This window comes from Thalassiella azotivora, assembly GCF_054781695.1.
Genome location: NZ_BAAGTX010000019.1, coordinates 1 through 56,656 on the forward strand (window position 1 = coordinate 1; position 56,656 = coordinate 56,656).

General features: G+C 75.7%; 54 protein-coding genes, 1 tRNA gene and 1 pseudogene (1 of these 56 cut by a window edge). 21 read left to right on the forward strand and 35 right to left on the reverse strand.

Translation table 11 applies throughout. The features are described from left to right. Positions 1–1,236 (reverse strand): AAA family ATPase (locus ACYVQV_RS13580; protein WP_461023842.1); only part of this gene is annotated, 1,236 nt, incomplete at its 3' end. Between the two features lie 134 nt (positions 1,237–1,370). Between ACYVQV_RS13580 and ACYVQV_RS13585 the strand changes: the two genes are divergently transcribed. Next, entirely contained in the window at positions 1,371–1,928 is a 558-nt protein-coding gene (locus ACYVQV_RS13585) for a dihydrofolate reductase family protein (protein ID WP_461023843.1), read from the forward strand. Positions 1,929–1,958: 30 nt separating this feature from the next. Here ACYVQV_RS13585 and map read toward each other — a convergent pair whose 3' ends face one another. After that, positions 1,959–2,741 carry a type I methionyl aminopeptidase gene (gene map / locus ACYVQV_RS13590; protein ID WP_461023844.1) on the reverse strand — a complete coding sequence of 261 codons (783 nt, stop codon included), beginning with the start codon at positions 2,739–2,741 and terminating at the stop codon, positions 1,959–1,961. 132 nt (positions 2,742–2,873) lie between these two features. Between map and ACYVQV_RS13595 the strand changes: the two genes are divergently transcribed. Together ACYVQV_RS13595 and ACYVQV_RS13600 are read left to right on the forward strand one after the other, a co-directional pair. Next, on the forward strand, positions 2,874–3,158 hold the full coding sequence (locus ACYVQV_RS13595) for a DUF427 domain-containing protein (protein WP_461023845.1): 285 nt from the start codon (positions 2,874–2,876) through the stop codon (positions 3,156–3,158). A gap of 43 nt (positions 3,159–3,201) precedes the next feature. Beyond that, on the forward strand, positions 3,202–5,292 hold the full coding sequence (locus ACYVQV_RS13600; RefSeq protein WP_461023846.1) for a thioredoxin domain-containing protein: 2,091 nt from the start codon (positions 3,202–3,204) through the stop codon (positions 5,290–5,292). Positions 5,293–5,332: 40 nt separating this feature from the next. Here the strand turns inward: ACYVQV_RS13600 and ACYVQV_RS13605 are convergent, their stop codons facing one another. Next, positions 5,333–7,000 carry an alpha-keto acid decarboxylase family protein gene (locus ACYVQV_RS13605; RefSeq protein ID WP_461023847.1) on the reverse strand — a complete coding sequence of 556 codons (1,668 nt, stop codon included), beginning with the start codon at positions 6,998–7,000 and terminating at the stop codon, positions 5,333–5,335. A gap of 102 nt (positions 7,001–7,102) precedes the next feature. On the opposite strand from ACYVQV_RS13605, the gene ACYVQV_RS13610 reads away from it, so the two are divergent. Together ACYVQV_RS13610 and ACYVQV_RS13615 are read left to right on the forward strand one after the other, a co-directional pair. Next, positions 7,103–7,597, forward strand: a complete 495-nt coding sequence (locus ACYVQV_RS13610; protein ID WP_461023848.1) for an Lrp/AsnC family transcriptional regulator — start codon at positions 7,103–7,105, stop codon at positions 7,595–7,597. 88 nt (positions 7,598–7,685) lie between these two features. Further along, positions 7,686–8,159, forward strand: coding sequence for a universal stress protein (locus ACYVQV_RS13615; RefSeq protein WP_461023849.1), 474 nt, complete (start codon positions 7,686–7,688; stop codon positions 8,157–8,159). Positions 8,160–8,223: 64 nt separating this feature from the next. Here the strand turns inward: ACYVQV_RS13615 and trhA are convergent, their stop codons facing one another. After that, positions 8,224–8,985 (reverse strand): PAQR family membrane homeostasis protein TrhA, encoded by a 762-nt coding sequence (gene trhA / locus ACYVQV_RS13620; RefSeq protein ID WP_461023850.1) that lies wholly within the window; start codon positions 8,983–8,985, stop codon positions 8,224–8,226. A gap of 223 nt (positions 8,986–9,208) precedes the next feature. On the opposite strand from trhA, the gene ACYVQV_RS13625 reads away from it, so the two are divergent. Both ACYVQV_RS13625 and ACYVQV_RS13630 read left to right on the forward strand, forming a co-directional pair. Further along, positions 9,209–9,970, forward strand: coding sequence for an isoprenyl transferase (locus tag ACYVQV_RS13625; protein ID WP_461023851.1), 762 nt, complete (start codon positions 9,209–9,211; stop codon positions 9,968–9,970). A gap of 63 nt (positions 9,971–10,033) precedes the next feature. Further along, entirely contained in the window at positions 10,034–11,677 is a 1,644-nt protein-coding gene (locus ACYVQV_RS13630; protein WP_461023852.1) for an SLC13 family permease, read from the forward strand. Between the two features lie 12 nt (positions 11,678–11,689). Here the strand turns inward: ACYVQV_RS13630 and ACYVQV_RS13635 are convergent, their stop codons facing one another. Further along, entirely contained in the window at positions 11,690–12,115 is a 426-nt protein-coding gene (locus ACYVQV_RS13635; RefSeq protein ID WP_461023853.1) for a hypothetical protein, read from the reverse strand. Then, positions 12,112–13,002, reverse strand: coding sequence for a mycothiol conjugate amidase Mca (gene mca / locus ACYVQV_RS13640; RefSeq protein WP_461023935.1), 891 nt, complete (start codon positions 13,000–13,002; stop codon positions 12,112–12,114). The genes ACYVQV_RS13635 and mca overlap by 4 nt, the downstream gene beginning before the upstream one ends. Before the next feature lie 214 nt (positions 13,003–13,216). Here mca and ACYVQV_RS13645 point away from each other — a divergent pair, with 214 nt between their 5' ends. Together ACYVQV_RS13645 and greA are read left to right on the forward strand one after the other, a co-directional pair. Continuing rightward, positions 13,217–13,696 (forward strand): DUF4307 domain-containing protein, encoded by a 480-nt coding sequence (locus ACYVQV_RS13645; protein WP_461023854.1) that lies wholly within the window; start codon positions 13,217–13,219, stop codon positions 13,694–13,696. A 212-nt stretch (positions 13,697–13,908) separates the two neighbouring features. Next, positions 13,909–14,394 carry a transcription elongation factor GreA gene (gene greA / locus ACYVQV_RS13650; RefSeq protein ID WP_461023855.1) on the forward strand — a complete coding sequence of 162 codons (486 nt, stop codon included), beginning with the start codon at positions 13,909–13,911 and terminating at the stop codon, positions 14,392–14,394. A 120-nt stretch (positions 14,395–14,514) separates the two neighbouring features. Here the strand turns inward: greA and ACYVQV_RS13655 are convergent, their stop codons facing one another. The 10 genes from ACYVQV_RS13655 to ACYVQV_RS13700 all read right to left on the reverse strand — a co-directional run bounded on the left by ACYVQV_RS13655 (position 14,515) and on the right by ACYVQV_RS13700 (position 25,004). Beyond that, positions 14,515–15,327 carry an ABC transporter permease gene (locus tag ACYVQV_RS13655; protein WP_461023856.1) on the reverse strand — a complete coding sequence of 271 codons (813 nt, stop codon included), beginning with the start codon at positions 15,325–15,327 and terminating at the stop codon, positions 14,515–14,517. After that, the gene (locus ACYVQV_RS13660) at positions 15,324–16,391 is read right to left on the reverse strand and encodes an ATP-binding cassette domain-containing protein (RefSeq protein WP_461023936.1); all 1,068 of its coding nucleotides are present in this window, start codon (positions 16,389–16,391) and stop codon (positions 15,324–15,326) included. Before ACYVQV_RS13660 ends, ACYVQV_RS13655 begins: the two co-directional genes overlap by 4 nt. A 99-nt stretch (positions 16,392–16,490) precedes the next feature. Beyond that, complete coding sequence (gene ilvA / locus ACYVQV_RS13665) at positions 16,491–17,708, reverse strand: threonine ammonia-lyase (protein ID WP_461023857.1); 1,218 nt, start codon at positions 17,706–17,708, stop codon at positions 16,491–16,493. Between the two features lie 34 nt (positions 17,709–17,742). Further along, complete coding sequence (locus tag ACYVQV_RS13670; protein WP_461023858.1) at positions 17,743–19,155, reverse strand: glutamate mutase L; 1,413 nt, start codon at positions 19,153–19,155, stop codon at positions 17,743–17,745. Next, complete coding sequence (locus ACYVQV_RS13675; protein WP_461023859.1) at positions 19,152–20,357, reverse strand: cystathionine gamma-synthase; 1,206 nt, start codon at positions 20,355–20,357, stop codon at positions 19,152–19,154. Before ACYVQV_RS13675 ends, ACYVQV_RS13670 begins: the two co-directional genes overlap by 4 nt. A 24-nt stretch (positions 20,358–20,381) precedes the next feature. Continuing rightward, positions 20,382–20,939: a hypothetical protein gene (locus ACYVQV_RS13680; protein ID WP_461023860.1), complete on the reverse strand. Its 558-nt coding sequence runs from the start codon at positions 20,937–20,939 to the stop codon at positions 20,382–20,384. Further along, on the reverse strand, positions 20,936–22,465 hold the full coding sequence (locus ACYVQV_RS13685; protein WP_461023861.1) for a DUF58 domain-containing protein: 1,530 nt from the start codon (positions 22,463–22,465) through the stop codon (positions 20,936–20,938). The genes ACYVQV_RS13680 and ACYVQV_RS13685 overlap by 4 nt, the downstream gene beginning before the upstream one ends. 10 nt (positions 22,466–22,475) lie before the next feature. Then, positions 22,476–23,618, reverse strand: coding sequence for an AAA family ATPase (locus ACYVQV_RS13690; RefSeq protein WP_461023862.1), 1,143 nt, complete (start codon positions 23,616–23,618; stop codon positions 22,476–22,478). Next, entirely contained in the window at positions 23,615–24,202 is a 588-nt protein-coding gene (locus ACYVQV_RS13695) for a hypothetical protein (RefSeq protein ID WP_461023863.1), read from the reverse strand. Before ACYVQV_RS13695 ends, ACYVQV_RS13690 begins: the two co-directional genes overlap by 4 nt. Next, the gene (locus ACYVQV_RS13700) at positions 24,195–25,004 is read right to left on the reverse strand and encodes a DUF4129 domain-containing protein (RefSeq protein WP_461023864.1); all 810 of its coding nucleotides are present in this window, start codon (positions 25,002–25,004) and stop codon (positions 24,195–24,197) included. The genes ACYVQV_RS13695 and ACYVQV_RS13700 overlap by 8 nt, the downstream gene beginning before the upstream one ends. A 138-nt stretch (positions 25,005–25,142) precedes the next feature. On the opposite strand from ACYVQV_RS13700, the gene msrA reads away from it, so the two are divergent. Beyond that, the gene (msrA, locus tag ACYVQV_RS13705) at positions 25,143–25,850 is read left to right on the forward strand and encodes a peptide-methionine (S)-S-oxide reductase MsrA (protein ID WP_461023865.1); all 708 of its coding nucleotides are present in this window, start codon (positions 25,143–25,145) and stop codon (positions 25,848–25,850) included. A 1-nt stretch (position 25,851) separates the two neighbouring features. Here msrA and ACYVQV_RS13710 read toward each other — a convergent pair whose 3' ends face one another. Further along, the gene (locus ACYVQV_RS13710; protein WP_461023866.1) at positions 25,852–26,523 is read right to left on the reverse strand and encodes a TetR family transcriptional regulator; all 672 of its coding nucleotides are present in this window, start codon (positions 26,521–26,523) and stop codon (positions 25,852–25,854) included. A gap of 94 nt (positions 26,524–26,617) precedes the next feature. Between ACYVQV_RS13710 and ACYVQV_RS13715 the strand changes: the two are divergent. Further along, a pseudogene (locus ACYVQV_RS13715) lies at positions 26,618–27,402 on the forward strand (oxidoreductase). A gap of 47 nt (positions 27,403–27,449) precedes the next feature. On the opposite strand, the gene ACYVQV_RS13720 reads toward ACYVQV_RS13715, so the two are convergent. Next, positions 27,450–27,758, reverse strand: a complete 309-nt coding sequence (locus ACYVQV_RS13720; protein ID WP_461023867.1) for a MerR family transcriptional regulator — start codon at positions 27,756–27,758, stop codon at positions 27,450–27,452. A gap of 188 nt (positions 27,759–27,946) precedes the next feature. Between ACYVQV_RS13720 and ACYVQV_RS13725 the strand changes: the two genes are divergently transcribed. The 3 genes from ACYVQV_RS13725 to ACYVQV_RS13735 all read left to right on the forward strand — a co-directional run bounded on the left by ACYVQV_RS13725 (position 27,947) and on the right by ACYVQV_RS13735 (position 30,351). After that, the gene (locus tag ACYVQV_RS13725) at positions 27,947–28,369 is read left to right on the forward strand and encodes an Hsp20/alpha crystallin family protein (protein ID WP_461023937.1); all 423 of its coding nucleotides are present in this window, start codon (positions 27,947–27,949) and stop codon (positions 28,367–28,369) included. Positions 28,370–28,466: 97 nt separating this feature from the next. Beyond that, entirely contained in the window at positions 28,467–28,754 is a 288-nt protein-coding gene (locus ACYVQV_RS13730) for a DnaJ domain-containing protein (protein ID WP_461023868.1), read from the forward strand. A 64-nt stretch (positions 28,755–28,818) separates the two neighbouring features. Beyond that, positions 28,819–30,351: a sucrase ferredoxin gene (locus ACYVQV_RS13735; protein ID WP_461023869.1), complete on the forward strand. Its 1,533-nt coding sequence runs from the start codon at positions 28,819–28,821 to the stop codon at positions 30,349–30,351. A 23-nt stretch (positions 30,352–30,374) separates the two neighbouring features. Here ACYVQV_RS13735 and yczE read toward each other — a convergent pair whose 3' ends face one another. Then, the gene (gene yczE / locus ACYVQV_RS13740; RefSeq protein ID WP_461023870.1) at positions 30,375–31,052 is read right to left on the reverse strand and encodes a membrane protein YczE; all 678 of its coding nucleotides are present in this window, start codon (positions 31,050–31,052) and stop codon (positions 30,375–30,377) included. A 10-nt stretch (positions 31,053–31,062) separates the two neighbouring features. Further along, positions 31,063–32,439, reverse strand: a complete 1,377-nt coding sequence (locus ACYVQV_RS13745; protein WP_461023871.1) for a cystathionine beta-synthase — start codon at positions 32,437–32,439, stop codon at positions 31,063–31,065. Positions 32,440–32,563: 124 nt separating this feature from the next. Here ACYVQV_RS13745 and ACYVQV_RS13750 point away from each other — a divergent pair, with 124 nt between their 5' ends. After that, positions 32,564–33,898 (forward strand): SGNH/GDSL hydrolase family protein, encoded by a 1,335-nt coding sequence (locus ACYVQV_RS13750; RefSeq protein WP_461023872.1) that lies wholly within the window; start codon positions 32,564–32,566, stop codon positions 33,896–33,898. 131 nt (positions 33,899–34,029) lie between these two features. Beyond that, entirely contained in the window at positions 34,030–35,253 is a 1,224-nt protein-coding gene (locus ACYVQV_RS13755; RefSeq protein ID WP_461023873.1) for an acetyl-CoA C-acetyltransferase, read from the forward strand. A gap of 139 nt (positions 35,254–35,392) precedes the next feature. Here the strand turns inward: ACYVQV_RS13755 and ACYVQV_RS13760 are convergent, their stop codons facing one another. The 10 genes from ACYVQV_RS13760 to ACYVQV_RS13805 form a co-directional block, all read right to left on the reverse strand. Beyond that, the gene (locus ACYVQV_RS13760; RefSeq protein WP_461023874.1) at positions 35,393–35,749 is read right to left on the reverse strand and encodes a hypothetical protein; all 357 of its coding nucleotides are present in this window, start codon (positions 35,747–35,749) and stop codon (positions 35,393–35,395) included. A 161-nt stretch (positions 35,750–35,910) separates the two neighbouring features. After that, a complete protein-coding gene (locus ACYVQV_RS13765; protein WP_461023875.1) occupies positions 35,911–36,261 on the reverse strand; it encodes a hypothetical protein in 351 nt (116 codons plus the stop codon). A 28-nt stretch (positions 36,262–36,289) separates the two neighbouring features. Beyond that, positions 36,290–37,189: a Bax inhibitor-1/YccA family protein gene (locus ACYVQV_RS13770; protein WP_461023876.1), complete on the reverse strand. Its 900-nt coding sequence runs from the start codon at positions 37,187–37,189 to the stop codon at positions 36,290–36,292. Between the two features lie 185 nt (positions 37,190–37,374). Continuing rightward, positions 37,375–37,448 (reverse strand) — tRNA-Leu (locus ACYVQV_RS13775). A gap of 11 nt (positions 37,449–37,459) precedes the next feature. Then, a complete protein-coding gene (locus ACYVQV_RS13780) occupies positions 37,460–38,335 on the reverse strand; it encodes a uracil-DNA glycosylase (protein ID WP_461023877.1) in 876 nt (291 codons plus the stop codon). An 8-nt stretch (positions 38,336–38,343) separates the two neighbouring features. Then, positions 38,344–40,557 (reverse strand): heavy metal translocating P-type ATPase, encoded by a 2,214-nt coding sequence (locus ACYVQV_RS13785; RefSeq protein WP_461023938.1) that lies wholly within the window; start codon positions 40,555–40,557, stop codon positions 38,344–38,346. Between the two features lie 80 nt (positions 40,558–40,637). Beyond that, positions 40,638–41,588 (reverse strand): hypothetical protein, encoded by a 951-nt coding sequence (locus ACYVQV_RS13790; RefSeq protein WP_461023878.1) that lies wholly within the window; start codon positions 41,586–41,588, stop codon positions 40,638–40,640. Further along, entirely contained in the window at positions 41,585–41,788 is a 204-nt protein-coding gene (locus ACYVQV_RS13795; RefSeq protein WP_461023879.1) for a heavy-metal-associated domain-containing protein, read from the reverse strand. Before ACYVQV_RS13795 ends, ACYVQV_RS13790 begins: the two co-directional genes overlap by 4 nt. A gap of 46 nt (positions 41,789–41,834) precedes the next feature. Continuing rightward, positions 41,835–42,128, reverse strand: a complete 294-nt coding sequence (locus ACYVQV_RS13800; RefSeq protein WP_461023880.1) for a metal-sensitive transcriptional regulator — start codon at positions 42,126–42,128, stop codon at positions 41,835–41,837. A gap of 160 nt (positions 42,129–42,288) precedes the next feature. Further along, on the reverse strand, positions 42,289–43,215 hold the full coding sequence (locus ACYVQV_RS13805; RefSeq protein ID WP_461023881.1) for a Ppx/GppA phosphatase family protein: 927 nt from the start codon (positions 43,213–43,215) through the stop codon (positions 42,289–42,291). Positions 43,216–43,386: 171 nt separating this feature from the next. Between ACYVQV_RS13805 and ACYVQV_RS13810 the strand changes: the two genes are divergently transcribed. After that, positions 43,387–44,847: a phytoene desaturase family protein gene (locus ACYVQV_RS13810; RefSeq protein ID WP_461023882.1), complete on the forward strand. Its 1,461-nt coding sequence runs from the start codon at positions 43,387–43,389 to the stop codon at positions 44,845–44,847. A 69-nt stretch (positions 44,848–44,916) separates the two neighbouring features. Here the strand turns inward: ACYVQV_RS13810 and ACYVQV_RS13815 are convergent, their stop codons facing one another. The 3 genes from ACYVQV_RS13815 to eno form a co-directional block, all read right to left on the reverse strand. Continuing rightward, a complete protein-coding gene (locus ACYVQV_RS13815) occupies positions 44,917–45,441 on the reverse strand; it encodes a DUF501 domain-containing protein (protein ID WP_461023883.1) in 525 nt (174 codons plus the stop codon). Beyond that, the gene (locus ACYVQV_RS13820) at positions 45,438–45,956 is read right to left on the reverse strand and encodes an FtsB family cell division protein (protein WP_461023884.1); all 519 of its coding nucleotides are present in this window, start codon (positions 45,954–45,956) and stop codon (positions 45,438–45,440) included. The genes ACYVQV_RS13815 and ACYVQV_RS13820 overlap by 4 nt, the downstream gene beginning before the upstream one ends. A 173-nt stretch (positions 45,957–46,129) precedes the next feature. Next, positions 46,130–47,410, reverse strand: a complete 1,281-nt coding sequence (eno, locus tag ACYVQV_RS13825) for a phosphopyruvate hydratase (protein ID WP_461023885.1) — start codon at positions 47,408–47,410, stop codon at positions 46,130–46,132. 452 nt (positions 47,411–47,862) lie between these two features. Here eno and ACYVQV_RS13830 point away from each other — a divergent pair, with 452 nt between their 5' ends. Then, a complete protein-coding gene (locus ACYVQV_RS13830) occupies positions 47,863–49,242 on the forward strand; it encodes a pectate lyase family protein (protein WP_461023939.1) in 1,380 nt (459 codons plus the stop codon). 25 nt (positions 49,243–49,267) lie between these two features. Here ACYVQV_RS13830 and mazG read toward each other — a convergent pair whose 3' ends face one another. Further along, entirely contained in the window at positions 49,268–50,311 is a 1,044-nt protein-coding gene (gene mazG, locus ACYVQV_RS13835) for a nucleoside triphosphate pyrophosphohydrolase (RefSeq protein WP_461023886.1), read from the reverse strand. A gap of 147 nt (positions 50,312–50,458) precedes the next feature. On the opposite strand from mazG, the gene ACYVQV_RS13840 reads away from it, so the two are divergent. Beyond that, positions 50,459–51,772, forward strand: a complete 1,314-nt coding sequence (locus ACYVQV_RS13840) for a UDP-glucose dehydrogenase family protein (RefSeq protein WP_461023887.1) — start codon at positions 50,459–50,461, stop codon at positions 51,770–51,772. Positions 51,773–51,778: 6 nt separating this feature from the next. On the opposite strand, the gene mfd is transcribed toward ACYVQV_RS13840, so the two are convergent. After that, positions 51,779–55,363: a transcription-repair coupling factor gene (gene mfd, locus ACYVQV_RS13845; protein WP_461023888.1), complete on the reverse strand. Its 3,585-nt coding sequence runs from the start codon at positions 55,361–55,363 to the stop codon at positions 51,779–51,781. 311 nt (positions 55,364–55,674) lie between these two features. On the opposite strand from mfd, the gene ACYVQV_RS13850 reads away from it, so the two are divergent. Both ACYVQV_RS13850 and ACYVQV_RS13855 read left to right on the forward strand, forming a co-directional pair. Continuing rightward, positions 55,675–55,971 (forward strand): hypothetical protein, encoded by a 297-nt coding sequence (locus tag ACYVQV_RS13850; protein ID WP_461023889.1) that lies wholly within the window; start codon positions 55,675–55,677, stop codon positions 55,969–55,971. After that, positions 55,968–56,656: the start of a DUF4012 domain-containing protein gene (locus ACYVQV_RS13855; protein ID WP_461023890.1), read on the forward strand. Its footprint extends 1,087 nt past the window's final position; the window shows 689 of its 1,776 coding nt (coding positions 1–689); its start codon is at positions 55,968–55,970; its stop codon lies beyond the right edge, outside the window. Before ACYVQV_RS13850 ends, ACYVQV_RS13855 begins: the two co-directional genes overlap by 4 nt.

The window sequence follows — 56,656 nt, forward strand, 5'->3', positions numbered from 1 at the left end:
GTGGCCCGCGGCGGGGTGGTCGCCGCGGCGGTCGGCGCCACGGGCGGCCGAGAGCCAGGCGACCAGGGCGCGCTGGCGGTCCCTGGCCGCCTCGAGGTGCTCGGCGGCGACCTGCGGGTCACGCGCGGCGGACGCCAGGACGCGGTGCACGAGCACCAGCCGGTCCTGCGGCAGCACGTCGACGGCGACCTCGCCGAGCAGCGGGTGCTCGGGTCCGACCGCAGCGGGCAGGTCGGCCGGGAGCACCACGCCGGTGCGCAGCGCGCGCCGCAGCGCGGCCCGGGAGCGCTCACCCAGCACGGCGTCGAGCACGCCGTCGAGGTCCCGCTGCCAGGGGGCGAGGGCCGCGGCGGCCACGACCGTCGTGACGTCCGGCCCGGCGGCGCGCAGCCGCTCCAGCAGGCTGCGGCGCAGCGTCCCGGGCAGGTCCCGCGCCCCGGACAGCAGCGCCGTGGCGAGCTGCCGACCGTAGTAGGGGTTGCCGCCGGCCCTGCGGACGACGGCGGTGACCTGGCCGGGGTCCGCGCGTCCGCCGGCCCCGGCCACGACGGCCCGCACGAGGTCGGCGCTCGACCGGTCGTCGAGCGGCCCGAGCGCGAGCACCTCGCCCAGGCCGGCCGTCACGAACGGGCCGGGTGCCGCCCAGGCCGCCGGGTCGACCTCCGGGTCCACCGCCGGCTCCACTCCCGTGACGGCCGTGCGCGCCGTGGTCACCAGGAGCAGCCGACCGTCGGCACCGCCGGCGAGGTGGACCAGGAGCTGGAGGGTGGCGGGGTCCGCGTGGTGCACGTCCTCGACGACGAGCACGAGGCCGCGCGGCGACGCGACGTGCTCCAGCGTCCGGTCGACCTGGTCGAGCAGCCAACCGCGCGCGACGTCCGCGGGCAGCTCCCCGAGGCCGGACAGCGCCGTGAGCAGAGCGGCGAACGGCGGGCCGCCCACCCGTTCGATCTCGCGCCACGCCTCGAGCACGGGAGCCCAGGAGGGGCCGTGCGTCGCGCCGGCGGCACCCCCGTCGACCGGTGCGCGGCAGGTGCCCCACGCGACCGGGCACCCGCCCGCGGCCCAGCGCGACGCCGCCGCGCGGACCAGGTGGGACTTGCCGATGCCCGCCGGGCCGGTGACGTGGACGGCGCGGCGGGTGCCCGTCATCGCGCCGGCGTGCGCGTCGTCCAGCCGGCGCAGCTCGTCGTCCCGCCCGACCGGCTGGTCGCCCCCGAGCCCGACCCACCCCACCCGGGCATGGTGCACCCGGGCCGCCGCTCGCCGGAAGGTCACCGGTGCGAGTTCGCCCCGGACGACGTCGGGCGTCACCGCCCACCCCTAGGGTCGGGCACCGAGGGCACTCGGCAGCGAGGCGGGGAGCGACCATGGCGAAGCTGACCTACGCGTCGAACGTGTCACTCGACGGCTGCACCGAGGACGCGCGCGGGGCGCTCGACTGGGCGCCCCCGGACGACGACGTCTTCGCGGCCGTCACCGAGGTCATGCGCTCCGCCGGGACCTACCTGTACGGACGTCGCATGTACGAGGTCATGGCCGTGTGGGAGACCGACCCCACCCTGGCCGCGCAGTCGGACCTGCGCGCCGGGTTCGCCACCGTGTGGCAGGCGGCCGACAAGGTCGTCCACTCCACCACCCTGGCGGCCCCCCTCACGGCACGGACCCGGCTCGAGCGCCGCTTCGACCCTGCCACCGTCCGCGACCTGAAGGCCACCGCCGTCAGGGACCTCCTGGTCGGCGGCCCGGACCTCGCCGCGCAGGCCCTCGCCGCCGGGCTGGTCGACGAGCTGGTCCTGTTCGTCTGGCCGGTCGTCCTGGGCGGACGCAAGCCCGCCCTGCGGACCGACGCGCGCGTCGAGCTCGACCTCCTCGACGAGCACCGGTTCGCCCGCGGCGTCGTCCGCCTCCGGTACCGGGTCCGGTGACCACCGACCAGGCTCGCGGCGGTGGAGCCGCTAGCCGCGGGCGGTGAGCACCAGCGGCCCGTCCTCGGTCACGGCCACGGTGTGCTCGCTGTGCGCACCGCGCGACCCGTCGGCCGACCGCAGCGTCCAGCCGTCCGGGTCGTGCACGACCCGGCCGGTCGTCTCCATCACCCACGGCTCGATCGCGACGACCAGACCCGGCTGCAACGGGTAGCCCCGCCCCGGCCGGCCGTCGTTCGGCACGTGCGGGTCGCCGTGCATCTCCCGGCCGACCCCGTGGCCGCCGAAGTCGGTGTTGACCCGGTACCCCGCCCCCTTGAGGACGGCCCCGATGGCCGCGGACAGGTCACCCGTCCGGTTGCCGGGGACGGCGACCGCGATCGCGGCCTGCAGCGCCTCCTCCGTCGTCCGCACCAGGCGCTCGTCGGCGGCGGCGCGCTCGGGTGACAGCGGGGTCCCGACCACGAAGGTCGTCGCCGAGTCGCAGACCCAGCCGTCCACCGACGCCGCGAAGTCGATCGAGAGCAAGTCCCCGTCACGCAGCACGCGGTCGTGCGGCAGACCGTGCAGCACCGCGTCGTCGACCGACAGGCAGATCACCTTGCCGAACGGCATCGCACCGAACGAGGGGTGGTAGTCCACGTAGCAGGACGTCGCCCCGCGCTCCCGGATCATCCGGTGCGCCAGGGCGTCGAGGTCGAGCAGGTTCACTCCCGGTCGGGCCGCCTCCCGGACAGCTGTCAGCACCTCGGCGACGAACCGTCCCGCCGGCCGCATCTGCTCGATCTCGTCCCGCGTCCTCAGCTCGACCACGTCACCCGTCCCCTGCTCACGGCACCGACCACCCGCCGAGGTTACGGCGTCGTCCGGCACGCCCGTCCCGGCGTCCGGCCCGGAATCCCCCGTCCTCGCGGCACGTTCCGTCTCCGAGGACGGGAGGGCCCCATGAGAGCCACGTGGAACGGCAAGGTCCTGGCCGAGGGCGACGCGACAGTGGTCGTCGAGGGCAACCACTACTTCCCCCCGGACGCGGTCCGGTGGGACGAGCTCGTGGAGTCGGACGAGACGAGCACCTGCCCCTGGAAGGGCAGGGCCCGCTACTGGTCCGTCGCCGGTGCCGGCGACACCGGGCAGGCCGTCGCCTGGGAGTACCCCGAGCCGCTGCCGCCCGCGCGGCGGATCGCCGGCCACGTCGCGTTCTGGCGAGGCGTCGTCGTCGACGAGGGGTGACTCCGCGATCGCGACCCGGCGGTGGGCGCGCGACAGTGGGTGCGTGACCAACCGGCTGGCCGACGCGACGTCCCCGTACCTGCTCCAGCACGCGGACAACCCCGTCGACTGGTGGCCGTGGTGCCCCGAGGCGTTCGAGGAGGCGCGCCGGCGCGACGTCCCGGTGCTGCTGAGCGTGGGCTACGCCGCCTGCCACTGGTGCCACGTGATGGCGCACGAGTCGTTCGAGGACGACGCCACCGCGGCAGTGATGAACGAGCTGTACGTCAACGTCAAGGTCGACCGCGAGGAGCGCCCCGACGTCGACGCGACGTACATGCAGGCGACGACCGCGATGACCGGGCACGGCGGGTGGCCGATGACGGTGTTCCTCACCCCGGACGCGCGACCGTTCTACGCGGGGACGTACTTCCCGCCCCGGTCGGTGCAGGGGATGCCCGCGTTCACCGACGTCCTGCGCGCCGTGGGGCAGGCGTGGACCGAGCGCCGGGACGAGGTCGACGGGCAGGCGGGCCGGCTCACCGAGGCCCTGCGCCAGCGGGCGGACGCGACGGCCTCGGCCGGGCGGCGGGCGCCGACGACGGAGCGGCTCGGGCGCGCGGTCGAGGTGCTCGCCCGCGAGGAGGACGCGGTGCACGGCGGCTTCGGCGGCGCGCCGAAGTTCCCGCCGTCGATGGTGTGCGAGTTCCTGCTGCGGCACGCCGCCACGCGGGCCCCCACCGCCGACCGGGCGCGCGGGCTGGCCGAGCGCACGCTGCGGGCGATGGCCTGGTCGGGCACGTACGACCAGGTCGCCGGCGGCTTCGCCCGGTACAGCGTCGACGCCGCGTGGGTGGTGCCGCACTTCGAGAAGATGCTCTACGACAACGCCCTGCTCGCCCGCGTCTACCTGCACTGGTGGCGGTTGACCGGTGACGGGACGGGCCGACGGGTCGCGCTGGAGACGTGCGACTGGATGCTGGCCGACCTGCTCACCCCGCAGGGCGGGCTGGCCTCGTCCCTGGACGCAGACACGCCCGTGGACGGTCGGGCCGTGGAGGGCGCCACCTACGTGTGGACGCCGGACACGCTGCGAGAGGCGCTCGGGCCGGACGACGGCGCGTGGACGGCCGGCCTGCTGGGCGTCACACCGGAGGGGACCTTCGAGCACGGGACGTCGACGGCGCGGCTGACCAGGGACGTGTGGGCGGACCCCGCCGAGCGCGAGCGGTGGGTGCGGGCGCGTCAGGTGCTGCGCCAGGCGCGCGCCGCGCGCCCGCAGCCCGCCCGCGACGACAAGGTCGTCGCGGCGTGGAACGGGCTGGCGGTGGCCGCCCTGGCCGAGACCGGGGCCCTGTGCGACAGACCCGACCTGGTCGCGGCGGCGGAGCGGGTCGCGGACCTGCTGGTCGCCGTCCACCTCGACGACCACGGGCACCTGCGGCGCGTCTCCCGGGACGGGGTGGTCGGCGACCCGCCGGCGGTCCTCGAGGACCTCGGGGACGTCGCCGAGGGGCTTCTCGCGCTGCACGCGGTGACGGGAGAGCGGGCCTGGGCGGACGTCGCGGGCGGCCTGGTCGACACGGTCCTGGAGGAGTTCACCGACGGCACCGGCGGCTTCCACGACACCTCCTCGCGGGCGGCCGACCCGGCGCTGGAGCCGATGGGGCGCGGTGGCGACCCGTCGGACAACGCGACCCCCAGCGGGTGGACGGCGGCGGCGGGTGCGCTGCTCACCTGGTCGGCGCTGACCGGGTCCGCCCGGCACCGGGAGGCCGCGGAGGCGGCGCTGGGGGTCGTGGACGCCCTGGGCGGCAGCGCCCCCCGGTTCGCCGGGTGGGGGCTCGCGGTCGCCCAGGCGGCCGTGGACGGCCCGTTGCAGGTCGCGGTCGTCGGCCCTCCGGGCGACGACCGGACGGCCGCCCTGCACCGGGTGGCGCTGGCCTCCCCCGCGCCCGGTGCCGTGGTGGCTGCTGCGGACGGGGCCGCACCGGACGCGCAGCGGCTGCCGCTGCTGCGCGACCGCGGGCCGGTGGACGGCGGCCCGGCCGCGCACGTGTGCCGGGGGTTCGTCTGCGAGCTGCCCAGCGGCGACCCCGCCGCCGTGGCCGTCGCGGTGGGCGCGCTCGCCGTCGAGCGGGCCCCCGGCCGCTGATTCCCGTCCCGTGACGCCGACGCCGACGTCGCGGGCAGGTTCAGACGGCGGCCGCGAAGTCGGCCAGCATGGCGGGCAGGTCGTGCGCGCCCACCCGGGCCTCCACCAGCGTCAGGACGTCGTGGGACCACGCCTCGCGCAGCGCGCGGTCGAGCTCCCCGACCGTGCGCGCCACGGCGGTCGCGACCGGCGCGGTGGGCGCGATCGACCGCAGCAGCTCACCCCAGCTCCACCCGGGGACGTCGTGGTAGCCGGCCTCGGGGCTCTGCAGCGCGCGCTCGATGGTGTAGCCGGCGTTGTCCACCACGAGCACCACCGGCGTCAGGCCGTGGGCCGCGATCGTGCTGAGCTCCTGGACGGTCATCTGGGCCGCGCCGTCGCCGATGACGAGCAGCGGGCGGCTCCCTGGGTCGGCCAGCGCCAGACCGAGCGTCGCGGGCAGCGTGTAGCCGATCGACCCCCAGACGGGCTGCGCGAGCACGCTCGCGCCGTCCGGCAGGTCGATGGCGGCGGCGCCCCAGAAGGACGTGCCCATCTCGGCGAGCACCGTGGTCCCGGCGGGTAGGTGCGCCTCGACGCCCTCCCAGAGCAGGCGCTGGTCGAGGACCGCGCCGGGGTGCGGCGCCGGCGCGTCGAGGTGGGCGGACCGTTCGGGTCGCCCCCGCCCGCGCGGCGGGCGACGGTTCACGACCCCCAGCAGCGCGCCCAGGGCCGCCTCCACCGGCACGTCGGGGAACCGCCGGCCCGCGACGACGGCGTCGCGGACGCCGAGCGTGATGGTCCGCGCCGGGTCGTCCCGGTGGCTGAAGGCCCCCGTGACGGCGTCCGTCATCGCGGTCCCGACGTGCACCAGGACGTCGGCGTCGTCGACCGCCCGACGCGCCTCCTTGTCCCCGAGCGCACCGCAGTACGTCCCGGCGTACCACGGGTTCGTCGAGGGCACGACGCCCCGGCTGGCCACCAGGTCCACGACGGCCAGGCCACCGGCCGCCGCCAGCTCCTGCACCCCCTCCTGCAGGCGGCGGCGCAGCACCACGTGACCGGCCAGGACGGTCCCGGTGGCGGCGTCGTCCAGCAGTCCCGCCGCTGCGACCGCGAAGGCCTCGCAGGAGGCCGGGTCGACGGGGGCGGACGTGCTGAGCGGCGTGGCGAGCCGGCCGCCGTCCACCGCCGCCGTCGCGACGTCCACGGGGACGGCCAGGTACACGGGTCGCAGCTCGCGCACCGCGGTCTCGAGCGCGGCGTCGACCTGCTCGGCGGCGTCCCGGGCGTCGAGCACGACCGCGGCAGCGGTCACCTCGCGGTAGCAGCGCACGAAGTGCTCGAGGTCGCCGTCCGCGAGGGTGTGGTGCAGGAGGTCCCCGGCTGCTGCCGCGCGCGTCGGTGGCGCCCCGGTGACCTGGACGACGGGCACGTTCTCGGCGTAGCTGCCGGCCACCGCGTTCAGGCCGGACAGCTCGCCCACGCCGTACGTCGTCACCAGGGCCGCCAGGCCGCGGCGACGGGCGTACCCGTCCGCGGCGTACCCGGCGTTCAGCTCGTTGCGCGCGCCGACCCACCGCTGGCACCCGGTGGCCAGGGCTCCCTCCAGCAGCGGGAGGTTGTAGTCGCCGGGCACCCCGACCAGGTGCTCGACGCCGAGCTGGCGCAGCCGGTGCGCCAGGTACGCGGCGACGGTCGTGGGCGGGGTCGCGGGGTGCGCGCTCATGGCCTCATGGGAGCGGTCGCCACGCAGAGTGCGCAAGACCACCTCGTCTACCTGCGCATAATGCTCATGATCCGAACCCGCACGCACTCCGAGGTGATCAGGATGACGAGGATCGACGCGATCGACGCCCGGTTGCTCCTGGCGCTGGACGAGGACCCGTCCGCGTCGACGCTGGCCCTGTCCAGGTCGTTGGGGCTCGCCCGCAACACCGTGCACGCGCACCTGTCCCGGCTGGAGGGCGGGCGGGCCCTCGGCCCCGTCAGCCAGCGGGTCAACCTGCCCGCCCTGGGGTACCCCCTGCTGGCCTTCGTCAGCCTGCAGATCAGCCAGGGGGACATCGAGGAGATCGCGGGTGCGCTGGAGCGCATCCCGGAGGTGCTCGAGCTGTACGCGGTGACGGGGGACGCCGACGTGGTGGCGCGGGTCGTGGCCCGCGACCCCGAGGACCTGCACCGGGTGACGCGCGTGATGCTGCAGTCCCCCGGCGTGGAGCGGACGAGCACGGTGCTGGCGGTGCGCGAGCTGGTCGCCCACCGGGCAGGGCCGCTCCTGGAGCGACTGCTCCGGCAGGGGTCCGGACGGGACCACCGACCCTGACCGGCGGCCGGCCCGGCCGGACACGATGAGGGCGACCGCACGGGCGGTCGGATCCGGGAGGATCCCTCGGCACGACAGGGAGGGCGCCGTGGACGCGCAGCGGGAGCACCGGTTCGAGGTCGCGCCCACCGGGGTGGTGGTCGGCTACGACGGCTCGCGGACGGCGGGTGGCGCCGTCGCCTGGGGGGTCGCCGAGGCGAGGCTGCGCGGCCTGCCCCTGCACGTCGTCCGGGCGTGGCGGGTCGGCGCGGCGGTCGCCGCGACGGACGCCCCCTTCGGGACCGTGCCGAGCTGGCGGGAGTGCGAGGAGGCGATGACGCGCTCGATGGACGAGGCGCTGGCCGCGGTCGACCTCGACGGGGTGGAGGTGCACCGGCACGTGGTCCACGGGCCGGGCGCCAAGGTGCTCGTCAGCGCCTCGCAGGACGCGGACCTGCTGGTCGTCGCCCACCGGGGCGCCGGCGGGTTCGCCGGTCTCGTCGTGGGGTCCACGGCCGAGCAGGTCGTGCGCCACGCCGCCTGCACCGTCGTCGTGGTCCGCCCCGGCCGGGACGAGCGCTGAGGTCGACGGGACGCCGGCGCTGCGCCGCCGGGCTGCTCGCCCAGCCGGTCGGTCAGCCGGGCGGTCAGCCGGTCGGGCCGGCGTCCCCGTAGACCGCCAGCGAGACGCCCACGTAGTGGGTGATGAACGCGACCACGGTCAGCGCGTGGAACACCTCGTGGAAGCCGAACCAGCGGGGGCTGGGGTCGGGGCGCTTGAGGCCGTAGACGACCCCACCGACGGTGTAGAGCACCCCGCCGACGACGACGAGGGTCAGCACCGCGGGCCCGCCGCCGCGCAGGAAGTCGGGCAGGAAGGCGACGGCGACCCAGCCCATCGCCACGTAGGCGGGGACGTACAGCCAGCGGGGCGCGCCGACCCAGAAGACGCGGAAGGCGATCCCGGCCAGCGCCGCGGCCCAGATGACCCACAGCAGCACCCGCCCCGGCCCGGGCGGCAGCAGGAGCACCGCGAACGGGGTGTAGGTGCCCGCGATGATGAGGAAGATGTTGGAGTGGTCCAGCCGCTTGAGAACCCCCTCGACCCGCGGTGACCACGTCCCGCGGTGGTAGAGGGCGCTGACCCCGAACAGCAGGGCCGCGGTGAGGCCGAAGACCGCGACCGCCCACCGGCTGCGCGCGTCGGGCGCCAGCGCCACCAGGACCACCCCCGCCGCGATGACCAGCGGGAAGGTGCCCAGGTGGATCCAGCCGCGCAGGCGGGGCTTGATGGCGCGGCCGACGTGCTCGGCGGCGCTCTCGACCGACTCCGCGGCGTCTCGCAGGGAGGAGTCGAGGGACGGACGGCGGCCGGGAGCCTCGTCGTGCTTCTCGCGCTGCGGTTCCATACCCCGAGCGTACCGCACCTACGCGTCAGTAACCTACGTGACCGTAGGTTTGCGTCCAGGTGGTGTGGACGAGTCGTGGCGGTGACGTGCAGGTGCGCCCACCCGTGGTCGCCGAGGCCCCGCAACCGCTTCCCGCGGGAGTAGCGTGGCCCCGCCGCGGACGACGGGCGCCTGCTGACCGGCCACCCGCGGTCCGCCCCAGACGACCGCAGCGGAGGACCCGATGCCCCGACCGAGCCTGCTCTACGGGCTCTACGAGCGCCGCCTCGCCGCCTCGCTGTCCCCGCAGACGATCCCGCACCACGTCGGCGTCATGCTCGACGGCAACCGGCGGTGGGCCCGGCAGTTCGGCGCCGAGGCCAGCGAGGGCCACCGCAAGGGCGCCGACAAGATCCAGGAGCTGCTCACCTGGTGCGAGGAGGTCGGCGTCGGCGTCGTCACCCTGTACCTGCTGTCGACGGACAACCTCAGCCGGGACGAGCGCGAGCTCACCGAGCTGATCGGCATCATCGAGGACGCCGTCACCCGCATCGCGGCCTCGGGCCACTGGCGGGTCCACCCCATCGGCGCCCTCGACCTGCTCCCCGACCGGACCGCCCGCCACCTCAAGGAGCTCGAGGAGACGACCCGCGGCGCACAGGGCCTGCACGTCAACGTGGCCGTCGGCTACGGCGGCCGCCGGGAGATCACCGACGCCGTGCGCTCCCTGCTGCACGAGCACGCGGCGCGGGGCACGAGCATCGAGGAGCTCGCCGAGCACCTCGACGTCGAGCACATCGCCGAGCACCTGTACACCAAGGGCCAGCCCGACCCCGACCTGGTCATCCGCACGTCCGGCGAGCAGCGGCTGTCCGGGTTCCTGCTGTGGCAGAGCGCGCACAGCGAGTTCTACTTCTGCGAGGCGTTCTGGCCCGACTTCCGCCGCGTCGACTTCCTGCGGGCGCTGCGCTCCTACGCCGAGCGCGAGCGCCGCTTCGGCGTCTGAACCGCGAACCGACACCGTCACGAACCGGGACACACCGGTCGCACGGGAGTAGCGTCGTCGTCCGTGGCGAGCACGCGCGGGACGGACGAACGACCCGGCAACCGGCGGCAGGGCCCGGACGACCCGGCCGCCAGCACCGAGGACCGGCGGTCCCCCACCACGGTGTGGGCGTTCCGCGGCCTGGGCCTCGGGGTGGCCGCCGCCGTGTGGCTGGCGCTGGGCTCGGCCACGCAGATCACCCCCGAGGCGCGCACGGTGGCTGCCGTCGGCGCCCTGATGGCGACCTGGTGGATGAGCGAGGCGATCCCGCTGTCCGCCACGGCGCTGCTGCCGATCGTGCTCTTCCCCGCCACCGGCGTCCTCGGCGTCGGGGAGGCGACGGCCCCGTACGCCGACCCGATCGTCTTCCTGTTCATGGGCGGCTTCCTCATCGCCATCGCGATGCAGAAGTGGCAGCTGCACCGGCGGATCGCCCTGCTCACCCTGCGCGCGGTGGGCACCCACCCGCGGCGCATCGTCCTGGGCATGATGATCGCCACGGCGTTCCTCAGCATGTGGGTGTCGAACACCGCCACGACGCTGATGATGCTGCCCATCGCGATGAGCGTGCTGACCCTCGTGGTCGAGCGCACGGGCGCCGCCTCGTCGACGGGCGACGCCGGCGCCGACGACCACGACGTGGCCCAGCGGGTCGCCGGGGGCGAGTCGATCACGGACGTCGTCGACGACCGCGCCGTCAAGGTCTTCGGCGTCGGGCTCGTGCTCTCCATCGCCTGGTCGGCGTCGATCGGGGGCCTGGGGACGCTGCTGGGCAGCCCGCCGAACGCGATCGTCGCCGGTTACGTCAACGAGCAGCTGGACCGCCAGATCGGCTTCCTGGAGTGGATGCAGCTCGGGGTGCCGATCGTCGTCGTCTTCGTGGCCGTCGCCTGGGTGCTCATCACCCGGGTGCTCTACCGATCCGGCCTGGAGGAGGTCCCCGGCGGCAGGGAGATGATCACCGGCCAGCTGGAGGAGATGGGACCGCCCAGCCGCGGCGAGAAGGTCGTCCTCGCGGTGTTCGGCTCCGCCGCCTTCCTGTGGATCGTGCCCGGTCTGCTGATGAACGTCGGCGCGATCGAGCGGGCCGCCCCGTGGCTCGGCGAGCTGGACGACACCGCGATCGCGATCGCGGCCGGGATCGTGCTGTTCATGCTGCCAGCCGACCGCCGGGGCACCATGGCGCTGCAGTGGGACGACGCCCAGAAGGGTCTGCCGTGGGGCGTGCTGCTGCTGTTCGGTGGGGGCCTGTCCCTGGCGTCCGCCGTCGCGGCCAGCGAGCTCGACGCGTGGTTCGGGGCGCAGGTCGAGGGCCTGGGCGTGCTGCCGACGGTCCTGCTCGTCGGAGCGGTCGTCGCGATCGTGCTGATGCTGACCGAGGTCACCAGCAACACCGCGACGGCTGCCACGTTCATCCCCGTGCTGGGCGGCGTCGCCCTCGGCATCGGCGCGGACGGGATGACGCTGCTCGTGCCCGCGGCGCTCGCGGCGACCTGCGCGTTCATGCTGCCGGTCGGGACGCCGCCGAACGCGATCGTGTTCGGGTCGGGTGCGGTGACGATCGGCCAGATGGCGCGCGGCGGGGCGGTCCTCAACGTCGTCGGGGTCGTGCTCATCACGGTCATGGCGTGGCTGCTCGGCGGGTGGGCCCTGGGCCTGCAGTTCTGACCGCCGTCCCGCTCAGCGGCGCAGGTCGTCCCCGCTCGCCGTGCCGGGGTCGTCGGCCACCGGGCCGGGGTCCTCGAGGCTGGACTCGGCGGCCCGCTCGGCCGGGCCGTGGTGCCCCTCGGACGCCGGACGCGGCAGACCACCCCGGTCCGGGCCCCCGCCGTCGGCGGAGGTGCCCGTGGGCGCGCCCTGCGGACCGGCGCCGCCCGCCCCGGCGGCCGGCTGGTCCTCGTGCTGCGCCCGGTGCTGCACGCCACGCAGCCGCCGGTTCATGGAGACGAACACCACCACAGACGCCAGGACGACGGCGAACGTCGCGAGGAACCCCACGAGGCCGGGGCTGATCGACGTGGGGTCGGGCTCCTGCTCCGTGGCACCCGCCAGGACCGTCGCCGCCGAGCCGACGGCCGCGACGGCCTGCAGGGCGAGCGCGCTCACGACCGGCCCGCCAGCGCGCTGCCGCCGTGCGCCACCAGGTCCGCGTGACCGCGGACCCCCGCGAAGAGGTCGTCCTCCGGCACGTGGCTGTCCACCAGGCTCCGGCCGATCTCGAAGTCGTCGGTGGGCCACACGTCGGCCTGCATCTCCCGGGACACCGCGAAGAAGAAGCCGTTCGGGTCCACCTGGGTCCGGTGCGCGATCAGCGCCCGGTCCCGCGTCTCGAAGAACTCCGAGCAGTGCACCCGGCAGTGGATGGGCCGCTCCTCGCGGTCCTCCCAGCGCTTCATCCAGTCCCCGAACGGGGACTCGTGGCCGCCCTCGACGAGCGCGTCGTGCAGGGCCTGGATGCGGGAGCGGCTGAAGCCGGCGTTGTAGTAGAGCTTCAGCGGCTGCCACGGCTCCCCCGTCCCCGGGTAGCGCCCCGGGTCACCGGCCGCCTCGAAGGCCTCCATCGAGACCCGGTGGCACATGATGTGGTCGGGGTGCGGGTAGCCGCCGTTCTCGTCGTACGTCGTCATCACGTGCGGCCTGAACTCGCGGACCACCTGCACCAGCGGCCCCGCGGCCACGTGCAGCGGCTCCAGCGCGAAGCACCCCTCCGGCAGCGGCGGGAGCGGGTCGCCCTCGGGCAACCCGGAGTCGACGAAGCCGAGCCACGTGTGCCGCACCCCCAGGATGGAGATCGCGTCGGCCATCTCCTTGCGGCGCACCTCGGAGATGTCGCGCAGGACGTCGGGGTCGTCCTTGAGCTGGGGGTTGAGGATGTCGCCCCGCTCCCCGCCGGTGCACGTCACGACGAGGACCTCCACGCCCTCGGCCGCGTACTTCGCCATGGCGGCGGCGCCCTTGCTCGACTCGTCGTCGGGGTGCGCGTGCACGGCCATCAGCCGCAGCGGCTCGACCGTCGGATCGGTCGTCGACGAGGAAGTGGTGCCTGGCACGTCGGTCCTCCCGGGAGGTGTGCGATGTCGGGGCCCGCGAGACGCGCCCGCGCGCCCCCAGGGGAGAATCATCCCCGACGCGGCACCATTCCACGCCGCGGCCCCGTCCGACGTCGCGACCGGACCCCGCGTCGCGACCCGCACCCCGAGGACACCGGTGGACCACGAGCACGGCAGCAGGCCGACACCGCCGCCCGGCCGACCCGGCGACCGGCGGCCGGAGGCGGTGACCCGCCCCGGGGGGTCGCTGCCGAGCCACCTCGCCGAGCGGTACGGCGACGCCAGCCCGCCGTGGCACCGCACGCTCGCACGCACGGGCGCGGTGGTCGCCGGGGCCGTCGCGCTGGCGTGGGTGGTCTGGGCGGGGATCGGGCTGGGCGACCGGGACGTCGTCCACGACGACGTCGGCTTCGCCGTCCTCAGCAGCAGCGAGGTGCGGGTGACGTTCGACGTCACCAAGGACGAGGACGCCACGGTCCGCTGCCGGCTGGAGGCGCTCAACGCCCAGTACGCGGTCGTGGGCGTCGCGGACGTCGAGGTCGGACCCGCCTCCTCGCGGACGGTCCGCACCACCACCGTGGTCGCCACCCAGGAGCGCGCGGTGACCGGCCTGGTGGAGAGCTGCGCGACCACCTGACCCAGCCGTCCCGCGGCCGTCCGCCCCCCGGTGCGGTCCCCGTGCGATGTGCCCGGCGCGCCCCGATCTTGCTAACCTGGACGTTTACCACGTCGCCCCCCGGGGTCCAGCAGCGGGCACCCGGGCGCTCGACGTGCCGAACCGTCCGAGCGCAGTGCCCGGCGAGCAGGACATGGCCGAGGCCGACAGGACGACCGCACCGAGGAGACACCGTGACCGAGACGAGCAACGCCCCCTGGCTGACGCAGGAGGCGTACGACCGCCTGAAGGCCGAGCTGGACCAGCTCTCCGGCCCGGGGCGGATCGAGATCGCGCGACGGATCGAGGCGGCCCGCGAGGAGGGCGACCTCAAGGAGAACGGCGGCTACCACGCCGCCAAGGAGGAGCAGGGCAAGCAGGAGGCCCGCATCCGCCAGCTCGAGCAGCTGCTGCGCAGCGCCAAGGTCGGCCAGGCGCCGCCCGACGACGGGGTCGTCGAGCCCGGCATGGTCGTCGAGGCCGAGGTCGGCGGGGCGTCCATGCGCTTCCTGCTCGGCAGCCGCGAGGTCGCCGACGGCGCCATCGACGTCTACAGCGAGAAGTCGCCGCTCGGCGCTGCCATCAACGGCAAGAAGGCCGGCGACAGCACGAGCTACACCGCGCCGAACGGCAAGGAGATCAGCGTCACGATCGTGTCCGCTCACCCGTACACGGCCTGACGGACCGGCTCCACCGACGACGAGACCCCGCCCCCGGTCAGCCGGGGAGGCGGGGTCTCGTCGTCGGTGCTCCCGTCGGCAGCGCGGTGCCCGGGCCCTGCGCAGGAGCCGCAGCGGCCGTCAGCGGCTGGTGGACCGCCGGTACTGCGCGTTGGCGAGCGGGACGAAGACCAGCAGGACGAGCGCCGCCCAGATCAGCGTGTAGAGCTCCGGGTTCTGCAGCGCCCAGGAGGTCGGCTCCTGCGCCGCGGGGTTCGGGTCCGGGTTGCCGAAGAGCGTGCGGGCCGCCTGCGTGACCGCCGACACCGGGTTCCACTCGGCGAACGCCTGGAGGGGACCGGGCAGCGTGTCGAGCGGCACGAACGTGTTGGCCACGAACGTCAGCGGGAAGATGACGACGAACGACGCGTTGTTCACCACCTCCGGGCTCGGGACGAGCATCCCGATCCACGCCATGACCCAGGAGATGGCGTAGGCGAACACGAGCAGCAGCACGAACCCGAGCAGCGCCTCCGGCACCGACGTCCGGATCCGCCAACCGACCGCCAGACCCGTCACCGACATCACGACGAGCACGATCACGTTGTTGACCACGTCGGAGAGCGTCCGGCCGGTCAGCACGGCGGACGGCGCCATCGGCAGCGAGCGGAACCGGTCGACGATGCCCTTCTTGACGTCCTCGGCCAGCGCCGTGCCCGTGATGGTCGCCCCGAAGACGACCGTCTGGGCGAAGATCCCGGCGATGAGGAACTCGCGGTACCCCTGCCCGCCCCCTGCCTGGTCGATCGCGCCACCGAACACGTAGGCGAAGAGCAGCACGAACATGATCGGCGACAGCGTCGTGAACACGAGCAGGTCGGGCACCCGCTTGATCTTGATCAGGTTGCGCTTGGCGACGACGGCGCCGTCCTCCACGGCACGCAGCAGGCTCATCGCGCGTCCTCCCCCGCACCCACCGGCTCACCGGCGCTCTCGGCACCGTCAGCACGGTCGGCGTCCGTCGATCGCGGGTCGTCGGCGCCGTGACCGGTCAGGGTGAGGAAGACGTCGTCGAGGGTCGGCCGGCGCAGGCCCACGTCGTCCAGCGCGATGCCCTCGGCGTCGAGGCGCCGCAGCGCGTCGGTCAGCACCGCCGCGCCGCCCGCGACGGGCACCCGCAGCGACCGCCGGTGCGCGTCGCGGTGCGTCGGGCCGACGGCCAGCGGCTCGAGCAGGCGCTGCGCGTCCTCGAGCCGCGTGACGTCCTCGACGGTGACGTCGAGGCGCTCACCGCCCACCTGGGCCTTCAGCTGGTCGGCCGTCCCGCGGGCGATGACCCGCCCGTGGTCGATGACCACGATGTCGTGGGCCAGCACGTCGGCCTCCTCCAGGTACTGGGTGGTCAGCAGCAGGGTCGCGCCGTCGGCCACGAGGGACTGGATGACCTCCCACATGCCGGTCCGGCTACGCGGGTCGAGCCCCGTCGTCGGCTCGTCCAGGAAGATCACGGGGGGCCGGGCGACCAGCGCCCCCGCCAGGTCCAGGCGGCGGCGCATGCCGCCGGAGTAGGTGCGCGCCGGCCTGTCCGCGGCGTCCTCCAGGCCGAACTGGGCCAGGAGCTCGCGGGCCCTGTCGCGGCTGCGGCGGCGCCCCAGGTGGTAGAGACGACCGATCATGTCGAGGTTCTCGAACCCGGTCAGGTACTCGTCGACCGCCGCGTACTGACCCGACAGCCCGATCCGCTCCCGCGCGCCGCGCGGGTCGCGCAACACGTCCACCCCGGCCACCTCGGCGCTCCCGGCGTCGGGGACCAGCAGCGTCGTCAGGACCCGCACGCACGTCGTCTTGCCCGCCCCGTTCGGCCCGAGAAGGCCCAGCACCGTCCCCCGCGGCACGTCGAGGTCGACCCCGTCGAGCGCGACGACGTCCCCGTACCGCTTGACCAGGCCCCGAGCCCGGACCGCGACCTGCGGCACGCCGCCACCCGCCCGGCCACCCCCACCCGTCCCGCTCGCCATGTCACCCGCACCGTCGTGGTCCACACCGGCACGCTAGGCCCCACCACCGACAGCCCGTCCACGGGTTTTCCCGTCCCGCCGCGACCGACGCGCCGGCCGTCACGCGCGCAGGTGGTAGCCCGCGTCCCGCAGCGCGCCGACGACCTCCTCGCAGTGCTCCGGGCCCTTGGTCTCCAGCTGGAGCCCGATCTCCACCTGGTCGACCGCCAGGGTCGCCCCGGTGCGCACGTGCTCGACCTCCAGCACGTTCGCGTCGCTGTCGGCCAGCACCGCCAGGAGCCGCGCCAGGGCACCCGGGCGGTCGGGCGTGACCACCCGCAGCTGCAGGTACCGCCCCGCGGCGGCCATGCCGTGCCGGATGACGCGCAGCATGAGCAGCGGGTCGATGTTGCCGCCGGACAGCACCGCGACCACCGGCGGCTCGAAGCGCTGCGGGTCGGACATCAGCGCCGCGACGCCGGCCGCACCCGCCGGCTCGACCACCAGCTTGGCCCGCTCGAGCAGGTGCAGCAGCGCGCGGGACAGCTGCTCCTCCCCGACCGTGACGACGTCGTCCACCAGGTCGGCGACGAGCCGGAACGGCACGTCCCCGGGGCAGCCCACCGCGATGCCGTCGGCCATCGTCACCATCTGCCGCAACGCGACCGGGTGACCGGCGCGCAGCGAACCGGGGTACGCCGCGGCCCCCTCGGCCTGCACGCCGACCACCCGGACGTCGGGCCGCACCGCCTTCACCGCGGCCGCCACACCGCCGAGCAGCCCCCCGCCGCCCGTGCAGACGACCACGGTCCGCACGTCCGGGCACTGCTCGAGGACCTCGAGCCCGACCGTCCCCTGGCCGGCGACCACGTCGACGTGGTCGAACGGGTGGATCAGGACGGCGCCGGTCTCCTCCTGGTGCGCGCGGGCGCGCTGCAGGCACTCGTCGACGGTGCTGCCGTGCAGCACGACGGTGGCGCCGTAGCCGCGGGTGGCGTTCAGCTTGGGCATCGGCGCACCGGTCGGCATGTAGACCGTGACGTCGATCCCCAGCAGGGCACCGGCGAGGGCGACCCCCTGGGCGTGGTTGCCGGCGCTCGCGGCGACCACCCCCCGCGCCTTCTCCTCCCCGGTCAGCCGCGACATCCGCGTGTACGCACCGCGGATCTTGAACGAGCCGGCGCGTTGGAGGTTCTCGCACTTGAGGTGGACGTCCCCGCCGACCAGGGCGGACAGGGCGCGGCTGTGCTCCAGCGGGGTCGGGCGGATCACGCCCGTGAGCAGGTCGCGGGCGGACTCGATGTCAGCGAGGCCGACCGGCAGCGTCGTCGGTGCCATGGGCGCATCCTGGCAGAGGTCCCGGCCGGCGCCCTCAGCGCACGACGGCGGCGGCCACGCGGGCCGCCGTCACCGGGTGCTCCGCGGCCAGCAGCCCCGCGGCGAAGAGCAGGTAGCGGCGGTCGACGGCCACGCGCGGCGCGCGGGGCACCCGCCACCCACCGGCGTGGTCGCCCGTGGCCGGGGCGAGGACGCCCGCCGCGTCGTCCGGGCCGGCGTGCCGCAGCACCCCGCCGGATCCCACGACCGCCGTCACGTCCCGCAGGTCCCGCCCGGCCGCCGTCGGACCGCTCGGGCGCGCGTGCCGGCGCAGGGCCACCGTGACGGCGAGCTCGGCCAGCCGCAGGTCCGCGGACCGCTCCGCCTCGTCCGCCGGCAGCAGCGAGGGGTCCTGGGCCCGACGCGCCGCGGCCCCGCGCAGCCCCTGCTCCTCGCCGTCGTGCAGCAGCCGCTCGACGAGCGCGGCGTCGACCACGCCCGGCGCGCCCCAGCGCATCCCCAGGTCGCCCTCGACGGTGCGGGTCCGCCAGGTGGGGGCGACGACCTCCTTGCGCAGGGTGGCGTCCTCCCCGTCCGGGGTGAGCACGGAGTAGACGTCCGTCGTGGCCCCGCCGACGTCGACGACGAGCACGTCGCCCGCACCGGGCACACCGGCGTGCGAGGCGCCGTCCGCGAGGACCTCGACCCCGGCGAGCACCAGGTCGGGTGTCGCACCGCGCACCAGGGACGCGAACCGGCCCCCGCGGGACAGGCCCTTCCCGCCGATGACGTGGCGCAGGAAGACCTCGCGGATCGCCTCCCGGGCCGGCTGGGGGGCGAGCGTGCCGATGGCCGGCAGCACGTTCGCGGCGACGACGACCGTGCGGCCCGCCGCCCCCAGGACGTCGGCGACCTCGGGCGCGGCGTCCGCGTTGCCCGCGACCACGACCGGCACGCCGACCCGGGCCCGGGCGAGCCGGGTGGCGTTGCGCCGCAGCACGTCCGCGTTGCCGCCGTCCGTCCCGCCGACGAGCAGGACGACGTCCGGCCGGGCCGCGCGCAGCGCCGTCACGCCCGGCCCGTCGAGCTCCCCCGCGTGCACGTGGACGACCTTGCCGCCGGCGGAGAGCGCGACCCGGTGACCGGCCTCGGCCGTCACCACCCGCTCGTACCCCACGACCGCGACCCGCAGCCCACCGCCCGCGCTCGAGCAGGCCAGCACCTCCCCGGCGGCGCCGTGCCGGCCGGTCAGCTCGGCGACGACCGCGTCGAGGCCGTCGAGGACGTCACCGACCCGCCGCCCACCGGTCACCACCGGCAGCGTCGTCGGGTGCGACGCGGTGCCGATCACCGGCTCGGTCGCGTCGGGGTCGACGTCGACGAGCACGCCCTTGGTGAACGTCGAGCCGACGTCCACGCACGCGACGAGCCGCCCGCCGGCGCGGCGGGACGGGACCGGGCGGGTCACCCGAGCGCGTGGTCGAGGTCGGCGAGCAGGTCCTCGACGTCCTCGATCCCCACCGACAGGCGCACGAGGTCGTCCGGGACCTCGAGCGCCGAGCCCGCGACGCTGGCGTGCGTCATCAGGCCGGGGTGCTCGATCAGCGACTCGATCCCACCGAGGGACTCGGCCAGGGTGAAGACGCGGGCGCGCTCGCAGACCTGCAGCGCCCGGTCCCGTGAGCCGACGCGGAACGACACCATCCCGCCGAACCGCCGCATCTGGCGGGCGGCGACGGCGTGCTGCGGGTGCTCCGGCAGGCCCGGGTAGATGACCTGCGTGACGCCGTCGCGACCGTGCAGCCAGTGCGCGACCCGCTCGGCGTTGTCGCAGTGCCGGTCCATCCGCACGGCGAGCGTCTTCAGCCCGCGCAGGGTCAGCCACGCGTCGAACGGCCCGGCGACCGCGCCGAGCGCGTTCTGGTGGAAGCCGAGCTGCTCGCGCAGCGACTCGCCGGTGCCGGGGACGACGGCGTCGTCGCCGACCACCAGGGCACCGCCGACGACGTCGGAGTGACCGCCGCAGTACTTGGTCGTGGAGTGCACGACCACGTCGGCGCCGAGCTGCAGCGGGGTCTGCAGGTAGGGGGTGGCGAACGTGTTGTCCACCACCAGCAACGCGCCCACCTCGTGGGCGACCTCGGCCAGCGCGCGGACGTCGGCGACCCCGAGCAGCGGGTTGGTGGGCGTCTCGCACCAGACCACCTTGGTCACCCCGGGCCGGACGGCGGCCCGCACGGCGTCCAGGTCGGTCAGGTCCACGGGGGTGTGCTCCACGCCCCAGCGGGTGACGACCTTGTCGACGAGGCGGAACGTGCCGCCGTACGCGTCGTCGGGCAGCAGCAGGTGGTCGCCGGGGCGCAGCACCGTGCGCAGCAGGGTGTCCTCGGCGGCGAGCCCCGAGGCGAACGCGAACGCGGCGGCGCCGCGCTCGAGCGCCGCCAGGCACTCCTGGAGGGCGTCGCGCGTCGGGTTGGCGGACCGGGAGTACTCGTACCCCCCGCGCAGGCCGCCGACGCCGTCCTGCTTGTACGTCGACACCTGGTAGATGGGCGGGACCACCGCACCCGTCGTCGGGTCGGGGTCGGACCCGGCGTGGATCGCCCGGGTGCTGAACCCGCTGGCGTCCCAGGTGGTGGTCGGGGGCTGCTGGCCGTCGGTGCTGCTCACCCGCCCGAGGGTAGTCCGAGCCGGTCAGCGCACCCGACGGCGACCGAGGGCGACCGTGCCGACCACCACGGCGAGCGCACCGAGGCCGGCGGCGACCAGCACGGCGTCGGGCAGCCCGCCGGCGGCGTCGTCGGCGACGAGCGCCGCGGTGACCGCGACGGGCAGGACGACGACCTGTGCCAGCGCCCACCGCCGCAGGGACGGCACCAGCGCGGCGGGCTCGTACGCCGTCCGCGGCGTCCCCAGCGCGCACAGCGACGCCAGCAGGTGGACGGCGTGCAGCAGCGCCGCCAGCAGCACCAGCTGCACCGGCCCGGCGTCGCCGCGGAACAGGACGCCCGCGGCGACGAGCAGGAGGAAGGCGGTCGGCACCAGCGACGCCGGCGCCAGCGTCGTGCCGGCCACGATCAGCGTGCTGAGCACCAGCGTCCACGGGTCCAGCGGCTCCGGCGCGCCGGTCAGCGCCACCAGCAGCGCCAGCACCGCCGTCGTGGCCAGCAGGGCGCGCAGGTGCAGGCCGGTGAGCCGGCGGGCGTCCGGCCGGGTGCCCGCCGGCGCGTCCCGTGGGGCGTCGGGCCTCATGCCGCCCTCCCGCGCTGCCGGACGGCACGCTGCAGCAGGACGGGCACCAGCAGCGGGTCCCAGTCGGTGACGAGCACCCCGTGCTCGGCGAGCGCCCGCAGCCGCTCCTGCCGCTCGGCCATCATCAGCCGGAACGCCGTCCGCTCGGCGCCCGAGCGCGTGGGCGGCTGCAGGCCGCCCGGCAGGACGTCGAGCAGCACGACGTCGCGGCAGCGGCGGCGCAGGCTGACCGCGAGGTCCGCGGCGGCCTCGTCGAGCACGGGTGAGACGAGCACCGCCACCGCGGCCGGCGGGACGGTTCCGTGCCGCAGCACGAGGCGCCGGGCCTGCAGGTGCACCCCCACCTCCGCGAGCTGGCGGCGGATCCTGCGCAGGTGCCGGACGCCGGTCCCGCGCGGCACGTTGAGCTGCGGGCGGGTGAGGTCGAGCAGGCTGACCCGGTCGCCCTGGCGCAGGAAGGTCTCGGCCAGCGTCAGCGCCGCGCGCACGCTCACGTCGAGGCTGCTGCCGACCCGGCTGGAGCCGGCCGCGCCCAGCCCGGGCGGCGACGGCCAGGACGCGACGTCCGCCCCGACGTCGTAGCGGGTGTCCAGGCAGAGCACCACCTCGGCGTCGGCGTCGACGGCGGTGCGCCGCACGTGCAGGGACCCCCTGCGCGCGCTGACCCGCCAGTCGATCCGGCGCATCCGGTCGCCCGCACGGAACTCGCGGACGTCGAGCAGGTCCGACCCGTCGCCGGGACGGCGGGTGCGGTGGACCCCGACCAGCCCCGCGGCACGCGGTGGCAACGGGGCGGGCGCCGTCCGCTCGGGTGCCGGCAGGACCGCGACGCGGCGGTCGAAGCCCGGGTGCGGACCGTGCAGCAGCAGGCCGTCCGGACCGGCGACGAGCAGGTCCGGGCGCGCCGCCGTGGCCACCCCCCACCGCCGCAACCGGGCCGTGGCGCGGACGCGGGCGGTGCCGTCGACGACGGGGACGGCGACCGAGCCGCCGTGCGGCAGGTCGTCGCCGTCCGGCACCTGGACGACGGCGAGCTGGGCGCCGTGGGCGTGCCACACGTCCACGCGGACCGGCAGGTGCGCGCCCTGGGCCGCCGACAGCGGGGCGGTGGCCGTCGCGACCGGCCACGGCCGGGGACCGTCCTGGCGGGCGGCGGCCCGGGCGCGCCGGGTCACCTCGGGCAGCCCGTCGCCGAGGGCCAGCACGGTGCCGGCCAGCAGCGGCGCGGCGAGCAGCAGGCCGTCGGCCCGGCCGGTCAGCAGCGCGGCGGCGAGCAGCGTCCCGGTGACGACGACGACCCGCTGCAGCGCGGGACCGACGCGCCAGCCGCTGCCCTCGTCGAGGTGCTCCGTGCCGGTCGCCTGTCCGTCGTCGTCCGGGTCGAGGTCCGCCTCGTCGTGGGTGTCGTCCCACGCACCGGCGGCCGTCCCACCAGCGGACGGCGCCGCGGGGTCGTCGGGCAGCACGTCGCCCGTGCCGCCGTCGTCCTCGTGGTCGCGGGACCTGCGCCGCACAGGCCGGGCCACCTCAGCCACCTCAGCCCCGCGTCGCGGCGGCCCGGGGGTCCGGCTGCGCGTCGCCGGGCGCCCGGCCCTCGCCGTCGCCGGACGCCGCCCGCCGCGACGGCGGGGTCGGCACGCGGTCGAGCAGGTCCCGGACGACGTCCACGGCGCTCGTGCCGCTGGACCAGGTCTCGGTGGTCAGGGTCAGCCGGTGCGCCAGCGCCGGGACGGCGCACGCCTTGACGTCCTCGGGCAGGACCGCGTCGCGGCCGTCCAGCACGGCCAGCGCGCGGGCCACCAGGACGAGCGCGAGCGAGCCCCGCGGCGAGGCACCGACCTCGACGAGCCGGTGGCCGCGGGTGGAGGCGGCCAGGCGCACGCAGTAGTCCACGACGTCGGGGTCGACGTCCACGGTCTCGACCCCGCGCTGCAGGCGACGCAGGCCCTGCGCGTCGACGACGGCCTCGACGGTCGCCTCCTCCTGGCGGCGGGCCAGCCGGCGGTCCAGGACGCCGACCTCCTCCTCGTGGCCCGGGTAGCCGAACGCCAGCCGCAGCAGGAACCGGTCGAGCTGGGCCTCCGGCAGCGGGTAGGTGCCCTCGTACTCGACCGGGTTGGCCGTCGCCAGGACGTGGAACGGCTGCGGGAGCGCGAACGTGCGGCCCTCGACGGTGACCTGCCGCTCCTGCATGGCCTCCAGCAGCGCGGACTGGGTCTTCGGTGGCGTCCGGTTGACCTCGTCGGCGAGCAGCAGGCCCGTGAAAAGGGGGCCGGGGTGGAAGACGAACTCGGCCTGCCCCGGGTCGTAGACGAAGGACCCGGTCACGTCGGCGGGCAGCAGGTCGGGGGTGCACTGGAGCCGGCGGAAGTCGAGGCCCAGCGCCGACGCCAGGGACCGGGCGGCCAGCGTCTTGCCGATCCCGGGGACGTCCTCGAGCAGGACGTGCCCGCCGGCCAGGACGGCGGCCAGCGCCAGGGTCATCGGCTCGCGGTGGCCCACGACGACGGACCCGACGCGGTCGAGGACCCGCGCGCCGACGGAGGCGACGTCGGCCACCGTCGCCGCCTCGACCGGTGCAGCCGCGACCGGTGCCGCCTCGACCGGCGCCTCGCCCGGTGTCGGGGGGCGAGCGGGCTGCTCGGACGGGTCGGGTCCCGTGCCTGGTGCGGTGCTCATCCGTGGAGGTCCTCTCGAAGGGGCGGGACGGCGGTCGGGGTCTGCGCCCCGCTGGTGGTTCGCGGGACGACGTCGGTCGCGCGGCCCCGGCCGACCGGCCGGGGCGGGTCGATCTCGTCGAGACGGTCGAGCAGCCGCTGCACGACCTGCCCCGGCCGCCGGGGGGCCCGGCCGGGTCGCAGCGCGTCGTACAGGTCGGCGCCGAGCAGGTCCCGCGTGGCCGGTGACGCGGGGTCGTGGCCGGCGGCGCGCAGCCGCCCGGTGGCCAGCACCCGCAGGCGGGGGGCGACCACCCGCTCGAACCGGTCCCCGTCGCGCTCGCACTCGGTCAGGGCGCGCGCCTGCAGCTGGACCAGGTGGCAGCCCGTGCCGCTGGTGTCCTCCGGGGCGGGCGGCCACGTGCCCTGGGACCCGCCGCCCAGCGCGCGGGCGGTGGCGACGACCAGCAGCACGGCCACGGCCACGAGCACGGCGTGGCCGACGTCCGCGCCGGCCACCCACGCCAGCGCACCGGCCAGGGCGGCGGCCAGCGCCGGGACGGTGACGCGGCCGAGCACCCCGGGGCCGCCGTCCGCGTCACGCACTGGCCGTCCCCTGGTCGGCGGGAGCGACGGGTCCGGCGGGGCGCGCGGCGTCACCGTCCCCGGTCGTGGCGTCGGGCAGGCTCGCGGCGATCCGCTCCAGCGCCCGCCGGGCCGCGGGCACGGCCTCGCCCGGCAGGGGCGTGGAGCCGAAGCGGGCGCGCTGGTAGAGCCGGAGCAGCTCGGCCGTGGCCTCGCGGTCCGCGGCCACCGCGCCGAGCAGGGCGGCGGTGAACTCGGTGGGCGTCTGGGCCGGCAGCCGCCGCGCGCCGGTCCGGCCGGCCGCGTCCTCGAGCGCCAGCCAGCAGGCGACGACGGCGTCGTCGGCGGAGCGGCCGCCCCCGGGCAGGTCGAGCTCCTCGTGGGCCCGCCGGACGCCGCGCCGGACGGCGCCGACCGTCGCGCGGGCGTCGCCGCCGGCGACGTCCTCCTCGGGTGAGCCGTCCCGCGGCTCGTCCTCGCCCGCCAGGGCGGCCAGGACCCAGCGGACGGCGACCACGACGACGCCGAGCATCGCCATCAGCCACGCCACCGCCGTCCACCCCGGCAGCCCCCGGGGCTCCTCCTCGTCGGGCGCGGGAGTGGACGCCGGGTCGGCGGGCGCCTCCTCGTCGCCGAGGCCGACGAGGACCTCCAGGCCGAAGCCGGTGACGCGCGGCCGCTCGATCGAGACCGGCCCCGCGGCGGTCACCACGACGGTGACGCCGACGAGGACCACGACGAGCAGCGCGACCAGCGGCCAGGGGCCGGGGTCGCGCGCGGGTCCAGGGCGCCCGGCTCGGGCGCCCACGGGTCGCGTGCTCACGGGCGGCACCCTGGCACACCGGGACCCGGGGACGGAACGCCACCGCGCCGTCCGTGACCTCACCGTCACCGGCCGGGGGAACGCACGGCGGGCCAGCGGTGTTGGCACCGGGGACGACACCCGAGGAGCAGGAGAACCATGTCGCTGTTCGGCAGCAAGCTGGCCCGCACGATGGTCACGGCGGACGAGGCCCTGCCCGGCCGCGCCCACCGGCCCTACGAGGTGCCCTCGACGCACGCGGTGCTCGGCACGCCGCTGGAGGGCCCCTGGCCCGACGGCACGGAGGTGCTGTACGTGGCGATGGGGTGCTTCTGGGGCGCCGAGCGCATCTTCTGGCAGCTGCCCGGTGTGGTCACGACGGCGGCGGGCTACACGGGGGGCTTCACCGCGCACCCGACGTACGAGGAGACGTGCACCGGGCGGACGGGCCACACCGAGGCGGTCCTCGTCGCCTACGACCCGCGGCGCACGTCCCCCGAGCTGCTGCTGAAGGCCTTCTGGGAGAACCACGACCCGACGACGGCGAACCGGCAGGGCAACGACGTCGGCACGCAGTACCGCTCCGCGGTGTACTGGACGACGCCCGGCCAGCAGCGCGCCGTGGAGGCCACCCGCGAGGCGTTCCAGAAGGAGCTCGACGCGCACCGGCTGGGCCGGATCACAACCGAGCTGCGTCCGGCGCAGGAGGCGGGGCCGTTCTACTACGCCGAGGGCTACCACCAGCAGTACCTGCACAAGAACCCGGGCGGGTACTGCAACCACGGGCCGAACGGGCTGACCTGCCCCGTCGGGCTGCTGCCGCAGGACGAGGTGCCCGCGCAGACGGACGTGCTGCCGCCGTCCTGACTCAGGCGGGTCCCAGCATCCCGTCGAGCAGGACCTTCAGCGTGGCGCCGAGGTCGGGGGCGAAGTCCACGCACACAGCCTCGTAGCCGGGCTCGGCCAGCACCTGGCGCACGACCGGGGTCGGTGTGGCCATCGGCCACGCACCCGCCACCAGGACCCACACAAGCCCGGCCAGGCGCGTGGCCTGCTGCGGTGCGAGACCGGGGACGGCGTCGGCGAGCAGGCGGCCGAGCCGCTCGGTCCGCTCGAGCGCCGCGGTCTTGAACTCCCGGGCCGTCTCGAGCGGGACGTTGCGCTCCAGCACCGCGGGCGCGGCGGCGACGAGGGCGCACAGCCGGGGGCGCTCGGCGAGGGTCCCGGCGACCACCTCGGCCGCTCGCGCCCGGGCCGCCGCCGGCGGCCCCGGCCCGCCCGGACGAGCCAGCCGCTCGCCGACGTCCTCGAGCCAGTCGGACCAGTCATCGACCAGCACCGCGAGGAAGACCGCCTCCCGCGTCGGGAAGTAGCGGACGACGTTCGAGGTCGCGAGCCCGACGCGGCGACCGAGCTCGCGCAGGCTGATCTCGGCCAGCGGCCGGCTGTCGAGGAGGTCGCGGGCGGCGTCGAGCACGGCGCGGCGTCGCTCCTGCTGCTGCTCCGGCGTCCTCGCGCGCTGGAAGCCCGGGGTCGTCACACGGCGAGCCTAACAGGACGGTGTCGCTTTACATGCTGAGCTCCCGGCCCTACGCTCCCGAGATAACAGATCACTGTCCTCTTGAGGAGAAGCCATGACCGCACCCCCCGTCGCCCTCGTCACCGGCGCCTCGTCGGGCATCGGCGAGCAGACCGCCGTCCAGCTGCAGGACAAGGGGTTCACGGTCGTCGCCGCGGCCCGGCGCGTCGACCGCATGCAGCCCCTCGCCGCCCTCGGCGTGGACGTCAGGCGACTCGACGTCACCGACGACGCGTCGATGACCGCCTGCGTCCAGGGCGTGCTCGCCGAGCACGGACGGGTCGACGTCCTCGTGAACAACGCGGGCTACGGTTCGTACGGCGCCCTCGAGGACGTGCCGATGGACGAGGCCCGCCGCCAGCTGGAGGTGAACGTCGTCGGCCTCGCGCGGCTGACCCAGCTCGTCCTGCCGGGGATGCGCGAGCGCCGCCAGGGCCGGGTGGTCAACGTGTCGTCCGTCGGCGGGCGCATCTACGAGCCGCTGGGCGCCTGGTACCACGCCACCAAGTTCGCCGTGGAGGGACTCAGCGACAGCCTCCGGGTCGAGCTCGCGCCGCACGGTGTCCGATCGCCCGCCAGGGGATGCTCGACCGGTCGGCCGGTTCGGCCTACGCCGACCAGGCCCGCGCCGTCGCCGCGGTGCTGGAGCGCGTCGACAGCAGCCCGGTCACGGCGGCCAGGCCCGAGGCTGTGGCGCGCACGATCGTGCGCGCGGCGACCACACCCCGCCCCCGCCCCCGCTACGCCGCCGGCAGGGGCGCCGGGACCATCCTGCGGACGCGCCACCTGCTGCCCGACCGCGCCTTCGACGCACTCGTCCGCCGCGTCTACGGGCCATGAGGCGGTTCGCCCCCGCGCGACGTCGGCAGGCCACCCCCGTCCGACCGTCACCCACCCGCACGACCCGACCTGGGCCGCCCGTCACGCAGCCGGCGGTTCTCCTCCTCGAGGTCGAGCACCATCGCCACTCCGGCGAGGTTGAGGCCCTCGGCGAGCAGCACGGTGATGCGGCGCACCCGGACGACGTCGTTCTCGCTGTAGCGCCGGGTGCCGCCCGCGGTGCGCTGCGGGTCGAGCAGACCCCTGCGCTCGTACGCACGGAGGTTCTGGACGCCGGTGCCGGCGAGCTCGGCGGCCACGCCGATGCCGTAGACCGCGGCGTCGTCGTCCCGGCCGGACGGTCGCGCCTCCGCCACCCCGCACCTCCGTGGTCGTCGAGTTAGCACTCTCCATCGGAGAGTGCTTGCACGGCCGCCTGGCCGGTGCTATAAGAAATGTGTACCAGCCAGCATAGATCGACCGAGGCTCGTCGAGGTTGCGGGCGGGCGCAGGTCCTGGCTGGGAGTGCGCGACGCATGACCCGTGTACTCAGGAGGTGTTCACCGTGTTGATGCGCACCGACCCGTTCCGCGAGCTCGACAGGCTCACCCAGCAGGTGCTCGGCACCACCAACCGCCCGGCCGTCATGCCCATGGACGCCTGGCGCGACGACCACTCGCTCGTCGTCACGTTCGACCTGCCCGGGGTCTCCCCCGACGCCATCGAGCTGGACGTCGAGCGCAACGTGCTGACCGTCAAGGCCGAGCGCAAGGCCTCGGCGGGCGACCGCGAGATGGTCGTCAACGAGCGGCCGACCGGCGTCTTCAGCCGGCAGCTCTTCCTCGGCGACACCCTGGACGTCGACCGCGTCGAGGCCTCGTACGAGGCGGGCGTCCTGCGGCTGACGATCCCGATCGCCGAGCAGGCGAAGCCGCGGAAGATCGAGATCAAGGCGCCGACCGAGGGTCGGCAGGCCCTCTCCGGCTGACCACCGGACCCGGTCCGACCAGCCGGTGACCCGCTCGGCCGGCCGGCGTCCCCCCGGGGCGCCGGCCGGCCCGTGCCCGTAGCGAACGGAGGGCGACGTGGTCCCGCGCGCACCGCACGAGGTGCTCGGCGTGCCCGAGGACGCCTCCCGCGAGCAGGTCCGGCGCGCCTACCTGCACCACCTGCGAAGCCACCACCCCGACAGCAGCACCCGGCCGGGACCGACCGAGGATCTGGACGAGGTCCGGGCCGCCTACCGGCGGCTGCTCGAGGCCCTGGCCGGCCGAGGCCCGACGCCGTCCCCGGCCCGCCACGGCGACCGGCCGTCCCGCCCGACCGAGGAGCCGCTGCTGCGCGTCGGCCCCGTCGTCCACCACCGGCCCTGACGGCAGCAACGCCAGCACCTCGCCCGCTGCCGGACGGCTGATGGGGCATGGGTAGCGTCGCGGCGTGACCAGCACCCGGGACGATGCCTGCTCGCGGGTCTCGCTGGACCTCGGCGAGCCGCTGGCCGGCAGCGCCGCCCCCGCCGGTGGGTACGTGCTGCTCGAGCACGGCGGCCCCTGGCAGGCGCGGGCCGTGGAGGGACTGGGCGCGCACGGGCAGGACCTGGTCGACCGGCTCAAACCGGCCGGCGTGACCCCGCTGCTCGTCCGGCGGCACCGCGCGACCCCCGGGCCGGCCGGCCGCCCGCGCGTCGGGCTGGTCGCCGTGACGGCGACCGGGGGCGCCGGCGCCTGGATGCGGGTCGACAGGCTGGACGACGTGACCCGCTGGGACGTACCCGCCCTGCTCGACGACCTGCGCGACGGGCGCCTGCCGGACGGCGCGACCGCCATGGGCACCACCTACCTGGTCTGCACCAACGGCCGTCGCGACGTGTGCTGCGCCGAGCTCGGCCGCCCGCTGGCCGCCGTCCTCACCGGCCTGGCCCCGGACGACACGTGGGAGGTCACGCACCTCGGTGGCCACCGGTTCGCGGCGACCGCCCTGGTCGTGCCTGACGGCCTGGCGTACGGCCGGCTCGTCCCGGACGACGCCCTCGACGTCGTCACCGCCCACGCGCAGGGCCGGCTCCTCGTCGAGCACCTGCGCGGGCGCGCCGCGCTCGCCCCCGCCGGGCAGGTCGCCGAGGTCGCCCTGCGCCGTGCCCTGCACGACCGGCACCCGACCCCTGACCAGCGGGACGCAGTCCGGCTCACCGCGACCTGCACGCACGACGTACCCGACGGCGGGGGCACGGCCGAGGGGACCCGGACGCAGACGCACTGGGCCGTCGGCGACCGCACCTGGCGGGTCGTCGTCGACACCGTCCCCGGCTCCGGTGCGCCGCGCCCGGCGTCCTGCGGCGCCGAGGCCGCCCCGGAGCCCGCCCGGCACGTCGTCGTCGAGGTCACCGACGTCGAGGACGCCGGGCGCGGCGCCGCGGGCTGGGACGACGCGCACGCCGCCTCGGTGGCCGACACCGCCCCGAACCCCCTCGTCGTGGCGGAGGTGGAGGACCTGCCGGCGGGCAGCGCGCTGGACGTGGCCTGCGGGCTGGGCCGCCACGCCCGCTGGCTCGCCGCCCGCGGGTGGCGCGTCACGGGGACGGACTTCTCCCGCACCGGCCTCGCGCGCGCCGCCGACCTCGCCCGCGACGAGGGCCTGGACGTCGACTGGCTGCTCGGCGACGTGAGGTCCCTGGACCTGCCGGAGCACGACCTCGTCGTGCTCGCGTTCGCGCACGTGCCCGACGTCGCCCGGCGTGCCCTCCGGTGGCTGCGGCCCGGTGGGCGGCTGGTGCTCGTGGGGCACGCGCTGCGCAACCTCGCCGAGGGCGTCGGCGGGCCGCAGGACCCGCGCCTGCTGCACGACCCGACCGCACTGCGCCGGGACTGCGAGGACGCCGACCTGGAGGTGCTGCGGTGCGAGGAGGTCGAGCGGCAGACCGGGGACGGCGTGGCCGTGGACGCCGTCCTCGTCGCTCGCCGTCCGGCCTGACGCGACGTCAGCCCGGCGCGACGTCAGCCCGGCGCGACGGCCGGCGGAGCGGCGCCCGGTTCGTCGCCGCGGCGCGGCGACCGGCCCAGCGGCACCTCGAACCGCGGCAGCAGCTCGTGCACGAGCGGGCCGATCGCCAGGGCGAACAGCACCGTGCCCGCGCCGAAGGTGCCACCGAGCGCCCACCCGACGATGACGACGACGACCTCGATCCCCGTGCGCACCAACCGGACCGACCCACCGGTGCGGGCCACCAACCCCGTCATCAGCCCGTCCCGCGGGCCCGGGCCGAACCGCGCCCCGATGTACGCGGCCGTCGCGAGCGCGTTGAGCAGCACCCCGGCGACGAACAGCCCCACCCGCCAGCCCAGCGGGAGGCCGGTGGGGACGACGGCGAGCGCGACGTCCACCACCGGGCCGATGACGAACGCGTTGCTGACCGTCCCGAGGCCCGGCCGCTCCCGCAGCGGCAGCCACAGCGCCAGGACCGCCACCGCGACGAGGACCGTGACGGTGCCGAAGGACAGCCCGGTCGAGCGGGCGACGCCCTGGTGCAGCACGTCCCAGGGGATGTTGCCCAGGTCGGAGCGCACGATCATGGCCATGCTCGCCCCGAACGCGACCAGCCCCAGGTAGAGCTGGACGAGGCGTCGGGGCAGCCGGCGGCCCGCCGGCGCCGGCCCCGGGCGGCGGCCCCTCACCTCCGCGGCGTCACGAGGCGAGGTACGCGAGCAGGTCCGCCCGGGTGAGGACGCCGGCGGGCTTGCCGTCGACGACGACCATCACCGCGTCGGCCTTCATCAGCGCCGAGCGCACCTCGGTCACGGACTCGCCTCCGCCGACGAGCGGCAGCGGCGGACCCATGTGCCGGTCGACCGGGTCGGCGAGCTGCGCCGTCCCGGAGAAGACGGCGTCGAGCAGGTCCCGCTCGCTGACCGAGCCGGCCACCTCGCCGGCCATCACGGGCGGCTCGGCCTTGACGACCGGCATCTGCGACACGCCGTACTCGTGCAGGATCTCGATCGCGTCGCGGACCGTCTCCGACGGGTGGGTGTGCACCAGCGCCGGCAGGTCACCGGTCTTGCCGCGCAGCACGTCGGCGGCCGTGGCCTCCGCGTCGGCCTCGGCGAAGCCGTAGGACGCCATCCACCGGTCGTTGAAGATCTTGCCGAGGTAGCCGCGTCCGCCGTCCGGGAGCAGGACGACGACCACGTCGTCCGGGCCGAGGTCCCGGGCCACCTCGAGGGCCGCGACGACGGCCATCCCGCAGGACCCACCGACGAGCAAGCCCTCCTCGAGGGCGAGCCGCCGGGTCATGGCGAACGAGTCGGCGTCGCTGACGGCGACGATCCGGTCCGGCACGGACGGGTCGTACGCGGTCGGCCAGAAGTCCTCGCCGACGCCCTCGACCAGGTACGGGCGGCCGGTGCCGCCGGAGTAGACCGAGCCCTCCGGGTCGGCGCCGACGACCTGCACGGGCCCGCCGTCGCGGTCGGCGGAGACCTCCTTGAGGTACCGGCCGGTCCCGGTGATCGTGCCGCCGGTGCCGACACCGGCGACGAAGTGCGTCACCCGGCCGTCGGTGTCGCGCCAGACCTCCGGCCCGGTCGTGGCGTAGTGGGACGCCGGCCCCTCCTGGTTGGAGTACTGGTCCGGCTTCCAGGCGCCCTCGATCTCGCGGACGAGCCGGTCGCTGACCGAGTAGTAGGAATCGGGGTGGTCCGGGGCGACGGCGGTGGGGCAGACCACGACCTCGGCGCCGTACGCCTTCAGCACGTTGCGCTTGTCCTCGCCGACCTTGTCGGGGCAGACGAAGACGCACGAGTACCCGCGCTGCTGCGCGACCAGGGCCAGACCGACCCCCGTGTTGCCGGAGGTGGGCTCGACGATGGTGCCGCCGGGGCGCAGGGCGCCGGAGCGCTCGGCGGCGTCGACCATGCGGATGGCGATGCGGTCCTTCACGGACCCGCCGGGGTTCACGTACTCGACCTTCGCGAGCACGGTGGCGGCGATGCCCTCGGTGACCTTGGACAGCTTGACCAGCGGCGTGTTGCCGATCAGGTCGAGAACGGAGTCGGCGTACTTCACCGGCCCATGCTCGCACGTGACGAGCAGGTGACGACCCTCCGGGCGGCCCGCGGCCACGGGGGCTGGAGGGTTAGCCTCATGATCACGGTCCGCGCAGCCGCGCGCCGCCCGAGGAGGAGGTCCGGTGTCCCGAGCCAGCAGGGCCAGGCGTATCGCCGCGGCCGCCGCGTTCGGCGGGGGCGGGCTGACGGCGCTCGGCGCCCTGGGCGTCGGGCTCCTGGCGGCCGAGGCGAAGCACGCCCGGTGGCGGATCGGGCAGCCGTTCGGGGTGGACCACCCCCCTGCGGACGGTCTGTACGGCTCCGGTCCCGGTACGCCGCTCGAGCTCGCGGTGCTCGGCGACTCGACCGCCGCCGGTCTGGGCGCGGACACCCCGGAGCAGACGCCGGCGGCCATCCTCGCGACGGGGCTGGCCGCGGTGTCGGGGCGCACGGTGCGGCTGACGACGGTCGCGGTGGTGGGCGCGCAGTCCGCCGCCCTGGGCGAGCAGGTGGACCGGCTGCTGGGGGCCGTGCCCTCCCCCGACGTGTGCGTGGTCATGGTCGGCGCGAACGACGTGACGCACCGGGTCAAGCCGACCGACGCCGTCCGGAGCCTGACGCGCGCGGTGCAGCGGCTGCGAGACGCCGGCGCGCAGGTCGTCGTCGGCACCTGCCCGGACCTGGGCACGGTGCGGCCGCTGGCCCAGCCGCTGCGCGCGGTGGCCCGCCGGATGAGCCGCGAGCTCGCGGCTGCCCAGACCATCGCGGTCGTCGAGGCGGGCGGGCGGACGGTCTCCCTGGGCGACGTCCTCGGTCCGGAGTTCGACGCCTCGCCGCACGAGCTGTTCAGCGAGGACCGGTTCCACCCGTCGGCCGCCGGGTACGCGCGGTGCGCGTCCGCGCTGCTCCCGAGCGCGTGCGCCGCCGCGGGGTACTGGCCGGACGGCGGGGCGGAGCGGGCTCCGGAACGCAGGCGCGGCGAGGGCGTGGCCCCGGTCGCGACGGCGGCGGTGGCCGCGGTCGACCAGCCCGGCACCGAGGTCACCGGGACGAGCGTCGGCGGCAGCGAGCGCGGGCGGGCCGGTCGCTGGGCGGTCCTGCTGCGACGGCGCCGCCAGCCGCTGCCGGACGTCGAGGCGCCGCACCCGGAGGCGACCGGCGCCCCGGACGGCCCGGCCGAGGACGGGGCCGCACCCGTGGCCCCACCCCGCGGCGACCGGGGTGCCCGGGCCACTGCGACACCACCGGCCCCGGCCGGGCCCCTGGACGAGGAGGGCCGGCCGTCCTCGGCCGTGGCCGCCGCGACGGTCCCGGACGAGGCCGAGGTGCGGGCGGCCCGTCGTGCCGGTGCGCGCCGCCGTCCCGTGCCCTCGGCCCGGGTGGCGACCGACCTCGACGCCGACGACCGGGACGACGAGGACCCGGGCGACGAGGACCGGGACGACGAGGGGCGACCGGCGGCCGGCCTGAGCCGCTGACGCAGCGCACCCACCTGGCGGTGGTGACCTCCCCCACGTCCTCCTCACCGGACGGCCCGGGTACCGGTCAGTAGCATCGAGGTGACCCGACCGACCGGTGGCCGACGCCGCCGCAGCACCGAGGAGCACCCGTGCCCGAGGCCGTCATCGTCTCCACCGCCCGCTCGCCGATCGGGAGGGCCTTCAAGGGCTCCCTCAAGGACGTCCGCCCGGACGACCTGGCGGCGACCATCGTCAAGGCCGCCCTGGACAAGGTCCCCGGCCTCGACCCCGCCGAGCTCGACGACCTCTACCTCGGGTGCGCCGAGCCGTGGGGTGAGCACGGCATGAACATGGCGCGCGTCGTCGCCGTCCTCGCCGGGTACGACCACCTGCCCGCCTCGACCGTGAACCGGTTCTGCGCGTCCAGCGTCCAGACCACCCGGATGGCCTTCCACGCCATCAAGGCCGGCGAGGGCGAGGCGTTCGTGTCGGCCGGCGTCGAGATGGTCTCCCGGTACAAGAACTTCGCCGGGGCCGGTCAGGGCACCGACGACTGGCTGAACCCGGTGTTCGGCGACGCGCAGGCCCGCAGCGCCGAGCTGGCCCGCACCAACGAGACGTGGACCGACCCGCGACAGCAGGGCAACCTGCCCGACGTCTACCTGGCGATGGGCCAGACCGCCGAGAACGTCGCCACGTTCAAGGGGGTCAGCCGCCAGGCGCAGGACGAGTGGGCGGTCGAGTCGCAGAACCGGGCCGAGAAGGCGCAGGCCGACGGGTTCTTCGCCCGCGAGATCACCCCGGTCACCGCGCCCGACGGCACCGTGGTCGACACCGACGACTCCCCGCGTGCCGGCGTCACCCTGGAGGCCGTGCAGTCCCTCAAGCCCGTCTTCCGCGAGGACGGCACCGTCACCGCCGGCAACTGCTGCCCGCTGAACGACGGCGCCGCGGCCCTCGTCGTCATGAGCGACAGCAAGGCCCGCGACCTCGGCCTGACCCCGCTGGCGCGGGTGGTCTCCACCGGCGCCACCGGCCTGTCCCCGGAGATCATGGGCCTCGGCCCGGTCGAGGCGTCTCGCCAGGCTCTCGCCCGCGCCGGGATGACCGTCGACGACATCGACCTGTTCGAGATCAACGAGGCGTTCGCCGCGCAGGTCCTGCCGAGCGCCGACGAGCTCGGCATCCCCTACGACAGGCTGAACGTGCACGGCGGCGCGATCGCGCTCGGCCACCCGTTCGGCATGACCGGCGCCCGGATCACCACCACGCTGCTCAACGGCCTCCAGACGGCCGACAAGCAGTTCGGCCTGGAGACCATGTGCGTCGGCGGTGGCCAGGGCATGGCGATCATCTACGAGCGCCTCAGCTGACCTGAGTCACCCGGCGACCACGCCGGTCGCCCGCACGACAGCGGCGCAGTTCCGGTCCCCCTCAGGGACCGGAACGGCGCCGCTGTCGTGTCCGGGGCGAGCGCCGGGCTGCGGCACAGCCGCCGCCTGACCGACCTCATCACGGCCGCCCTCCGTGCTCACCCACCCAGCGTGCGACGCCGGCTCCGGCCACGGCGTCGACGCGCACGGACGCGGCCCGGAAGCAGATGCGACAGTTCAGCGTCTGCAGAGTGAACGTCGACGCGCCGTCCCAGTCCAAGCCGCTCACCTGGCCCGAGGGGTCCTGCGTCACCTCGCGCGTCAGGCGCGGCGGCTCGTCGTCCTCGACCCACTCGAGGACCGTCGCCCCTGTGAACTCCATGACCACGAACGGAGTACGCTCGAGCGCCGTCGGCGCCCAGCCGTCGGACCACTCCAGCACCAGGAGGATGGTCGCCGCCGCGCCGGGTCGCCACACCAGGCTGCGCAGGTCCATGTCGTGCAGCCGTACCGGCGCACCACCCTCGAGTCGGAACTCGTACAGCCCTTCGTCGCGGCGGACGTCGTGACGAGGTTCCCTCGATACGCCGAGGAACCGGGTGACCTCAACCGGGCCAGTCTCGCCCCGCGCGCGGGAGGCACCTTCGCGGTAACGCTTCACAACGAGCGGCGGAGGGCGACCAGGCGGGCGTGGACGTCGTCCAGCGCGTCGTCCCGGACGGCAGGGTCGCCGTGGTCGAGCGCCGCCGCGACGGCGTCCCGGGTGAGGACGACGAGCTGGTCGGCCAGGGCGTGCGGGGCCAGCTCGGGGACGGCGCGGCGCGGCTCGCCCTCCAGGTCGGCGGCGAGGTCGGCCAGGTACGCGGCGAGGGCGCGGACCCTCCCCTGGGGGGTGGGGTCCGCGCCCTCGTGGCCCTCGGAGGGCCGGGCGAGCCGCGCCGGGCCGAGCGAGACGACCCGCTCGGCGACCCGGCGCAGCTCGCGCTCGACGTCGTCCTGGGTGGTCACCGCGGAGTGGTCGTGCAGACCGGCTGCGTCAGTCGTCGCCGCGCAGGATCGCGATGAGGCGCAGCAGCTCGATGTACAGCCAGACCAGCGTGACCACGAGGCCGAACGCGGCGGTCCAGGCGTACTTCTGCGGCAGGCCGCTCTTCACGCCGCGCTCGATGAAGTCGAAGTCCATCACCAGCGAGTAGGACGCCAGGCCGACCGCGAACAGGCCCACGGCGATGCCGAGCGGCCCCTCGCGCAGCGGGCCGAAGGTGCCACCGCCGACGCCGAAGAGCATCAGCCCCAGGTTGGCCAGCGAGAACAGCAGGTAGCCGCCGATGGCGATCATGAAGACCTTGCGCGACTTCGGCGTGACGCGGACCTTGCCGCTCTTGAAGGCGAACAGGGCGACCGCGAACACCGCGAGCGTCGCGAGCACGGCCTGCTGGACGATGCCCTCCCACTGCGAGCCGAACAGGAAGCTGATGCCGCCGAGGAACAGGCCCTCGAACCCGGCGTAGGCCAGGATCAGGGCCGGGACGGGCTCCTTCTTGAAGGCGTTGACCAGGCCGAGCACGAGACCGACACCGAGCCCGACGAACATCAGCAGCGCGCTCTGGGACCACCACGAGAACGCCGCCGCCGGCAGCAGCACCGCGAACATGATCCCGGTGCGCATCACGACGTCGTCGTAGGTCATCCGCCCGGTCTGCGCCGGACCCGCCGGGGGCTGGGCGTACATCTGCTCGAGCTGCTCGGGCGAGTACTGCTGGCCCTGCTGGGTGGCCTGGCCGTACTGGGGCGCCTGCGGGGCCGCGTACGGGTTCTGGCCGTACTGCGGAGCCTGCTGCGTGCCGTACCCCTGCTGACCCCCGGTGTTGAACGTGGCGTAGCCGCCGCTCCGGAACTCCTCGCTCCGGGCGAAGACGGGGTTGTTGCTCCGCATGTCACTCCTTCGTCGCGATCCGCTCGCGGCACCGAGCACCGTCACCTCGACGGCGCTGTACCCAACGTAATGCGTGGGGCGTGCGGAACGTTCCCCGAGACCGTGAAGATCACGTCACGATGCGGCGACGGCACCCGGTCGGACGACGGCGGGGCACCCGACGCGCTGGTCACCCGGCGGGGACGTGCCCTCGGTGGGACTCGAACCCACAACCCGGCGAGTTTAAGTCGCCTGCCTCTGCCAGTTGGGCCACGAGGGCGTGGCGCCAGGCTAGTCGCGCGGCGGGCCGGGCAGCGGCCCGTCGGCGGCCGGCGCTGGCAGGTCCGCGAGCGCCCGCGCCCGCAGCAGGACGGCGTCCAGCATCGGCTCGGTGAGCCGGCCCGTGAAGGTGTTCTGCTGGCTGACGTGGAAGGTGCCCACCAGGTGCACCGCCTCGCCGCCCGGCCGGTGCAGCAGTGCCTCGGCCCCGTGCCCGAACCGGGGCGCGGGGCGGGGCACGTCCCAGTCCGCGGTCCGCGCCGCACCCAGGAAGGCGGCCCACCCGATCGCGCCGACCGCCACGACGGCCCGCACCCGCGGCAGCAGCCTCAGCTCGGCGTCCAGCCAGGGCGCGCAGGTGGCGCGCTCCTGCGGCGTCGGCGCGTTGCCCGGCGGCGCGCACCGGACCGCGGACACCATCCGCGCGCCGGTCAGCGCCAGCCCGTCACCGGCGTGCGCGCTCGTCGGCTGGTTGGCGAACCCCGTCCGGTGCAGCGCGGCGAAGATCCAGTCCCCGGAGCGGTCGCCCGTGAACAGGCGCCCGGTGCGGTTGGCCCCGTGCGCGGCCGGCGCCAGGCCGACCAGGAGCACCGGGGCGTCCGGGTCGCCGAACCCGGCCGCCGGCCGACCCCAGTACGGCTCCTCGGCGAACGCACGCCGTTTGGCGCGGGCGACGTCCTCCCGCCAGGTCACCAGCCGCGGGCACGCCCGGCACACGCTCGACCGCGCGTCGACGACGTCCAGGGAGCGGGCGGACGCCGCCAGCCGCGCGACCTCCCCGGCGTCACGGGCCCGTCGGGTGCGCGGCCGGGCCGCGTCACCCGGCCACCCCGTCCCCGGCGGCACCGGGGACGGGAACGGCTCGCCCGTCAGGGGGTGGGGCAGCACGCCGCGCGTCAGCCCGTCGTGGCGCGGAAGCCGCGCAGCCGCAGGCTGTTCGTCACCACGAACACGGACGAGAACGCCATCGCCGCACCCGCGAGCATCGGGTTGAGCAGCCCCGCCATCGCCAGCGGGACCGCCGCGACGTTGTACGCGAACGCCCAGAACAGGTTGCCCTTGATCGTGCCGAGGGTCCGCCGGCTGAGCCGGATCGCGTCCGGCACGACCAGCAGGTCCCCGCGCACCAGGGTCAGGTCCGCCGCCTCGATCGCGACGTCGGTGCCCGTGCCCATCGCCAGGCCGAGGTCGGCCTGCGCGAGCGCGGCGGCGTCGTTGACGCCGTCCCCCACCATCGCGACGACCTTGCCCTCGCCCTGAAGGCGCGTGACGACGTCCACCTTGTCGGCGGGCAGGACGTCGGCGACGACCTCCTCGATGCCGACCTCGGCGGCCACGGAGCGCGCCGCGGCCGCGTTGTCCCCGGTGAGCAGCACCGGCGTCAGCCCCAGCCCCCGCAGCCGCCGGACCGCCTCCGCGGACGTCGGCTTCACGGTGTCCGCGACGACGAGGACCGCGCGGGCCCGGCCCTCCCAGCCGACGAGGACGGCGGTGCGACCGTGCCGCTGGGCTGCGCCCACGGCCTCCGCGACCTGGTCGGGGACGGTCATGCCGCGGTCGGCGAGCAGGCCCGGCCGCCCGACGACGACGTCGACGCCCTCGACCCGCCCGGTGACGCCGAGCCCCTCGACGTTGGCGAACCCCTCGACACCCGGCAGGTCCGCGCCGCGCTCACGCGCGGCGTCGGCCACGGCGCGGGCGATCGGGTGCTCCGAGGCGTCCTCGAGCGCACCGGCGCGGCGCAGCGCCACCTGCGCGTCCTCGCCGTCCGCCGGGACCACGTCGTGCAGCGTCATCCGGCCGGTGGTGACCGTCCCGGTCTTGTCGAGCACGACGGTGTCGACGCGGCGCGTGGACTCCAGCACCTCGGGGCCCTTGATGAGGATCCCGAGCTGGGCGCCACGACCGGTCCCGACCATGAGGGCCGTCGGCGTGGCCAGCCCCAGGGCGCACGGGCACGCGATGATGAGGACGGCGACCGCGGCGGTGAACGCCCCGGACGCACCGGCTCCGTTGCCCAGCCAGAACCCGAGGGTCGCGGCCGCCAGCGCGATGACGACGGGGACGAACACCCCGGAGACCCGGTCGGCGAGCCGCTGGACCTCCGCCTTGCCGTTCTGGGCGTCCTCGACGAGCCGCGCCATCTGCGCGAGCTGGGTGTCGGAGCCGACCCGGGTGGCGCGGACGACGAGCCGGCCGCCGGCGTTGACGGTGGCGCCGGTGACGTCGTCCCCGACGGCGACCTCGACGGGCACGGACTCGCCGGTGAGCATGGAGGCGTCCACGGCGGACGTGCCGTCGACGACGACGCCGTCGGTGGCGATCTTCTCCCCCGGGCGGACGACGAACTCGTCGCCGACGGCGAGCTCGGCGACGGGCACCCGGACCTCGACCCCGCCGCGCAGGACGGCGACGTCCTTGGCGCCCATCTCCAGCAGCGCGCGCAGCGCGGCGCCGGCGCGGCGCTTGGACCGCGCCTCGAAGTACCGGCCGAGCAGGATGAACGTCGTCACCCCGGCGGCTGCCTCCAGGTAGATGTTGGCCAGGCCGTCGCCGCGCTCGATCGTGAGCCGGAACGGGTGGACCATGCCGGGCACGCCTGCGGTGCCCCAGAAGAGGGCGACGAGCGACCACCCGAGCGCCGCGAGCGTGCCCATCGACACGAGGGTGTCCATGGTCGTGCTGCCGTGCCGCAGGTTCGTCCAGGCGGCCTTGTGGAACGGGTACGCCCCCCAGACGACGACCGGCGCGGCCAGCGTCAGCGACAGCCACTGCCAGTACGTGAACTGCCAGGCCGGCACCATCGCCATCGCGACGACCGGGACGGTGAGCACCGCCGAGACGACGACCCGTCGGCGCAGCGCGGCCACGGCGTCGTCCGCGGGCGAGGCCGCCGCCTCGGCGTCGGCGGTGGAGCCCGGCGCGGCCGGCGGGGCCGGCACCCGGGCGCCGTACCCGGCGGACTCCACGGTCGCGACGAGGTCGTCGGTCGTGACCCCGTCGGCGAAGGTGACCTTCGCCTTCTCCGTCGCGTAGTTCACGGTCGCGGTGACGCCGTCCAGCTTGTTGAGCTTGCGCTCGATCCGGTTGGCGCAGGACGCGCAGGTCATGCCGCTGATCGACAGCTCGATCTCGCCGGCGGCGGGGCCGCCGAGCGTCCCGACGGCCGGGTCGGGCGTGGTGCGCGTGCTCACGAGGTCACCTCTTCGGTCAGCTCCACGGTCAGCTCGGCGGTGCGGACGACGCCGTCGTGCTGGAAGTCCAGGTACAGCCGGTAGGTCCCCGGCGAGGGGGCGGTGGCGCGGAAGGCGACCTGCGCGTCGTCCGCGTGGTCGTCGGTCGCGTCGTCCGCGTGGTCGTCCGCGTGGTCGTCGGCCGGCTCGTCGCCGTGGTCGTCGGGGTGGACGTGCAGGTAGGCGACGTCACCCTGCCGCAGCGCGACGAGGTGCCCGAGCGAGCCGAGGTACGGCTCGAGGTCGGTGACGGGCTCGCCGTCGCGGCTGACGGTGAACGACAGCGTCGACTCCCGGCCCGCTCGGAGCCCGCCGTCGACGTGCACGGTGTACCCGTCCACCTCGGTGGTGGCCGCGGCCGCCGGCAGCGGCTCGGGTGCGAGCGCGCCCGGGACGACGAGGTCGGCGCCCAGGACGAGGCCGTCGTCCCGGCCGGCCGGCACGAAGTCCGCGAGCACGCGGTAGGCGCCGGGGACGGACAGGTCGACGGGGACCGTCCAGGTGCCGTCGGCGGACATCACGGGGTGGACGTGCTGGTAGCCGGACAGGTCCCGGCGGACCAGCACGAGGTGCAGGTCCTTCTCGTGGGCCTCGGTGTAGGCGGTCACCGGTTCGCCGTCGGGCCCCAGGACGCGGAACGCGAGGTCGGCGGACGCGGCGGCGGGCACCACGTCGGCGACCAGGTCGAGGCGGTAGCCGTCCTGGGCCACGAGCAGGCCGCCCGGCGGCTCCGTCGCCGCGGCGTCCGCGCCCGGTTCGGGACCGGTGGCGTGACCGCCGTCCGCGGCGTCGGCGTGCGCGGGCGGTTCGGCGGCCAGCGGGTCGAGGGCGGCGCCGAGCCCGAGGGCCGCGGCGAACGCGACGGCGAGCGCCGCCACGTACGCCACGAGCCGGACGGGGGTGCTCACTGGAGGGTGTAGCCGGCCTCCTCGACGGCGCCGCGGACGGCGGACTCGTCGAGGGGGGACTCGCTCGTGACGGTGACGGCACCGGTGGCGAGGTCGACGTCGACGGACTGGACGCCGTCCAGCTCGGAGATCTCCTCGGTGACCGAGCTGACGCAGTGGCCGCAGGTCATGCCGGTGACGGTGTAGGTGGCGGTGCTCATGGGTTCTCCTCCGGTGGGTGGTCGGGTACGGGTCAGGAGCGGACGGTCAGGAGCGGACGAGCCGGGCGATGGCCTCGGAGGCCTCCTTGACCTTGGCGTCGGCCTCGGGCCCGCCCTTCGCCGCCGCGTCGACGACGCAGTGGGCGAGGTGGTCCTCCAGCAGCCCGAGGGCGACCGACTGCAGGGCCTTCGTCATCGCGGAGACCTGGGTGAGGATGTCGATGCAGTACTTCTCCTCCTCGACCATGCGCTGCAGGCCGCGGGCCTGCCCCTCGATCCGGCGCAGGCGCTTGAGGTAGTCGTCCTTGGCGCTGATGTAGCCGTGCCCCTCGTGCTCCATGCGCAACACCATACCCCCCTACCGTATGCCCGACAACCCGTGGCGCACCGAGTCGGACGGACGCGCCGTCCGGACGCGCGCGGCGACGGCGTGTCCGTCCGACCCGGGCTGGTGGTGCGGATCGGGCGTCGGGCGGGGCGGGGCGGGCGTCGGGGGCGGGTCAGGCGACGCTGAGGGCGATCCCGTCGAGGATGTCGTGCTCGCTGGTCACGACCTCGGACACCCCCGACCGGTCCGCGACGCGGGCGACGACCGAGCGCCAGACCAGCGCCCCGGCGCCGATGACGTCGACCCGGCCGGGGTGCATGAACGGCAGCGCGGCGCGCTCCTGCCTCGTCATGGCCAGCAGGTCCGAGCAGGCCGCGACGACGTCCCCCACCGGAAGCACGGCACCGTGGATGCGCTCCGGCCGGTAGGCGTCCAGGCCGAGGGCGTGCGCGGTCACCGTGGTCACCGAGCCGGCCAGACCGACCAGGGTCGCGGTCCGCTCCAACGGGACGGAGCCGGCGGCGAGGTCGAGGGCCGCCGCGACGTCGCGCTCGGCAGCGGCCACCTCGGCGGCGGTCGGCGGGTCGCCGTGCAGGTGGCGCTCGGTCATCCGCACGCAGCCGACGTCCACGGACCGGGCCGCCAGCACGGCGTCCTCGCCCAGCACCAGCTCGGTGGACCCACCGCCGAGGTCGACGACGAGGTACGGGGCCGCGTGCCGCCCGTGCAGCTCACCGGTCGCCCCGACGAACGACAGCTGCGCCTCCTCGTCACCGGAGACCACCTCCGGCTCCACCCCGAGGGCGTCGCGGACGCCGGCGACGAACTCGGCCGCGTTCTCGGCGTCCCGGCTCGCCGACGTGGCGACGAACCGCGTGCGCTCCACGCCGAGGTCCGCGCAGACCGCCGCATACCGCCGCGCGGCGTCCAGCGTCCGGGCCATCGCCTCGGGGGCGATCCGGCCCGTGCGGTCCACGCCCTGCCCGAGCCGGACGACCTCCATCCGCCGGTCGAGGTCCGTCAGCGCGGACCCGTCGACGTCCGCCACGAGGAGCCGGATGGAGTTGGTGCCGCAGTCGATCGCTGCCACGCGCGTCATGCCGTCACCCTCCCAGACCCGCCCCCCTCCCCTTTGCTCACCACGGCTCAGTTCACTCACCGGTTGCTCGCCACGACGGCCGGGCACCGAGCAACCGGTGAGTGATCCGGGTGGCCGTGAGCACAGGGGGTGGACCTGCGGGGCAGGGGCGCGCGTGGCAGAGTCGCGACGGTGAGTGACTCCGTGGACGCCGTCGTCGTCGGCGCCGGGCCGAACGGGCTCGCGGCCGCCCTCGTGCTCGCCGGGGCGGGCTTGGAGGTCGAGGTGCACGAACGCGCCTCGACCATCGGCGGTGGTGCGCGGACGGCGGAGTGCACCCTGCCGGGCTACCGCCACGACGTCTGCTCCGCCGTGCACCCGATGGGCCTGGCGTCGCCGTTCTTCCGCGCGTTCGACCTCGCCGCGCACGGGGTCGAGATGCTCGTGCCGGAGGTGCAGTACGCCCAGCCGCTGGACGGCGGCCGGGCCGGCCTGGCCTACCGCGACGTCGAGCGGACGGCCGAGGGCCTGGGCCGCGACGGCCCCGCGTGGCGCTCGCTGCTCGGGCCCCTGGCCGAGCACTGGCGGGGCCTCGTCGACGCGGTCCTCGGCGACTACCGGTCCGTCCCGCGGGACCTGCCGACCTTCGTCCGGTTCGGGTTGGGGGTGCTGGAGCAAGGCAGCCCCGCGTGGAACGCCCGGTTCGCCGGGGACGTCGCCCCCGCGCTGCTGACCGGCGTGGGCACCCACGCCATCGCCCCGCCGCGGGGGCTGGGGCCGGCCGGCGCGGCGCTGATGCTGGGGGCGGCCGGGCACGCGCTCGGCTGGCCCATCCCCCGCGGCGGCAGCCAGAGCATCGTCGACGCCATGGCCGCCGAGCTGGTGCGACGGGGCGGCCGGGTGGTCACGCACTCCGAGGTGACCACCCTGGAGGAGCTGCCCCGCGCCCGCGCCGTGCTGTGCGACGTCGCCCCGCCCGGGCTGGTGCGGATCGCCGGTGAGCACCTGCCGGCCTGGTACACGCGCTGGCTCGGGACGTTCCGCTACGGCGGCGCGACGTGCAAGGTGGACTACGCGCTCAGCGGCCCGGTGCCGTGGGAGGCACCCGGGGTCGACCTCGCCGGCACCCTCCACCTCGGCGGCACCCGCGAGGAGATGGTGGCCGCCGAGGCCCAGGTCGCCGCCGGACGGCACTCGGACCGGCCGTTCGTCATCGCCAGCCAGCCCGGCGTCGTCGACCCGTCGCGGGCGCCCGAGGGCCACCACACCCTCTGGGCCTACGGGCACGTGCCCCCCGGGTCGACCCGCGACATCGGCGAGGAGGTCACGGACCAGGTCGAGCGCTTCGCGCCGGGCTTCCGCGACCTGGTGCTGCACCGCACCGTGACGACGGCCGCCGAGACCGAGCGGCACAACCCCAACTACGTGCACGGCGACATCGCGGCGGGGGCGATGACGCCGTGGCAGGTGGCGATGCGCCCGCTGCCCACGTGGGACCCGTACGCCACGCCGGTGCCCGGGCTGTACCTGTGCTCCTCGTCGACGCCGCCCGGGCCCGCCGTGCACGGCATGTGCGGGGTGCACGCCGCCCGGCGCGCCCTGCGCCAGCGCTTCGGCATCGACCGCGACCCGCTCGAGCTGGTCGCCGGCTGACCGCGCGGCCGGCGCAGCCCAGTCGGGCCAGCCGCTCAGCCGGACGCGCCGCTCACCCGGGCCAGCCGCTCAGCCGGACGTCGTCCCGCCCTCTGGCGCGCACGGACCCGCCGCGCCCCAGTCACCCAGCCCCTGCGCACGCAGCTCGGCGAGCGTCTCGTCACCGAGAGGGTTCACGCCCGGTCCGGCCGCGAGCGAGTGCGCGACGAGCACGTGCAGGCACTTGACGCGGTCCGGCATACCGCCCGCCGAGACCCCGTCGATCTCCGGGACGTCGCCCAGGGCCGCCCGGCGTCGTAGGTAGTCCTCGTGCGCCTGCCGGTACCGGTCGGCGAGGTCGGGGTCCTCGGCCAGGCGCTCGGACATCCGGCGCATCAGGCCCTGCGACTCCAGCGTGCTCACGGCGCCGGTCGCCCGGGGGCAGGTGAGGTAGAACGTGGTCGGGAACGGCGTCCCGTCGTCCAGGCGGGGCACGGTCTCCACGACGTCCGGCTGCCCGCACGGGCACCGGTGCGCCACCCCGACGACCCCGCGCGGCTGTCGGCCGAGCTGGCGCCCGACGGCCGCCAGGTCCTCGGGGTCGGGGCCGGTCACGGCTCGGGCGCCGGCACGGGGGCCGGCGCCGGGTCCGCGGGCTCGCCGCCCACGCCGGTGGCCCGGTCCGCCTCCTGCACCGACTCCCAGAGGACGCCGAACCACGGGCGCTCCGCCGACGCCTCCCCCGCACCCGCCGCCCCCTCGGCCACCACGTCCGGGTCCTGCGGCCCGTCGAGGACGACGTAGCCCACCTCACCGGGCATGACGTACGTCAGCCGCTCCCGGGCCTGGGCGCGGACGAACGCCGGGTCGTCCCAGCGGGCGAGCTGGCCCTCCAGCTCGGCCACCCGGTCCCTGCGCTGGGCGACCTCGCGCTCGAGGGCCGCGATCTCCGCGTCCTGGTTCACCGCGTCACGCAGGAAGGGCGCCACGGCGAGACCCACGACGAGCAGCAGCGCCGCCAGCACCGCAGCCCTGCGCGACAGGCCACGCGGCACGGTCAGCGGCGGCGCCGGCTGGCTGCGGGCGCGAGCGGCGCTGGCCGGCCGCCGCGAGGTCGGGCCGGAGGACACCCGTCCGCTCGGGCGCGCGGGGCGTCCCGCGGCGGCGGTGCCCCGGACCCCGGGCGCGGGGGACCGACGGCCCGGCTCGCCGCCGCGCGGTGCCGTCGGTCGCCGTCCTGCCACCGGTCCCCCTCCTCGCCCTCTACCCCGTCAGCCCGTCGACCCGTCAGCCCGTCGACCGCTCAGCGCGCGTACCGCGGGAACGCCGACCAGCCCGCGTAGCGGGCGGCGTCGTCGAGCTCCTCCTCGATCCGCAGCAGCTGGTTGTACTTGGCCACCCGCTCGGAACGCGCGGGGGCGCCGGTCTTGATCTGACCGCAGTCGGTCGCGACGGCGAGGTCGGCGATCGTCGTGTCCTCGGTCTCCCCGGACCGGTGGCTCATCATGCAGCGGTAGCCGCTGCGGTGGGCCAGCGCGACCGCGTCGAGCGTCTCGGTGAGCGTCCCGATCTGGTTGACCTTGACCAGCAGGGCGTTCGCCGCGCCGCCGTCGATGCCGCGGCGCAGCCGCTCCGGGTTCGTCACGAACAGGTCGTCGCCCACGAGCTGGACCTTCGAGCCGAGGGCCTCCGTGAGCGCAGTCCAGCCCTCCCAGTCGTCCTCGTCCAGCGGGTCCTCGATGCTCACCAGGGGGTAGGCCGCCACGAGCTCGGCGTAGTAGTCGGCCATCTGCTCGGCCGTGCGGGACTGCTTCTCGAACGCGTAGGCGCCGTCCTGGCAGAACTCGGTGGCGGCCACGTCGAGCGCCAGGGCGATGTCCTCACCCAGGCGGAAGCCCGCCTTGTCCACCGCGGTGGCGATGAGGTCGAGGGCGTCGCGGTTGCTCGGCAGGTTGGGCGCGAAGCCGCCCTCGTCACCGAGGCCGGTGGACAGGCCCTTGCCCTTCAGCACGGACTTGAGTGCGTGGTAGACCTCGGCGCCCCAGCGCAGCGCCTCGCGGAAGGACTCGGCGCCGACCGGGGCGATCATGAACTCCTGGACGTCGACGTCGCTGTCTGCGTGCGCGCCGCCGTTGATGATGTTCATCATCGGCACGGGCAGCGTGTGCGCGTTCGGGCCACCCAGGTAGCGGAAGAGCGGCAGGTCGGCGGACTCCGCGGCCGCCTTGGCGACGGCCAGCGACACCCCGAGGACGGCGTTGGCACCGAGGTTGGCCTTGTTGTCCGACCCGTCGAGGTCGAGCATCGTCGCGTCGACGAGCCGCTGCTCGTGCGCGTCGAAGCCGACCAGCTCGGGGCCGATCTGGTCGAGCACGGCGTCGACCGCCTGCTGGACGCCCTTGCCGAGGTAGCGCCCGTCGTCGCCGTCACGCTTCTCCACGGCCTCGAACGCGCCGGTGGACGCACCCGAGGGCACCGCGGCGCGGGCCAGGGTGGAGTCGTCGAGGAGGACCTCGACCTCGACGGTGGGGTTGCCGCGCGAGTCGAGGATCTCGCGGGCTCCGACGGCCTCGATGGTGGCCACGGGTGCTCCTTGGAGTGGACGGCTGGGACGGGGGCTCGCGGCGTGCGGTCCGCCGCGCGCGGCCAGCCTAGTGCGCCGCGCCCCCGACCCGGCCGACCCGGTCGGGCGTGGCGAAGCCGGCGCGACGGAGGGTGAGGGAGGGCACCGCCGAAGCGTGTCGCCGTCCGCCCCAGGGGGCCGTGGCCACCCGCGGACCCTCCGTGATGTGAGCCCGCTCACAGAGCCGGCCGGGAGCGGCTCCTTCCTACCGTCGCTAGCCTTCGCGGCCCGACTCCCAGCCCCACGACGGAGGACCCGTGCACCGGACGACCACACCCACCAGGCGCCGGGCGGCCGGCGGCAGGCGCGCCAGCGCCGCCGTGACCGCCGCCGGCGCCGCGGCGCTGGTGGCCGCGACCGCGCTCGTCGCCGCACCGGCGGACGCGGCCGGCGTCGACACCGCCACCTGGTACGTGCTGGAGAACCGGCAGAGCGGCCTGGTCGCGGACGTCCGCGGCGGGTCCACCGCCGACGGCGCCCCGGTCATCCAGTGGCCGCGCAACGACCGGCCCAACCAGCAGTTCCGGCTGGAGCCGTCCGGCGACGGCTACCAGCTGGTGGCCCGGCACTCCGGCCGGGTCCTCGACGTCTGGCGGTGGAACCGCGACGAGGGCACGCAGCTGCGGCAGTACCGGGACCTGGACGGCGCCAACCAGCGGTTCCGCCTGGCGACCTCCAGCGGCGGGTTCGTGCGCCTGCTGGCGGCGCACTCCGGCCAGGCCGTCGGGGTGCAGGGCCGCTCCCGCGACGCGGGGGCCCCGGTGACGCAGGAGCAGGACCGGCACCAGTACAACCAGCAGTGGGAGCTCGTGCCGGTGGGCTCCGGGGCGCCGGCACCTGCCCCCGAGCCCTCGGCCCCCGCTCCTACGCCGGCTCCCCCCGCTCCGGCACCACCTCCCGCGCCGCCCGCGCCCCCGGCACCCCCCGTGCCGGGCGACGGCCCCCAGGGCTGGGCCTCCCAGGGCGGCGGGACGACGGGTGGCGGCTCAGCCGCACCGACGACCGTGACCAGCGCGGACGCCCTGGCCGCGGCCGTGGCCGGTGACGCGCCCAAGGTCGTCCGGGTGTCCGGCACCATCCGCTGCTCCGGCATGCTGCGCGTCGGGTCCAACACGACCGTGCTGGGTGACGGCCGCGCCGCGGCCGTCACCGGGTGCGGCCTGAGCGTGTACGAGGCGCGCAACGTCGTCATCCGCAACATCGCCTTCAGCGGCTGGGACGACGACGCCGTCAACATCGAGGGCTCCACGAACGTCTGGGTCGACCACAACTCGTTCAGCCACGGCTACGACGGCAGCGTCGACACGAAGCGCGGCTCGGACCTCGTCACCATCTCCTGGAACCGGTTCTCCGACCACGACAAGAACTCCCTCGTCGGGCACAGCGACGGCAACGGGAGCCAGGACCGCGGCCGGCTGCGGGTGACCTACCACCACAACTGGTTCGACGGCGTGAACCAGCGCAACCCCCGGGTGCGCTTCGGCAACCCGGTGCACGTCTACAACAACTACTACGACGGCGTCGGCGCGTCCGGCGGCTACGGCGTCGCCTCCACCACCGAGGCCGGCGTCCTCGTCGAGGGCAACTACTTCGAGGACACCCGCGACCCGTTCCACCTCGGCGAGGGCTCGTCCCCGGACGGCTCGCTGGTCGCCCGGGACAACCACTTCGTCGGCTCGGGCGACGGCGAGCAGGGCGGTCAGGTGGCCCCCGTCCCCTACCGGTACCCGCTCGACCCCGCCACGTCGGTGAAGTCGCTCGTCACCGCCGGCGCCGGGGCCGGCCGACTCTGACGCGGGGGCCCGGGAGCACGCGCGGCTACGGACGTCGTTCGTGCTCCCGGGCCCGGCGCTCCAGGTCGCGGACCGCCCGGCGCAGCGCCGCCTCGGCGTCGACCCCGCCACGACGCGCCGCCACCACGAGGGCGAGCAGCCTGTCGCCGACCGCCGCCGCGTCGGCCGGACCCTGCTCCGGCTCGGGCACGGGGGCGCCCACGCGCTCCACCCGCCCGAGGACCTTGTCCGCCCGCGCGAGCGCCGGCAGCGCGAGGGGGACGCCGTCCAGCACCGACTCGCGCTGCTTCTCGGCCGCCTTGATCTCGTGCCAGGAGGCCTCCACCTCCTCAGGCGTGGACGCCGCCCCGTCGGCGAACACGTGCGGGTGACGGCGGCGGAGCTTGGTGACGATGCCCTCGGCGACGTCGTCGACGTCGAACGGCTCGTCGACGTGCTCCGCGGCGACGCGGGCGTGGAAGACGACCTGCAGGAGCAGGTCCCCGAGCTCCTCGCGCAGGTGGGTCCGGTCACCGGCCTCGACCGCCTCGGCGAGCTCGAACGCCTCCTCCAGCGCGTACGGCACGAGCGAGGCGTGGGTCTGCGCGGCGTCCCAGGGGCAGCCTCCCGGGGAGCGCAGGCGGTCCATCACCTCGACGAGCTCGAGCAGCCGCGCCCCGGGCGGGTCCCAGCCGCCGACGAGCACCTCGACCTGCGCACCGGGAGCGGCGCCGCGGGCCAGCGCGGCGGTCAGCGCCTCCGCCAGCCCGCGGTCCCCGTCCGGCGACACCAGCCAGACCACGGACTCGCCGCCCACCACCGTGGCGAGCAGCCGCCGGGCGAGGTCGCCCGCCGCCCCGCGCGTGACGGCCTGCAGCGGGACGCCCGCGTCGGCGAGGGCCTGCTCCCACCGCGGGTCCATGTCCGCCGCGGCGACGAGCGTCGCCTCGCGCAGCGCCTGCCACGCGGGCCAGCTGAGCGCGCCCGGCGGCGTCGCGACCGGCGTGACCAGCAGCACCAGGCGGCCCGGTTCGTGGAGCGGCCCGTCGAGCGGTTCGTCGAGCGGTTCGTCGGCGGGGACGTCGGACACGTATGCACGCTACCGGGCGTGTGCGAAGGGTCACCCGGCGGTCACTGCTGTGCCGGACGGCCGTCCCGCGCCCGGCCCGACCGCCTACCCTGACCGGGCACGGCACGCCCGCCGAGGGGCGTCCGGGACGAGCGAGGGACTGAGCGGATGCGCGTCGGAGTGGTCGGGTGCGGGTACCTGGGGGCGGTGCACGCGGCGTGCATGGCCGACCTCGGGCACGAGGTCGTCGGCTACGACGTCGACGGGGCCAAGGTGCAGGCCCTCGCCGGGGCCAAGGCGCCCTTCTACGAGCCGGGGCTGGACGAGCTGCTCGAGCGCGTCGGCGCCACCGGCCGGCTGACGTTCACCGACGACCCGGGGGCCCTGCGCGGGAGCGACGTCGTCTTCGTGTGCGTCGGCACCCCTCAGCGCAAGGGCGAGCTCGCCGCGGACGTCACCTACGTCGACGCGGCGTTCGCCATGCTGGCCGCGATGCTCGACGCGCCCTGCGTCGTGGTGGGCAAGTCCACCGTCCCGGTGGGGACCGCGGCGCGGACGGCCGAGGCGCTGGCGCGTTCGGCCCCGCACCTGCGCCTGGCCTGGAACCCCGAGTTCCTGCGCGAGGGCTACGCCGTGGAGGACACCCTGCGGCCCGACCGGCTGGTCTTCGGTGTCGCCGACGGTGACGCCGACAGCGAGCAGGCGCTGCGAGACGTCTACGCCGGGCCGCTGGCCGACGGCACGCCGCTGGTCGTCACGGACTTCCAGACCGCGGAGCTGGTGAAGGTCGCCGCCAACGCCTTCCTGGCGACGAAGATCTCGTTCATCAACGCCATGGCCGAGGTGTGCGAGAGCGCCGGCGGGGACGTCGTCCAGCTCGCCGAGGCGATCGGCTACGACGAGCGGATCGGCCGCCGCTTCCTCGGCGCCGGGCTCGGCTTCGGCGGGGGGTGCCTGCCCAAGGACATCCGGGCCTTCATGGCCCGCGCCGGCGAGCTGGGCGCCGACCAGGCGCTGAGCTTCCTGCGGGAGGTCGACCAGATCAACCTGCGCCGTCGCTCGCGGATGGTCGACCTGACCCGCGAGGAGTGCGGCGGGTCCTTCGTCGGCCGCAAGGTGGCGGTGCTGGGGGCCGCCTTCAAGCCGAACAGCGACGACATCCGTGACTCCCCGGCCCTCAACGTGGCCGCGCAGATCCGGCTCCAGGGCGGTGACGTGGTCGTCACCGACCCGCAGGCGCTGGACAACGCCCGCCGGACGTGGCCGGACCTGACGTACGCGGCCACCGCCGAGGAGGCCTGCGACGGGGCGGACGTCGTCCTGCTGCTGACCGAGTGGGCGCAGTACACGCGGCTCGACCCCGAGGCGCTCGGGGGCGTCGTCCGCGAGCGCCGCGTGCTCGACGGCCGCAACGCCCTGGACGCCGGCCGGTGGCGCGCCGCGGGGTGGACGTACCGCGCCCTGGGGCGCCCGGGCGCCTGAGGTCGGTCAGCCGCGGGCGGCGGACGCCGCGCCCGCGGCGACGTCGTCGAGCAGCACGGCGCGCAGCAGCTCCCCCGCCCAGTCCAGCACGGCCTGGTCGCGCAGCGGCTTGCCGCCGATCCGAGCCGTGGTGGGGCGGGGTACGAGCACCGACCGCACGGCGGGCTTGACCAGGGTGCCCGGGTACAGGCGCTTGATCCGCAGCTGCTGGGAGTCGCGCAGCTCGACCGGGGCGAACCGGATGTGGTTGCCCTGGGCGCTGACCTCGGTGACCCCGGCCTGCCGGGCCAGGACGCGGAAGCGGGCGACGGCGAGCAGGTTCTCGACCGGCTCGCCGGGCTCGCCGTACCGGTCGACGAGCTCGGCGCGGACCTCCTCGACCGCCGCGTCGGTCTCGGCGGCGGCGAGCTTGCGGTAGGCCTCCAGCCGCAACCGCTCGTGCGGCACGTAGTCGTGCGGCAGGTGGGCGTCCACCGGCAGCTCGATCCTGATCTCGGGGAGCTCGGCTCCGCCCTCGCCCCGGAAGTCCGCGACCGCCTCGCCGACCAGGCGCACGTAGAGGTCGAACCCGACCCCGGCGATGTGCCCGGACTGTTCGCCCCCGAGGAGGTTGCCCGCCCCGCGGATCTCCAGGTCCTTCATCGCGACGTGCATACCGGCCCCGAGGTCGGTGTGCTGGGCGATGGTCTGCAGCCGGTCGCTCGCGGTGTCGGTGAGCGGCCGCTCCGGCGGGTAGAGGAAGTAGGCGTAGGCCCTCTCGCGACCCCGTCCGACGCGCCCGCGCAGCTGGTGCAGCTGGGAGAGCCCGAGCAGGTCGGCGCGCTCCAGCACGAGGGTGTTCGCGTTGGAGATGTCGAGGCCGGTCTCCACGATCGTGGTGCACACCAGCACGTCGACGCGCTTCTCCCAGAAGTCGAGGATGACCTCCTCGAGCTTGTGCTCGCCCATCTTGCCGTGGGCGGTGGCGATGCGGGCCTCGGGCACGAGGTCCCGCAGCCGGGAGGCGGCCTTCTCGATGGTCTCCACCTTGTTGTGGACGTAGAAGACCTGGCCCTCGCGCAGCAGCTCGCGGCGGACCGCCGCGGTCACCTGCTTCTCGTCGTAGGCGCCGACGAAGGTCAGGACGGGGTGGCGCTCCTCGGGCGGGGTCGCCAGCGTCGACATCTCCCGGATGCCGGTGACGGCCATCTCCAGGGTCCGCGGGATGGGCGTGGCGCTCATCGCGAGCACGTCCACGTCCGTGCGCAGCGCCTTGAGGGTCTCCTTGTGCTCGACGCCGAACCGCTGTTCCTCGTCGACGATGACGAGCCCGAGGTCCTTGAACCGCACGTCGCCGGTGATGAGGCGGTGGGTGCCGATGACGACGTCCACGCTGCCGTCGGTGACGCCCTCGGTGACCGCACGCGCCTCGGCGTCGGTCTGGAAGCGCGAGAGCGCCTTCACGGTGACCGGGAACGGGGCGAAGCGCTCCGAGAACGTGTCGAGGTGCTGCTGCACGAGCAGCGTCGTGGGCACCAGCACGGCGACCTGCTTGCCGTCCTGCACGGCCTTGAAGGCGGCCCGCAGGGCGATCTCCGTCTTGCCGTACCCGACGTCGCCGCAGATCAGCCGGTCCATCGGGACCGGCTTCTCCATGTCGGCCTTGACCTCGTCGATGGACGCCAGCTGGTCGGGTGTCTCCACGTACGGGAAGGCGTCCTCGAGCTCGCGCTGCCACGGGGTGTCGGGGCCGAACGCGTGACCCTTCGTGGCCATCCGCGCGGAGTAGAGCCGGATCAGCTCACCCGCGATCTGCTTGACGGCCTTGCGGGCGCGGCCCTTCGTCTTCGCCCAGTCCGCCCCGCCCATCCGGTTGACCGTCGGCGACTCGCCGCCGACGTACCGGGTGACCTGGTCGAGGGTGTCGCTGGGGACGAAGAGGCGGTCACCGGGCTGGCCGCGCTTGGACGGCGCGTACTCGATGACGAGGTACTCGCGCGTGGCGCCCTGGACGGTGCGCTGGATCATCTCCACGAACCGGCCGACGCCGTGCTGCTCGTGGACGACGAAGTCACCGGGTCGCAGCTGCAGCGGGTCGACCTGGTTGCGCCGGCGGCTCGGCATCCGGCGCATGTCCTTCGTGGACGCCGCTCCCGCGCGGCCGAGGATGTCGGCCTCGGTCAGCAGTGCCAGGCGCAGCGCCTCGCTGACGAAGCCCGCCTGCGCCGCGGCCGTGGTGACGTGGACGACGGCCGGCTCGGGTGCGCCGTCGAGGGACTCGACGAGCCGGGCGGGGACGTCGGCCTCGCCGAGCTGCTCGACGAGGCGCTTGGCGGGCCCGTGGCCCTCGGTGGTGACGACCAGCCGCCAGCTCTCGGAGGACAGCTCGCGCAGGCGCTGGACGGCGGCGGCGACGTCGCCGCCGTAGGACCGGACCTCGCGCGCCGCCAGGTTGAGCTGCAGGCCGTCACCGAGGTCGTCCGCGCCGGAGTCGGCCGCGAGGTCGGTGTCGGCGGCGAACGGGGTGAGGTGCCACCACGGGACGCCGCGGCGCAGCGCGTGCGCGCGCGTCTCGGCCAGCGTGTGGAAGCTCGCCGCGGACAGGTCGACCGGGGTCTCGTTGCCGGCGGCGGCGTTCGACCAGGCTGCGGCGAGGAACTCCTCGCTCGTGGCGAGCAGGTCGTGCGCCCGGGCCCGCACCCGCTCGGGGTCGACGAGCACCACGTGGGTGCCGTCCGGGACGAGGTCGACCAGGGGCTCCATCCCGTCCACCAGCGCGGGCGCGAGGGACTCCATGCCCTCGACGGCGACCCCCGCGGCGAGCTTGTCGAGCAGCTCGACGGCGCCGGGCAGCCGCTCCTTGAGGGCCTCCGCCCGGCGCCGGACCTGCTCGGTGAGCAGCACCTCCCGGCACGGTGGCGCCCACAGCCCCTCCGGGACGACGTCGAGGGACCGCTGGTCTGCGACGGCGAACGCGCGCACCTCCTCGACCTCGTCACCGAAGAACTCCACCCGCAGCGGGTGGTCGACGGTGGGGGGGAAGACGTCGAGGATGCCGCCGCGGACGGCGAACTCACCGCGCCGCTCCACCATCTCGGTGCGGGTGTAGGCGGCACCGGCGAGCGCGTCGACCACCTCGTCGAGGTCGGCGGAGTCCCCCGCCCGCAGGCTGACCGGCTCGAGGTCGCCCAGGCCCTTGACGACGGGCTGGAGCACGGCGCGCACCGGGGCCACGACGACGCGGACGGGACCGGTGGCGGGGTCGTCGGGGCTGGGGTGGGCCAGGCGCCGCAGGACCGCGAGCCGGCGCCCGACCGTGTCCGAGCGCGGGCTCAGCCGCTCGTGCGGGAGGGTCTCCCAGGCCGGGAAGTCGACCACCGAGTGCGCCGGCAGGTAGCAGCGCAGGTCGGCGGCGAGGTCCTCCGCGGCGCGACCGGTGGCGGTGACGACCAGCAGCGGGCGCGCGTCGGCGAGAGCCGCCAGGACCGGTGGGCGCGCCCCGCTCGGCGCCGCGAGGTCGAGCAGCGTGGTGCCGCCCTGTCGGGCGGCCTCGACCGCCTGCAGCAGCGCGGGCTCGGGCCGCAGGACGTCGAGCAGTCCGGTGAGGCTCATGTGCTCCCTCGTCGTCGGCGTGCGCCGTCACCGGCAGCACGACAGCCCCCAGCCGGGCGGCTGGGGGTGCGGGACAACGGTACGCCCGCGGTCCGACCGGGCACCTCCGCCGGGTCGCCGGCCGTTCCGCGGCAGCGGACGCCCCGCGGGCGGACGGTGACGCTGAGCGACGGGAGGGACCTGCGCGTGGCCGTCTCACCCGGTCGTCGTCCACGAGTTGTCGCGATCGTCCCCGGCCGCCCCGGGCAGGGCCTACGCTGGTTCACGCAGCGTCAGCACCGCCGCTGCGTCCGAGACCCTGGGGGCCCACCGTGAAGATCCGACAGCTCGCGCCGACCGCGGCGCTCTCGATCGCCCTCGTGGGCGTCGGCGCGCCGGCGTTCGCGAACCCGACCTACCCGCCGACCACCCCCGAGCCGACGGAGACGGCCGTGGAGGTGCTCCCCACGGAGCAGGAGCAGGCGGCGGCTGACACCGAGGTCCTCGGCAGCAGCCTCGCCCGGACCGGCTCCGAGCTCGCCGTCGCTGGTGGCATCGGCGCGGCCCTGGTGGTCGCCGGGGCCGGGGCCGTGGTCGTGGCACGGAAGCGCAGCACCGCCCGGCAGTGACCCTCGAGCGTCACCGGCCAGGGCGCCGGGGCTGGGTGCTGCTCGGCGTCCTGCTCGTCCTGGTGGCGGTCGTCGCCTGGGGGGCGGTCGAGGCGCGCCGCGTGGCGTCCGGCCTCCAGGCAGCCGACGAGGGTCAGGAGCGTGCGCGAGCCGCCGTGGCCGACGGTGACGTCGAGCGCGCCCGGGCTGCCGTCGCGGACGTCGCCGCGGGCACGAGGCAGGCCGCGGGAGCCGCTCACTCGCTGCCGCTGCGGCTCGCGGCGGTGCTGCCCTGGGTCGGCGACGACGTGCGCGCGGTGCGCGACGTGGCGGTGGGTCTGGACCGCTTCTCCCGCGACGTGCTGCCGCCGCTGGTGGACGCGACCGAGCGCCTCCAACCGGACCGCCTCGTCGTGGACGGCAGGGTGGACGTGGGTGCCCTCGAGGCGGAGCGGAGCGCGGTCCGCGCCGCCGCGGACGCCGCGGACGTGGTCGCCCGCGACGTCGGCGCGGTGCGGACCGAGGGGCTGGTGGACAGCCTGCGCCCGCGGGTCGAGGACGTGCAGCAGGCGCTGGACGAGGCCGCCTCGACGCTCGGGACGACGGCCGCGGCCGTCGACGTCGTCCCCGTCATGCTCGGGTCGGAGGGGCCGAGGACGTACGTCGTCGCGGTCCAGAACCTGGCCGAGGCCCGCCCGACCGGTGG

What these genes read in the sequence shown, in the direction of transcription:
- ACYVQV_RS13585 (WP_461023843.1), top strand. Translation starts at nt 1,371, where the DNA reads ATGGCGAAGCTGACCTACGCGTCGAACGTGTCACTCGACGGCTGCACC.
- ACYVQV_RS13595 (WP_461023845.1), top strand. Translation starts at nt 2,874, where the DNA reads ATGAGAGCCACGTGGAACGGCAAGGTCCTGGCCGAGGGCGACGCGACA.
- ACYVQV_RS13605 (WP_461023847.1), bottom strand. Translation starts at nt 7,000, where the DNA reads ATGAGCGCGCACCCCGCGACCCCGCCCACGACCGTCGCCGCGTACCTG.
- ACYVQV_RS13610 (WP_461023848.1), top strand. Translation starts at nt 7,103, where the DNA reads ATGACGAGGATCGACGCGATCGACGCCCGGTTGCTCCTGGCGCTGGAC.
- trhA (WP_461023850.1), bottom strand. Translation starts at nt 8,985, where the DNA reads ATGGAACCGCAGCGCGAGAAGCACGACGAGGCTCCCGGCCGCCGTCCG.
- ACYVQV_RS13625 (WP_461023851.1), top strand. Translation starts at nt 9,209, where the DNA reads ATGCCCCGACCGAGCCTGCTCTACGGGCTCTACGAGCGCCGCCTCGCC.
- mca (WP_461023935.1), bottom strand. Translation starts at nt 13,002, where the DNA reads ATGGCCGTGCACGCGCACCCCGACGACGAGTCGAGCAAGGGCGCCGCC.
- ACYVQV_RS13655 (WP_461023856.1), bottom strand. Translation starts at nt 15,327, where the DNA reads ATGAGCCTGCTGCGTGCCGTGGAGGACGGCGCCGTCGTCGCCAAGCGC.
- ACYVQV_RS13660 (WP_461023936.1), bottom strand. Translation starts at nt 16,391, where the DNA reads ATGGCGAGCGGGACGGGTGGGGGTGGCCGGGCGGGTGGCGGCGTGCCG.
- ilvA (WP_461023857.1), bottom strand. Translation starts at nt 17,708, where the DNA reads ATGGCACCGACGACGCTGCCGGTCGGCCTCGCTGACATCGAGTCCGCC.
- ACYVQV_RS13680 (WP_461023860.1), bottom strand. Translation starts at nt 20,939, where the DNA reads ATGAGGCCCGACGCCCCACGGGACGCGCCGGCGGGCACCCGGCCGGAC.
- ACYVQV_RS13690 (WP_461023862.1), bottom strand. Translation starts at nt 23,618, where the DNA reads ATGAGCACCGCACCAGGCACGGGACCCGACCCGTCCGAGCAGCCCGCT.
- msrA (WP_461023865.1), top strand. Translation starts at nt 25,143, where the DNA reads ATGTCGCTGTTCGGCAGCAAGCTGGCCCGCACGATGGTCACGGCGGAC.
- ACYVQV_RS13760 (WP_461023874.1), bottom strand. Translation starts at nt 35,749, where the DNA reads ATGGACCTGCGCAGCCTGGTGTGGCGACCCGGCGCGGCGGCGACCATC.
- ACYVQV_RS13770 (WP_461023876.1), bottom strand. Translation starts at nt 37,189, where the DNA reads ATGCGGAGCAACAACCCCGTCTTCGCCCGGAGCGAGGAGTTCCGGAGC.
- ACYVQV_RS13785 (WP_461023938.1), bottom strand. Translation starts at nt 40,557, where the DNA reads ATGACCTGCGCGTCCTGCGCCAACCGGATCGAGCGCAAGCTCAACAAG.
- ACYVQV_RS13795 (WP_461023879.1), bottom strand. Translation starts at nt 41,788, where the DNA reads ATGAGCACCGCCACCTACACCGTCACCGGCATGACCTGCGGCCACTGC.
- ACYVQV_RS13800 (WP_461023880.1), bottom strand. Translation starts at nt 42,128, where the DNA reads ATGGAGCACGAGGGGCACGGCTACATCAGCGCCAAGGACGACTACCTC.
- ACYVQV_RS13805 (WP_461023881.1), bottom strand. Translation starts at nt 43,215, where the DNA reads ATGACGCGCGTGGCAGCGATCGACTGCGGCACCAACTCCATCCGGCTC.
- ACYVQV_RS13840 (WP_461023887.1), top strand. Translation starts at nt 50,459, where the DNA reads ATGCGCGTCGGAGTGGTCGGGTGCGGGTACCTGGGGGCGGTGCACGCG.
- mfd (WP_461023888.1), bottom strand. Translation starts at nt 55,363, where the DNA reads ATGAGCCTCACCGGACTGCTCGACGTCCTGCGGCCCGAGCCCGCGCTG.